The following is a 43,416-nucleotide window of genomic DNA, read 5'->3' as shown; positions in this document are numbered from 1 at the left end:
TGGCCAAAACAACCAATCAAAAAACAATTGGTATCAACAAACTTGGCACACTATTGAGTTCTCAAACAACAGACACATTCGAATACTTCTCGAAACAACTCATTTCAATGAATTCTTTTGTTTCGCATTTCTTCGCTGCGATGTTTCCATCTTATTTCATTCATATTCACTTTGCAAATCCGGGTTATTTTCCCGATATTCACTCTGCGGAATGAATCCGCCCATCAAAAAGTGAAGCATTTCATCAATTCCCGTGCAGTGCACATGATGAATTGCTTCTCATTTGAAGGGGGTTTGTCACCACTCAGCGGCGGCGACTCAGAAAACAATACACGCTCCCCTCCAGCCGTGCAAATCGGCCGAAGAGGAGCGCGCAATAAGGTTCTGGACGGGCTACGGGACCAGGACTTCTACGGTCGCAAGGTTCTTCTTACCGCGCCGCAAAAGCAGGTACTGGCCATGCAACAGTTCGGATTCGGAGATCACGGCTTCGGGATCGGAAACCTTCTCATTGTTCACGTATGCTCCCCCCTCGCCCACCGTACGCCGGGCTGCCGACTTGCTCTCGGACAGGCCCGATGCCACAAGCAGGTCCACAATCCCCAAGCCATCCACCTGGATGGTTGCGGAGGGAAGCTCCGACGTTGCGGCTTCGAGGGTTGGCTTGTCCAGCGCTGACAGATCGCCATTGCCAAAGAGCGCGGCCGATGCAGCGATAACTTTCTCTGTGGCTTCGACCCCATGGACCAGCGACGTGACTTCAAAGGCAAGCTTCCGCTGGCCTTCCCGTGCAAAGGGGCGCTCGGCCACTGCGGCAGCCAGCTCCTCAATCTCGGCCCGGCTAAGGAAAGTGAAAACCTTGAGCCGGTCCACAACATCGGCATCAGCTGTGTTCAGCCAGAACTGGTAGAAGGCGTAAGGGCTGCACATGCCGGCGTCGAGCCAGATAGCGTTGCCTTCGCTCTTGCCGAACTTGGTGCCGTCCGAGTTGGTGATCAACGGAGTTCCGAGGGCATGGACAGTCTTGCCTTCAACCTTGCGGATCAGCTCCGTGCCACTGGTGAGGTTGCCCCACTGGTCCGAACCGCCGGTCTGCAGCATGCAGCCGTAGTCTCGGAAGAGTTGGAGGTAGTCCATGCCCTGGAGGATCTGGTAGCTGAACTCCGTGTAGCTGATGCCTTCTTCGGAGCTGAGGCGGGAAGCAACGGCGTCCTTGCGAAGCATGGTGCCAACGCGGTAGTGCTTTCCGATTTCGCGAAGGAAATCGATGGCGCTCAACGGGGCGGTCCAGTCGAGGTTATTGACCATACGGGCGGCGTTGGCGCCTTCGAAGCTGAGGAAGCGACGGACCTGCGCCTGGAGGTAGCCCACCCACTCAGAGACGGTGTCCTTGGTGTTAAGTGTCCGCTCCGCCGTGGGACGCGGGTCGCCGATCAGGCCGGTGGAGCCGCCCACCAATCCCAACGGCTTGTGGCCTGCAAGCTGGAGCCGCCGCATCACCAGGAGCTGGACAAGGTTTCCCAAGTGCAGGCTCGGCGCGGTGGGATCAAACCCGCAGTAATACGTGACCGGCTCACCGGCGAGGAGCTTTTCCAGCTCCCCTTCATCGGTGGAGACGTGGACCAGGCCGCGCCACTTCAGCTCCTGCCAGATGTTGGCGAAGGTGGGGTCGTTCTGCTGGGATTCGAGATCGTTGAGTTCTGACACGACTTCTAAGTTAGCAGGATTGGCGGCCACCGGCGCCGGATGAACCGGGCCGGTGACCGCCAATCCCCGCCGACCGGGCTAGCGTTCGATGCCGGCAGGCACACCCTCTGCTGCGATCAGGCGGAGCCGCTGGGTAGGCCGGGTCATGGCGACGTAGAGATCCCCCACCCGCCCGTGCTCGTGGTTCAGCATCCTGGAAGGTTCCAGTACCACAACCCCGTCAAACTCAAGGCCTTTGGCCTCCCGCGGGCTGATGACCACGATGTCCTGCTCATAGCTTCCGGCGCCGGTTCCGATGCGCCGGCCATAGACGGCACGCAAGGCCGCCGTCGCCTGCGGCAGGAGGTCGCCGTCGGCAATCACGGCCAGCAGGCCGCCGTCGAGCGCTTCCAGCTCTTCGGGAAGCGCCTCCACCAGCCGGCTGACCACTTCTCCGGCCGCCACCTTGTCGATGATGGGCGCCCAGCGGCCCTCGCGGACCGCCTTGGGCGCAGAGACCACAAGGCCGGCCGCGTTGGCCATCCGTGCTGCGGCTTCCGCGATCTGCGACGGCGTACGGTAGTTGACCGTCAGTTCCTCCAGCTGCCAGCGGTCCCCGAACAGCGGACCCAGGGCACCCTGCCAGGAGTTCGCGCCGGCCACGGAACTTGTCTGTGCGATGTCGCCCACGATGGTGAACGACTTCAGCGGGCACCGGCGGACCAGAAGCCGCCACTGCATCGGCGAAAGTTCCTGCGCTTCGTCGACCACGATGTGCCCGAAGGCCCAGGTCCTGTCAGACGTGGCGCGTTCGGCCGCTGTCTGCCGGGCTTCGCGCTCCTGGTTCTGGTCCACCAGTTCCTCGGCCGACATGAGCGCATCGACACCTGCAGCCTCCATGTTCACCAGGGTCTGCTTCGCGTTCGCCAGGTCGCGGGCTCGATCGTGCTCCTGCTGCGCCAGTCCGCGGCCCGCAGCCGGGTCAAGTTCGCCCAGCAGTTCCGCTGCTTCGTCCAGGAGCGGCACATCAGACTCGGTCCAGGGCGCATCCACCGGGCGAAGCAGCAACGCACGTTCGGCCGGGGTGAGGTGCGGGGTGCAGACTTCCAGGATCGCCGGCTTGCTGAAGAGCTCGCTGATGAGCTTCTCCGGGGTCATGGGCATCCAGCACAGGTTCAGCGCGATCCGTACATCCCGGGCAGTGCGGACGTCCTCCGCAAGGTAGGAGCGGTCGGCGTTGTTGCCAAGGCTTCCCGCTTCCACGAGTTCGGTCATCTGCTCGGTCAGCTCACGGAGCAGGATCTTGACGAAGGTCACGCGTGCCTCATTGTGCGGCTTGCCTGTGGAACGCGCGCGTTCCCGGGCGCGGCGGACCTGCCGCGGCGTGAGCACCAGCTTCCGCCCGTCAACCTCTACGACCCGGTTTTCGGCAAAGGTCCGTTGGCGGTTTGCCACGGCATTGGCTACAACATCCGCCATGTCCAGCCGGCCCTTGATGGCCGCGACCTCGGCCTCGGGTTCGGCCACCGCACTGATGCCAGGCATCAGCCGGCCGAGGCTGGCCATCACCACCCCGGTTTCGCCGAGTGAGGGCAGTACGCGTTCGATGTATTTCATGAACGACGACGACGGGCCCACCAGCAGCACACCTGCAGTCTTGAGCCGGTCCCGGTGGGTGTAGAGAAGGTAGGCGGCGCGGTGCAGCGCAACGGCCGTCTTGCCGGTGCCCGGACCGCCTTGGACTACGACAGCACCGGAGATGGAGGAACGGATGATCCGGTCCTGCTCGGACTGGATGGTGCCGACGATGTCGGACATGCGGCCAGTCCGCTTGGAGTCCAGGGCAGCGAGCAGTGCGCCTTCGCCCTGCAGCGACTCGTTGTCGGTGAGCATGTCCGCGTCCAGGACGTCGTCCTCGATGGCCTTGACTACCCTGCCTTGCAGGATCAGGTGCCGGCGGCGCCGCACGCCCTGCCGGTCAAAGGCGGTTGCCTGGTAGAAATGGCCGGCTTCGGGCGCGCGCCAGTCCACCATCAGCCGCTGCAGGTCCTCGGTGGTGAGTCCGATGCGGCCGATGTACTGGGCTTCCCCGGAATCCAGGTCAAGGCGGCCGAACACCAGGCGGTCATCGACGGCGTCGAGCTGGGCAAGGCGGTCCTCATAGAGCGCGGCGAAGGCGTCACGCTCGGAAACATTCTGCATGGTGCCCACAGCACCGGCCCGGCGGACCTGCGCCAACTGCTTGCGCTTTTCGGCGCGCAATTCTTCCAGCCGCGCATACAGGCCAGCAACATAGTCCCGTTCGTGGGCCAAATCGGCGTCGAGCATTAAACGTTCCCCTATCGCAAAAGACAGACCGTCCATTCTACAACCATTTCGGTTAACGTGATTGAAACTTCGCCGGACGTGGCTTGGCCGCCTTGTAGCGGGACACCGTAGGGTCCCCCGGCAGCCAGAAGCGCCAGGGGTAGTCACCCGTGCCGCCGTCCCCGGAAACGCCCACCCGAGGCCCGGAACTGACCTCCATCGCAGCAGTTTCCGGAAGCCGCAGCTCGAAGGGTTCGCTCAGTGCATCCCGCCCGCTGTCCGCCGTAGTGAGGGCAAGGGCAGTGGCCAGCCGGGCCGGTCCGCTCGCCAAATCAAAGGGAAATTTCGACGTCGGCCGCCTCACCGCCGCCAGGCGTTGCCCCTCCACCACTTCACCGGCGCGCAGCAGCACTGCGGAGGCCGTGCCTGCCGGACCGCAGACGACGTTGGCGCAGTAATGCATGCCGTACGTGAAATAGACGTATAGATGGCCGGCAGGCCCGAACATGGGCGCGTTGCGTGCCGTGGGGCCGCGAAACGTGTGGGATCCCGGATCCGGATGCAGGGAATCACCAGGCCCCATGTAGGCCTCCACCTCGGTGATCCGCACGGCCACTGTTCCCTCATGGCTGTTGTGGCTCAGGACGGATCCCAGTAGTTGCGGTGCGATCCTCCGTGCATCTCCGGACAATAGTTCGCGGAGCTGTTCCGGCTCGGTGGGACTGGTGCGGACGGTCATGATCCGACTCTACCCAAAGGCCCACGGCCATGTCCGATTTCCGCTAGCAGGTGCCATCATGGGCTGGCAGGATAGGGGGCATGGACTTCTGGCAGCGCTACCGCGCGATCGATGCGCGCGATCCCCGGTTCGACGGGCAGTTCTACACTGCTGTCCGGACTACGGGCATCTACTGCCGTCCGTCCTGCCCGGCCCGCACCCCCAAGGCAGCCAACGTCACCTTCTACGAAACATCAGCCGCGGCGCACGACGCCGGCTACCGGGCCTGCAAGCGCTGCCTACCCGAGGCGGTGCCCGGGACGCCGGCGTGGAACGTCCGGCAAGACATCGCCGGCCGGGCCATGAGGCTCATCAACGACGGCGTTATCAACCGGGACGGGGTGCAGGGCCTGGCGGCCCGGCTGGGCTATTCGGCACGGCAGCTGAACCGGATCCTCAGCCATGAACTCGGCGCCGGACCACTCTCGCTTGCCCGGGCAAGCCGTGCCCAGACCGCACGCACCCTGCTGGTTTCCACTTCCATGAAGCTTGCCGACATCGCGTTCGCATCCGGCTTCAGCAGCGTCCGGCAGTTCAACGAGACCATGGTGGAGGTGTTCGCCATGACGCCCACAGCCCTGCGCTCCACGGCGCGGCACCACAAGCCGGAGATGGCAGCCACCGCGCTGACCCTGACCCTGCCCTACCGCGAACCCTTCGACCCCGGCGTCTTTTCCTTCCTCGCGGTCCGGGCCATCCCGGGGATCGAGGTGGGGACACCGACGTCGTACGCCCGTACGCTGCGGCTGCCACACGGTGATGCCCGCTTCAGTGTGCATTACGACGGCGGCGCGCCGGGGCGTCCGCTTACCCTCACCATCGGCGCGGTGGACCTCCGCGACCTCCCGGCGCTGCTGAGCAGGGTGCGCCGGCTTTTCGACCTTGACTCCGATCCGGTCGCCATTGACAGCGCGCTGGCTGGGGATCCCCGGCTTGCCAACTCCGTGGCGAATGCCCCAGGTATCCGGCTGCCGGGCGCGGTGGACCCACAGGAACTTCTCATCAGGGCGAAGATCGGACAGCAGGTCACGGTCGCCGCGGCCCGGACGGCACTGACCCAACTGTCCGCAGCCGGAAGTCCCAGCCGGATGCCCGGCGATGGGCTTTCCCGGCTGTTTCCCACCGCGGCAGAAATTGCCGGGTCGGGCTACTCACTACTGCGGGGTCCGCAGCGCCGTATTGACGCCATCCGCTTTACGGCTTCGGCCCTCGCGGAGGGCCAACTGGATTTCGGCTATGGCGACGACCTGCCGGGGCTGGGGGCGAAGCTGCTCCCTCTCCCGGGCGTGGGTCCCTGGACGGTGGGCTATGTGGCGATGCGCGTGCTGGGTGCGCCGGACGTCTTCCTGGCGAACGATGCCGCTGTGAAAAACGGCATACGTGCCCTCGCAACGTCCGCCACCAGCCGGGATGGACTCGCCGCTGAACCGTTGGGTCCCGCGCCCCGGCCCAGTGTGCTTAACCCCGATTTCAGTGAGGTCAGTCCCTGGCGGTCCTACGCCACCATGCACCTGTGGCGCGCCGCTGCGGCGCCGAAAGCCCCTCAACCTGAACCAGTTGTTCCAGAGAAAGCGATGCAATGAAAGCCCAGTTGTTAGTGATGTCCACCCCAGACGGTCCGTTCACCATCCTCGCGCAGGGCGGCGTGGTCCTGGCCTCCGGCTGGACGGCCGGGCCAGGTGAGCTGACCGGGCAAATCCATCCGGAGCTGCGCCCGGGCGACATTGAGTCGGTGACAGACCTGGGTCCCATATCCCTGGCAGTGGAGGCCTTCTACGCCGGGGACCCCGCACCGGCCATGGCTGTTCCCGTGCTGCAGAAATCCGGGCCCTTCCGGGCCCACGCGTGGGATGTGCTGAGGACAGTACGCCCCGGGTCGCCGGTCACCTATACGGAGTACGCCGAACTGTCAGGGAATCCCAAGGCAGTCAGGGCCGCGGCCAGCGCCTGCGCGTTCAATGCGGCAGCATTGTTTGTGCCCTGCCACCGCGTCATCCGAACTGACGGCTCCCTGGGCGGCTTCCGCTGGGGCCTGGCCATCAAGGAGAGCCTGCTCGCGCGAGAAGCAAGGGAAAGCCTGCTGGCACGCGAAGCCGGCTAGGACCTACTTTGTTGAGGGCGTCCCCGAAGGCCACGGCAGCAGTTCGGGGAGATCCACGCCGTCTGCAGCTGCGGAGGCCCGCAGGCTGCCGAGCGACGGTTCACGGCCAGCAAGCCACGCCGCTATGTCAGTGATCATGCCGCTGATGACAGTGGAGCGGGCGCCGGTGCCGAGAGTCCTTGGCGGAAGCCCAAGCGGCTGGAGCACCAGCTTGTCCCCCGGAGCCACGCGGGCAGCCAGGAAGCCGAAAAGGTGTTCGCAGAATGGCCGGCTCCAGGTCTCCGGGCCAAGGCCAGTGCCCAGGTCGGCTGTGTGGATCACCAATTCACGCCACAACGCCAGCCCGCCGTCGAGGACAACTCCCCCTCGATAGGCAATCGGCGCGTCCCAACCGGAGCCGGCGTCGAGCGCGTCAAAAGCTTTCAGCGCCCGGTCGAGGCCTGCGGCCAGATCCGCACGATGGGCATCCGCACTGTGGCCCGCGGCGATCTCGATGGCCTTGTTCCGACCGTCCTGGCCGCCGTCGTACAGCTCAATGGTTTCGCCCCGGGCCGCGTATTCGAGCTGGCGGGCCATGGCGTTGGTAATGCCGGCGAGGTGCGCCAGGACATGCCCGCGGGTCCAGCCCGGCAGCGCCGATGGCGCCTTAATGTCCTCATCGGTGAATTTCGCGGCGGCTGAGGCCACGACGTCGGCGGCTTTGTGCAGTTCGGCGAGAAGGTCAGCCGGTGCGGGAGCAGTCATGGCGCCCATCCTAACCGTCAAACACTCAGCCGAGCGGGATGCCGTCCGGTCCATAGCGGTGCCGCACGTGCCGGCGGTCGTGGCGGGCCTGCCAGAATTCCAGTTCTGTAGGCCGGAGCGCATAGAGCTGCCAGTCCGGATTGTCGCTGCCGTCCGCTGCAGGGCGCGCCTGCCAGTCTGCGGCCGACGCTTCGGCGGACAGCTCAACCACCGGGCCGGCGACCCGGACCTGCCGGCCCTGCTGCGGCCAGTAGAAGTTCAGGGCCGCTTTCGGGTTGACGGACAGTTCCCGGCCCTTCCTGGAGGTGCGGGACGTGGCGAAGTGCCAGCCGTCGTCGTCGATATTTTTCAGGATCAGCATCCGGGCGGAAGGCTGACCATTGCCGGCCGCAGTGGCCAGGCTGCAGGCATGCGGTTGCAGCGCGCCTGCCTCCAGGGCCTCATCCAGCCATAAAGTGAACAACGCCACCGGGTCCGCCGGGGCGTGGGCCGGGTCGAAGTCCGGCAGGTCGGTGGGAAAGTCGGGCAGGGCCCGGAGGTGGCTGCGGAAGGCGTCGCTCATGGCCACATGCTAGCCGGGACCGCTCGCCGGTTAACGCACAACGCTCTCTCACTTTCTTGGGGAAAGTGAGAGAGCGTTGGTAGCTAGGCCGTGTATTCCCGCACGGCCCGCAGCTCGGCTTCCAGCGCAACAAGCTGGCGTTCGACGGCGGCCGGTGCCGTGCCGCCCTGGGAGTTGCGGCTGTTCAGCGACCCCTCCGTGGACAGGACCGTGCGGACCTCCGGCGTCAGGTGCACCGAAATGGCGGCGTACTCCTCATCCGTCAGGTCCCACAGCTCCACGTCGCGGGACTCGGCCTGCTTCACCGCTGCTCCGGAGAGCTCATGCGCCTCGCGGAACGGAACACCCTGGCGGACCAGCCACTCGGCGATGTCGGTTGCCAGCGCGAAGCCCTGCGGTGCAAGCGACTCCATCCGCTCCGTGTTGAACTTCAGTGTCGCGATCATGCCCGAAACAGCCGGAAGCAGCAGTTCCAGGGTGTCGGCGGCGTCGAAGACCGGCTCCTTGTCCTCCTGGAGGTCGCGGTTGTACGCGAGCGGGAGGCCCTTGAGTGTTGCCAGCAGCCCGGTCAGGTTGCCGATGAGGCGTCCTGCCTTGCCGCGGGCCAGCTCGGCCACGTCCGGGTTCTTCTTCTGCGGCATGATCGAGGAGCCCGTGGAGTAGGAATCATGCAGGGTGACAAAGGAGAACTCCTTGGTGGCCCACAGGATCACTTCTTCCGAGACGCGCGACAAGTCCACGCCGATCATCGCCGTCACCCAGGCGAACTCGGCGAAGACGTCGCGGGAGGCGGTGCCGTCAATCGAGTTGTGGGTGGCGGAGAAGAAGCCCAGGTCCGCGGCCACCGCTTCCGGGTCCAGCCCAAGCGAGGAGCCCGCGAGGGCACCCGAACCGTAGGGCGAGACACCGGCGCGCTTGTCCCAGTCCTGGAGCCGCTGCACATCACGCAGCAACGCCCAGGCATGGGCCAGCAGGTGGTGGCTGAGCAGGACCGGCTGCGCGTGCTGCAGGTGCGTGCGGCCCGGCATGGCCACACCCTGGTGCGCCTTGGCCTGCTCCACCAGCGCCTCGATCGTTGCCAACACGCCGCGGGCGATGATCCGGGCGTGGTCGCGCAGGAACATGCGGCCGAGCGTGGCCACCTGGTCGTTGCGGGACCGTCCGGCGCGGAGCTTGCCGCCCAGCTGGGTGCCTGCGCGCTCAATGAGGCCGCGTTCCAGCGATCCATGCACGTCCTCGTCGGATTCCGCCGGCAGGTAAGCGCCGGAGGCCACGTCCTCGTCCAGCTGTGCCAAGGCGGCGAGCATGCCTTCGAGCTCGGCGTCGTCCAGCAGCCCGGCCTTGTGCAGCACGCGGGCATGCGCCTGTGACCCGGCGATGTCGTAGCGGGCCAGCCGCCAGTCGAAGTGCGTGGACTTGCTCAAGGCTGCCAGGGCATCAGCGGGGCCACCTGCGAACCGGCCGCCCCACAGTGCACCCTCGTTCGTCCCCGAGCGCACCCCGACCTCGCTGCGCTCGGCCGGGGACCCCTGCGCTCGTGGGCCCAGATTCTCCGTCACTGGCCTGCGACGCGGATATCGCGGCCGGAGGCAACCTTGGCGGACATGCCCCACAGCTCGATGAAGCCGCGCGCCATCGACTGGTCGAACGTGTCGCCGGTGTCGTAGGTGGCGAGGTCGAAGTCGTAGAGCGAAGTCTCGGAGCGGCGTCCGTTGACGATCGCCTGGCCGCCGTGCAGGACCATGCGGATGTCGCCTGAGACGTACTTCTGGGTGTCCTCGATGAAGGCATCCAGGGAGCGCTTGAGCGGGGAGAACCACTGGCCGTCGTAGACCAGTTCGGCCCAGCGCTGGCCGACAGTTGCCTTGAAGCGGGCCTGCTCACGCTCGACGGTGATGTCCTCGAGGTGCTTGTGCGCGGTGATCAGTGCCATTGCGCCCGGTGCCTCGTAGATTTCGCGGGACTTGATGCCCACCAGGCGGTCCTCGACGACGTCGATCCGGCCCACGCCCTGGGCGCCTGCGCGGCGGTTGAGTTCCTTGATGGCCTGCAGCGGGGTAACGCGGACGCCGTCGATCGCTACCGGCACGCCGGCTTCGAACGAGATGGTGACTTCATCCGGGGCCGGTGGGAATTCAGGGGTGGCGGTGTAGTCGTAGATGTCCTTGGTGGGTGCGTTCCAGATGTCTTCGAGGTAGCCGGTCTCGACGGCGCGGCCCCAGACGTTCTGGTCGATCGAGTACGGGTTCTTCTTGGTGGTCTCGATCGGCAGTCCCTTTTCCTCCGCGAAGGCAATGGCCTTGTCGCGGGTCAGGGCGAGGTCGCGGACCGGGGCGATGCACTTCAGGTCCGGTCCGAGAGTCTGGATGCCCACTTCGAAGCGGACCTGGTCGTTGCCCTTGCCGGTGCAGCCGTGCGCAACGGTGGTGGCGCCGAATTCGCGGGCGGCCTTGACCAGGTGCTTGACGATCACCGGCCGGGAGATGGCGGAGACCAGCGGGTAGTGGCCCTGGTAGAGGGCGTTGGCCTTCAGGGTGGGCATGCAGTACTCGTTGGCGAACTCGTCGGACGCGTCGGCCACGTAGGCTTCGACGGCGCCGCAGCCGAGGGCACGCTGGCGGATGGTCTCCAGCGACTCGCCGCCCTGTCCGACGTCGACTGCCACGGCGATGACCTCGGCGCCGGTGGCTTCACCGATCCAGCCGATGGCTACGGAAGTATCCAGGCCACCGGAGTAGGCCAGAACAATACGCTCAGTCACGAAAATGCTCCTCTATGTTGGGGTTTGCGTTGTTTAAGAATTGATTACGGAAAGCCTGTCACACCTTGGGACGGCGCATTACTGGCTGCCGCCCGCTTCCTCGGCGAGTTGCAGGAAACGCGCGGCGAGGTCCTGCCCGCCCTGGGGATCACGGGACACGAGCAGCACGGTGTCATCCCCGGCGATGGTCCCGAGGATGGATGGCATGACCGAGTGGTCGATGGCCAGGGCCAGGAAGTTGGCCGCCCCGGGTGGGGTCCGCAGCACGGCAATGTTGGCCGAGGCCTCCGCAGTGACCAGCAGCTCGCTGCACAGCCTGGCAAGCCGCGCATCCAGGATTTCCTGGCTGACGCCGCTCTTCGCCGCGCGTTCGCCGCCTTCACCAGGCACGGCGTAGACCAGGACGCCCTCCTTGCCACGCACCCGGACCGCGCCGAGTTCCACGAGGTCCCGGGACAGGGTGGCTTGGGTGACCTGGACGCCGTCGTCCGCCAGCAGCGCGGCCAGCTCCGCCTGGGAGCGCACCGATTCGCCCGTCAGGATCGCGGTGATGCGCGCCTGGCGGGCTGTCTTGGTTGCCGGGCTGGAACCCGGCACCGACGGGTTGGTGGACACTAGAACGTGCTCTCCCCGGTGCCTTCAACGGGAGAAAGACCGTCCACGAACGCCAGGCCCGACTTGTGCATCAGCCAGGCCATAAGGGCCTTCTGGGCGTGCAGCCGGTTTTCGGCTTCGTCCCAGACGATCGACTGCGGCCCGTCGATGACACCCGCCGAGATCTCATAGCCGCGATAGGCGGGAAGGCAGTGAAGCACGACGGCGTCGTCCGCCGCATGTGCCATGGCTGCCTCATCCACGGAGTACTCCCGGAACAGCTGCAGCCGGGCTTCCTTTTCGGCTTCCTGGCCCATGGAGACCCACGTGTCCGTGGCTACGACGTCGGCGCCTTTGAGGGCTTCGGCGGCATCGGTGGTAATCAGCACTGACCCGCCCGTCTGGGCGGCACGTTCCTCGGCCGCGGCGACGATCTCCGCTGCCGGGAGGTAGCCCTCCGGCCCCGCGATGCGGACGTGCATCCCGGCGGTGACGCCCGCTAGCAGGTAGGAATTGGCCATGTTGTTGGCGGCATCGCCCAGGTAGCTCATGGTGAGGCCGGCCAGTTCGCCCTTGTGTTCCTTGACTGCCAGCAGGTCCGCGAGGAGCTGGCACGGGTGGTAGTCGTCGCACAGGGCGTTGATGACAGGCACGGCGGAGTTTTCCGCCATGGCCACCAGTCCGGAGTGCGCGCCCGTGCGCCACACGATCGTGGAAACCATGCGCTCCAGGACCTTAGCGGTGTCCTCCACCGATTCCTTGTGGCCGATCTGGGCCTCACCGGGGTTGATGATCAAGGCATTGCCGCCCATGTCGGCGATGCCGGTGGCAAAGGAAACCCGGGTACGGGTTGATGTTTTGTCGAAGATCACGGCGACCGTTTTGCGGCCGTTGCCCTCCGCGGCGAAGGGCTGCACACTGTAGGGCGCAGCCTTCATGCGGACGGCCAGATCCAGGACCTCAGCCTGCTCAGCGGGGCTGAGGTCCGTGTCCTTCAGGAAGTGGCGGGTGCCGCTGGCTGTGCCGGCGGAAGAAACTACAGAGGTCACTGCGCGTCCTTAGCTGTTTGGAGGATTGCCGGGAGCGCGGCAAGGAAGGCGCCGGCCTGGTCGGTGCTGAGGACCAGCGGCGGGGCGAGCCGAATGGTGCGCGGCCCGGGGCTGTTGACGATGAAACCGGCCTCCAGCCCAGCGGTCACAACGCCAGGTGCGACGTCAGCGTCAAGGTCGAAGCCGATCAACAGGCCTTCGCCCCGGACTTCGGTCACACCGTCGACGGCGGCGAGCCCAGCCCGGAGGTAATCCCCCACAGTGACGACGTTTTCCAGCACCCGCTGGCTTTCGATCGCGTGCAGCGTGGCGAGGGCGGCCGCCGTCGCCACCGGGTTGCCGCCGAAGGTGGTGCCGTGCTGGCCCGCTGTCAGGAGCGAGGACACCTGCCCGCCGAACGTCAGCAGCGCTCCAATGGGGAATCCGCCGCCGAGGCCCTTGGCCAGGGTGACGGCGTCCGGAACAATCCCGGCGTCCTCGCTGGCTAGCCATTTTCCGGTACGCCCGATTCCAGTCTGGACCTCGTCCAGGATCAGCAGGGCGCCGGCCTTCGTGGTCGCCTCGCGGGCGGCCCGCAGGTAGCCGGCAGGCAGCGGCCGCACTCCGGCCTCGCCCTGGATCGGTTCCAGGAAAACGGCGGCCACGGTCTCGTCGATGGCAGCTTCAAGGGCTGCTACGTCACCGAACGGGATATGGACCACACCGCCGGGCAGCGGCTCGAACGGGGCACGGTACGCTTCCTTGGCGGTCAGGGCCAGGGCACCCATGGTCCGCCCGTGGAAGGCACCTTCCAAGGCGATGATCTTGGTCCTGGGCGCACCGTCCGGGCCGGTTCCGTTGCGTCGCGCGAGCTTGAAGGCAGCCTCGTTGGCTTCGGTTCCGGAATTGGTGAAGAACACCTTGGAGCCTGCCGGGGCGTGCGTCAGGTCGAGCAGTTTTTCGGCCAGTGCGATCTGCGTGGGGCTGGTAAAGAAGTTGGAGACGTGCCCCAGGGTTGCCAGCTGGCTGGAGATCACGGACGTGACAAACGGGTGGGCGTGGCCCAGGGCGTTGACGGCGATGCCGCCGAGCAGGTCAAGATATTCCTTCCCGTCGGCGTCCCAGACCAGGCAGCCGGCACCGCGCACCAGCACACGCTGCGGCGTGCCGAACACGCCCATGAGGGACGTCGAGTAGCGGGTAAGCCACTCGGCTCCACTACTTTGAGAAACGAGGGCGGTCGCCGAGGCCTCCGCAGCGATGGGGGTCCCGCCCGCTTCGCGGTGCCCGACCACACCCGGCCCCCCATCGCTGCTCCGGCCTTCAGTCGACTGGCTCAGTTCTGCGTGGGTCATCATGCGTTCACCTCTTCGTCAGGGACCACCTGGGTGCCGATTCCGGCGGTGGTGAATGTTTCCAGGAGCATGGAGTGCGGGAGCCTGCCGTCCACGATGTGCGCGCGCTCCACTCCCCCGTCAATGGCTTTGAGGCAGGCCTCCATCTTCGGAATCATGCCCGATTCCAGGGACGGCAGCAGTTCGCGCAGCTCCGAGGCCGTGAGGGAAGAGATGAGCGAGGACCTGTCCGGCCAGTTGGCATAGAGGCCTTCGACGTCGGTGAGGATCACCAGTTTTGATGCCCCCAGCGCTTCGGCGAGGGCGGCCGCGGCCGTGTCCGCATTGACGTTGAGGACCTGGCCCGTGGTCTGGGCCCGTTCGCCCCGCTGGTCCGCTGCGCCGCTGCCGTCGTCCTCGATTTCGGGCGCCACGGTGGAGATGACGGGGATCCGCCCGGCAGCCAGGATGTCCAGGATGCCCTCCGGGTTCACGCCGACCACTTCGCCTACCAGGCCAAGGTCCACTTCCTGGCCGTCAATGATGGTCCCGGTCCGGACTGCCCGGAGCAGGCCGCCGTCCTCACCGGACATTCCCACCGCGTAGGGGCCGTGGGAGTTGATCAGGCCAACCAGTTCGCGGCCCACCTGGCCGGTGAGGACCATCCGGACCACGTCCATCGCTTCGGGGGTGGTGACGCGAAGTCCACCCTTGAACTCGGACTCAATGCCCAGCCTGGCCAGCATGGAGTTGATCTGCGGACCGCCGCCGTGGACCACCACGGGGTGGATGCCTACGTGGTGCAGGAACACGACGTCCTCCGCGAAAGCGCGGCGCAGTTCTTCGTTGACCATGGCGTTTCCGCCGTACTTGATCACCATGGTGGTGCCGGCGAAGCGCTGGATCCAGGGCAGTGCCTCGATCAGGGTGCCTGCCTTGCTTTGGGCATCACTCATGGACGTGGTTTCGCGGGTCTGGGTGTTCATGCTTGGCGTTACTCCAGGGTGGCTGGTGGATTTGCTCGAGGACTAGCTCGAGTAAGCGCTGTTCTCGTGCACGTAGTCGTGGGTGAGGTCGTTGGTCCAGATCGTGGCCTCGGCGTAGCCGGACTTCAGGTCAATCTCCACGTGGACTTCGCGGGGTTCCAGGTCCACCAGGTTGCGGTCATCGCCGATGCTGCCGTTGCGGCAGATCTGGACACCGTTGATGGCGACGTTGAGCTGGTCCGGCTCGAAGACTGCATCCGTGGTGCCCACGGCGGACAGGACACGGCCCCAGTTGGGGTCCTTGCCGAAGATAGCGGCCTTGAACAGGTTGGACCGGGCCACGGAGCGGCTGACGGTTTCGGCGTCCCGCTCGCTGGCCGCGTTGAACGTGCGGATGGCGATGTCGTGGCTCGCGCCCTCGGCGTCCCCGATCAGTTTGCGTGCCAGTTCCGCGCACACCTGGGTCAGCCCGGCACTAAAGGCTTCGGCTGAGGGAACGGCGCCTGATGCGCCGGACGCCAACAGCACCACGGTGTCGTTGGTGGACATGCAGCCATCGGAATCAGCGCGGTCGAAAGTGACGCGCGTGGCGTCGCGGAGCACGACATCGAGCATTTCTGCTTCCACGTCGGCGTCGGTAGTGAGGACCACCAGCATGGTGGCGAGGCCGGGGGCCAGCATGCCGGCGCCCTTCGCGATGCCCCCGATGGAGAACTCCTGGCCGTCGGCGTCGGTGCCGATGAACAGCGCGGCCTTGGGCACGGAGTCGGTTGTCATGATGGCATTGGCCGCTTCGGGTCCGCCGTCCGTGCTGAGCGCCGCAGAGGCGGCCTCGACACCCGGAAGGATTTTGTCCATGGGCAGCTGCTCACCGATCAGGCCGGTGGAGCACACAAAGACGTCGGTTGCCGAAATGCCCAGTACTTCGGCGACCTTTTCGGCGGTGCTGTGCGTGTTCTGGAAGCCTTCCGGACCCGTGCAGGCGTTAGCACCGCCGGAGTTAAGGATGACGGCGTCAACCCGGCCGTCGGAGACTACCTGGCGGGACCAGTGGACCGGGGCTGCGGCCACGCGGTTGCTGGTGAAGACGGCGGCCGCGGCCTTGGAGGGGCCATCATTGACGACCAGGGCCAGGTCCGGCTTGCCGGACGCCTTGAGGCCGGCGGTGACGCCGGCGGCCCGGAAGCCCTGGGGTGCGGTAACGGTCACGGTGCAACTCCCTGCAGGTTGAGGCCGGCGGTTTCCGCCAGGCCAAGCGCAATGTTCATGGACTGCACGGCGCCGCCGGCAGTTCCCTTGGTGAGGTTATCAATGGCGCAGGTGACAATCACGCGGCCGGTGTGCGGGTCAAAAGCCAACTGCATTGCCGCGTGGTTGGAGCCCTGGACCGACTTGGTGGCCGGCCATTGGCCCTCCGGCAACAGGTGGACAAACGGTTCGTCGTCGTAGGCCTCAGCCCACGCCTGGCGAAGGTCCGCTGCGGAGGTGCCCGGCTTGACCTTCGCCGTCGCGGTGGTGAGGATCCCGCGGCTCATGGGGGCAAGCGTGGGGGTGAAGGACACGATGACGGTTTCCCCGGCAGCGTTGGAGAGTCCCTGCTCGATCTCCGGTGTGTGGCGGTGGCCGCCGCCCACGCCGTAGGGGCTCATGGAGCCCATCACCTCGGCGCCGATGAGGTTTACTTTGGCGGCCTTGCCCGCACCCGAGGTGCCGGAGGCGGAAACTATGACGACGTCGTCGGGCTGCAGGAGGTTCGCAGCGAACCCGGGCGTCAGCGCCAGGAGGGCCGACGTCGGGTAGCAGCCGGGAACGGCAATCCGGGTGGCGCCCTTGAGGACCTCACGCTGGCCGGGAAGTTCGGGCAGGCCGTACGGCCATGTTCCAGCGTGGGCCGAGCCGTAGAACTTTTCCCACGCGGCCGGATCTTCCAGGCGGTGGTCTGCGCCGGCGTCGATCACCACAGTGCCCTCGGGGAGCTGCGCTGCGATCTCCGCGGAAGCCCCGTGCGGAAGGGCCAGGAACACCACGTCGTGGCCCGAGAGGTTTTCCACCGTGGTGTCTTCCAGGATGCGGCTGGACAGCCCATGCAGGTGCGGCTGCAGTTCGCCGAGGCGGGAGCCTGCATTGCTGTGCGCTGTGATGGCACCGATGGTTACGTCCGGATGTCCCGCTAGGATGCGCAGGACTTCTCCCCCGGCGTAGCCACTGGCTCCGGAGACGGCAACTGAAATAGTCATGCAGTGAATCTTACAGCAAAAATATTCAGTGTGCCCGATATTTATACATTGTGTTTTCTGCGCTTCCCGGCCGACTGGACAGGCTCCCGTATGCTGGTGGAAGGGTGATTTTGACCGCGCAGTTGCGAACGTCTGCTGCAGCGTTGCCCATAACAGTTACGAGGCCCCGGCTCCATGACCACCACCCTCTCAACGCCGGAGCGCCCCAAATCGCGCGTCCGGCAGCCCAACGCCGTTGTCCTGAGCTATTCGGAACTGCTCAAGAGCGTCAAGGCCGCAGGCCTGCTGGAACGCCGTGTGGGTTTCTACATCACACTCTTTTCCACGCTGGTGCTCCTGATGACCGCCACCTGGTTCGGTTTCGCGCTGATAGGTGACAGCTGGTTCCAGCTCCTCATCGCCGCCGCAGTCGGCATTATCTGCACCCAGCTGAGCTTCCTGGCCCACGAGGCCGGCCACCGCCAAATCTTCGCGTCCCGCCGCGCGAACGACTGGACCGCCCGGATCCTGGCCACCTCGGTGGCAGGCATGAGCTATTCCTGGTGGGAGCAGAAGCACGGCGCTCACCACAACCATCCGAACGTGATCTCCAAGGATCCCGACATTGCCACCGGCGCGATCGCCTTCCACCACGAAGCCGCAGCCACGCGCCAGGGCCGGTTTTCCTTCCTGACCCGCAAGCAGGGCTGGTTCTTTTTCCCGCTGCTGTTCCTGGTGGGCCTGGGGCTCCAGATCGATTCCGTCAGGTTCGTCTTCCGCCGGGCCAAGGTGACGCACCGCTGGGTGGAGCTGCCTATCCTGCTCGTCCGCCTGGGCATCCTGCCCGTCCTGGCCTTCACCTTCTTGCCGCTGGGAATGGCCTTCGCCTTCATCGCCGTCCAGCTCGCCGTCTTCGGCTTCTACATGGGCGCCTCCTTTGCGCCCAACCACAAAGGCATGCCCGTCATTCCGGCGGACAGCCGTGTTGACTTCTTCAGCCGGCAGGTCCTGACGTCACGGAACATCTCCGGCGGCCGGTTCATGGACATCCTGCTCGGCGGACTGAACCGCCAGGCTGAGCACCACTTGTTCCCCGACATGGCGCGGCCCCAGCTGGACAAGGCCGCCAGAATCGTCCGGGAGTACTGCCAAAAGCACCAGGTTCCGTACACCGAAACCACGCTTCTGCAGTCCTACGGCATTATTGTCCGCTATCTCAACGACGTCGGACTCTCCGCCGGCCGGCACTTTGAGTGCCCCATGGCCACGGTCACCCGGCGCTACTGAACAACTCCGGCGAAACTCGGCCGGCCCCCAGCTTGACCCGAAGTGACGGCCCTGACCGGCCGTCACTTCGTCGTTCGCTCAGGTTTCCCTAGGATGGTTCCAGGATCCGGGGCGAGGAAATCCCAGCCCCGGGGAAGGAGATACATGACGCACGCCATCGTTGCCCGCGAGCCCGGAGGGCCCGAAGTACTGGAACTGGCAGAGGTCGAGCGCCCCGTCCCCGGCCCCGGCCAACTGCTCATCAAGGTGGCGGCAGCGGGCGTCAACTTCATTGAGACCTACCAACGCGGGGGCATGTACCAGGTCCCCTTTCCCTTCACCCCCGGCTCGGAAGCGGCCGGAACGGTTGAGGAGGTGGGCGACGGCGTCGAGAACTTCACCGTCGGCAGCAGGGTGGCCACGGCCGAGGGCGCCAAATGCTACGCCGGCTACGCCGTACTCGATGCTGTCAAGGCCCTGCCGGTGCCGGATGGCGTCGATGACCTCACGGCTGCTGCCCTGCCGCTCCAGGGCATGACTGCCCACTACCTGATCAATTCCTCCTTCAGGGTGGAACCGGGCCACACCGTGCTGACGCACGCTGGTGCCGGCGGCGTTGGCCTGCTGCTGACCCAGCTGCTGAAGGAAAGGGGCGCCCGCGTCATCACCACCGTCTCCTCGGACGCCAAGGAAGAACTAGCCCTGGAGGCCGGGGCAGACCATGTACTGAGGTACGAGGGCTTTCCCCACCATGTCCGCGAGCTCACCGGCGGGAAGGGCGTGGACGTGGTGTACGACGGCGTGGGCCGCAACACTTTTGACGGTTCCCTGTCCTGCCTGCGCACACGGGGCACGCTCGTCCTGTTCGGGGCCGCCTCGGGAGCCGTTCCCCCGGTGGATCCGCAGCGCCTCAACGCCGGTGGGTCGCTTACGCTGACCCGGCCGACCCTGGGCCATTTCCTGCTCAACGAACAGGAGCGCCGATGGCGGTCGGGCGAGATCTTCGCCGCCGTGGCAAACGGGAACCTAAAGGTCCGGATCGGCGCCACGTATCCGCTGGCCGACGCCGCGAGGGCTCACGAGGACCTTGAGGGCCGTCGGACCACGGGCAAGGTCATCCTGGTCCCCTGACCCCGTTCAGGAAACGCCCGGCGAATGGAGTGTGGACTCCAGACGAACGGCGTCACTTTCCGTTCACCTTGCCAGTGGAGACTGCAGGGGTGACCGAGCTACAAACCAGCGGCCCTGCGCCCGACGGCCTTGCCGAATATCAGCCCCAGCTGCCCGGGTCGGCTGTATCACCCCCGGCGCGGACGTTGGTGGATATCCTGCAGGAAACCGCCAACCGCTATCCGGATGCGTCCGCACTGGATGATGGCCGCCAGTCGCTGAGCTATGCGCAGCTGATGGCGGCCGTACGCTCCGCCGGCCGGGAACTTCACCTGGCGGGGCTCGGTGCCGGTGACAGGATCGGCGTCCGGATTCCGTCCGGAACGAACGGACTGTACGTCTGGATCCTCGCGATCCTGCTCGTTGGCGCCGCCTATGTTCCCGTTGATGCCGACGACCCGGAAGAACGGGCCCGGCTGGTCTTCGGCGAAGCCAAAATCGCCGGCATGATCACCGGTGAGGGCCTGAGCGTGACCAAAGGCAGGGAAGGACCGTTCCCCGCGGCACGGCTTGCCACGCCCGACGACGACGCCTGGGTCATCTTCACGTCGGGCTCCACCGGAACTCCAAAGGGCGTCGCAGTGCAGCACAGGTCGGCGGCTGCCTTCGTCGATGCCGAGGCAAGGATCTTCCTTCCTGCGGACCCGATCGGGCCGCAGGACAGGGTGCTGGCAGGGCTCTCCGTGGCCTTTGACGCCTCGTGCGAGGAGATGTGGCTCGCGTGGCGGCACGGGGCCTGCCTGGTCCCGGCCCCGCGTGCCCTGGTCCGCACTGGCATGGACCTCGGTCCCTGGCTCATCAGCCACGGCATCACGGTAGTGTCCACCGTCCCCACCCTTGCGGCGCTTTGGCCCGCAGAATCGCTGGAGAATGTCCGGCTGCTGATTTTTGGCGGCGAGGCGTGCCCGCCGGAGCTTGCAGAGCGGCTCGCAGTGGAAGGCCGCGAGGTCTGGAACACCTATGGACCCACAGAGGCCACGGTGGTGGCCTGTGCAGCCGAATTGGGTGGGCCCGGGCCGGTACGGATCGGCTTGCCACTGGACGGCTGGGACCTAGCCGTGGTGGACGGCGACGGTGTGCCGGTGGCCGAGGGCGCCGTCGGCGAGCTCATCATCGGAGGGGTGGGACTGGCCCGCTACCTGGATCCAGCCAAGGACGCGGAAAAGTACGCTCCGATGCCCACCTTGGGCTGGCAACGCGCTTACCGCTCCGGTGACCTCGTCCGCTACGAAGCAGCCGGGCTTGTCTTCATGGGCCGGGCCGACGAACAGGTAAAACTGGGCGGCCGCCGGATCGAACTCGGAGAAATCGATGCCGCGCTGCAGGCCCTGCCGGGCGTCGCAGGCGCAGCGGCCGCCGTGCAAACGACGGCGGCTGGGAACCAGGTCCTGGTGGGGTACCTCGCGCCCGCAGGAGAAGATGAGCCCGACCTCGCCGCCGCACGCGGACTGCTGGCAGCCAGCCTCCCCGCTGCACTGATCCCCCTGTTGACCGTCGTGACATCGCTGCCCACTAAAACCAGCGGAAAGGTGGACCGGCACTCACTCCCGTGGCCCCTCGCCGGATCCGGCGCTGCGGAAAGTGACAGCGCCCCACTGAACCTGCCGGATGACGCCGCCTGGATCGTCGAACAGTGGACCAATGTGCTCGGCAGCCCGGTGGCAAGCCTGGACGCCGACTTCTTCGCACACGGCGGAGGCTCCCTGGCCGCCGCCCAACTGGTCTCCGCCCTTCGGCTCCGCTATCCCACCGTCACGGTCGCCGACATTTACGCCACCCCTCGGGTCGGCGCGTTGATCGACACTGCCCGGCAATCCCTGCCGGACGGTGTCAACGCAGGACCTGCCAAGGAACGCACTGTCCGCCCGACGGCCCGCAAGTCCCAGGTCTTCCAAACGCTGATGGGTGTCCCCCTGCACATTTTGGTGGGCATGCGCTGGCTGACTTACCTCATGGCTGGAAACAACGTCCTCGCCGGCCTGGCCGGTTTCGCCGCCGCACCCACGGTGTCATGGTGGTGGGTCGGGGCATCGTGGCTGGTCTTCGTGAGTCCCCTTGGCCGAATGGGCCTCTCCATCGCCGCGGCCCGATTGCTGCTCCGCAACGTAGGCCCGGGAACTTACCCCCGCTCCGGGAAGGTGCACCTGAGGCTCTGGCTGGCCGAACAGATCCAGGACTTGGCTGGCGCCGTCAGCCTTGCCAGCGCGCCGTGGGTGCCCTACTACGCCAGGGCCCTCGGAGCGAAAATCGGCAGCAATGTGCACCTGCATTCGCTGCCGCCGGTGACCGGCCTGCTGTCCTTGGGCAGCGGAGCGAACATCGAGCCCGAGGTTGACCTTTCCGGGTGGTGGATTGACGGCGACCACGTCCGGATCGGAGCGGTCCACGTGGGCGCCGGGGCAACGGTGGGCGCGCGCAGCACGCTGATGCCCGGTGCCAGCATCGGTGCCGGCGGCCAGGTCGAAGCAGGTTCGGCAGTGCTCGGCAAAGTGAAGGCCGGACAGGTGGTGGCAGGTTCACCGGCCTGCCGCCGCGGCAAGGCCAAAAACGACTGGCCCGAAACGCCAGCCAGCAGCCGGCTGATGGGCCGTCTGTGGTTCGCCGCCTTCGCCTCCGCATCCGCCGTCCTCGCCATGATCCCCTACGTGTCCGCGGCTGCAGCTGCCGCGGTCATCTTCCTTTTTGTCCAGGGCAGCAGTTCCCTGTCCGCAGCGTGGCCGCAGCTCCTCGCATCCCTGCCGCTGGCCGCGTTGGCCTGGTTCAGCGCCAATCTCCTGCTGATCCTGGGCACTACCCGGCTGCTGGGAACCGGACTGAAGGAAGGCTATTACCGGGTGCGGAGCCGGATCGGTTGGCAGGTCTGGGCCACTGAACGGGTCCTGGACCTGGCCCGGGACCTCCTCTTCCCCATTTACGCCAGCCTTTTCACACCTGTCTGGCTGCGCCTGCTCGGTGCCCGCATCGGCAAGAACGTGGAGGCGTCCACCGTACTGCTCCTGCCCAAGATGACCACCGTTGGTGAAGGAGCATTCCTGGCCGACGACACCATGGTGGCGTCGTACGAACTTGGCGGTGGCTGGCTTAAGATCGCACCCGCGAAAATCGGCAAGCGTTCCTTCCTGGGGAACTCCGGCATGACGGCAGCCGGCCGGAATGTCCCAAAGAACTCCCTTGTAGCCGTGCTGTCCGCCACGCCCTCCAAGGCAAAATCCGGGACCTCGTGGCTGGGCAGCCCTCCTGTGAGGCTGCGCCGCACGGCCATCGCCTCAGACAGTACGTTGACGTTCCAGCCGCCGATTCGGCTGAAAGTGGCCCGGGCCCTCTGGGAGCTGTGCCGCTTTGTTCCAGTGGTCCTGACGGTGGGACTCGCCGCGGGCGTGTTGTTGGCTTTCGATTGGCTGGCCACCAACCTTGGCTACGGCGTTGCGGCGGCACTGGGCGGGTTCGTCATGCTGCTGGCAGGCGCCCTGGCGGCTGGCAGCGCCGTAGTGGCCAAGTGGCTGCTGGTGGGCCGGATCCAGGCCGGAGAACATCCCCTCTGGAGTTCCTTTATCTGGCGCAATGAAGTGGTGGATACCTTTATCGAAATGGTCAGCGCCCCATGGTTTGCCCGGGCGGCGAGCGGAACGCCGGCGCTGGTGTGGTGGCTCCGCGGACTGGGGGCCAGGATAGGTTCCGGGACCTGGTGTGAGAGCTATTGGCTGCCGGAAGCGGACCTCGTAACCCTGGGCGCCAACTCCACGGTCAACCGCGGCTGCGTGGTCCAAACCCACCTGTTCCATGACCGGATCATGAGCATCGACACTGTTACGCTCGAGGAGGGAGCCACCATGGGCCCGCACGGCGTCATCCTCCCACAGGCACGGATCGGCAAAGGCGGAACCGTGGGTCCGGCATCGCTGGTGATGCGCGGGGAGACCGTTCCCGCCGGGACGTACTGGATGGGCAATCCTGTCAGTCCCTGGCAGGGTCCCGATGTTCCCGTACCCCGCCTGAAGTAAGTACCCGCTAGTCCGCCACCGTTGCAAATTGAGGCCCGTCCCCATGAGTTTCACAGAACCAGCAAGCTCCGAAGCCGCCGTGGGAACGGCCGAGGCCGGCTTGCGGTCCGACCGCTATATGCCGGGCCATGGCACCAATGCCTACAGCGTTTCGCGGTATGAACTGGACCTGGATTACCGGCTGTCTGCCAACCGGCTCAACGGCCGGGCCGTCCTCCACGCCACAGCCGCACGCCAGGCGTCCGCCGTCGTCCTGGACTTTGTGGGCCTCCGGGCCACCAAGGTGCAGTTCAACGGGCGCCGGGTCCGGCGTTTTGTCCAGCGCGCCGAACAACTGGTGGTGCATCTCGAGGCCGATCTCGCCCCGGGAGACACCTTCCTGCTGGACATACGCTACGAAGGCAACCCCTCGCCCCGCCGCGGGCTGTGGGGTGAAGTGGGCTGGGAAGAGCTTACCGACGGCGTGCTGGTGGCCGGTCAGCCCAACGGCGCCCCCTCCTGGTTTCCGTGCAATGACCACCCGCGGAACAAGGCAAGCTACCGGATTACCGTAACCACCGATGCCAATTACCGTGCCGTCTGCAACGGCCGGCTGGTGGGGCACAGCATCAGGGCCAGCCGCGAAACGTGGACCTATGAGCAGGAAGAGCCGATGGCCACGTACCTGGCCACAGTGCAGATCGGCCGGTACGGGTCCCTGATCCTGGACCCCGGGGACACGCCCGGCGGTGTGCTGCAGTCGGCGGCTGTTCCGGCAGGCCTGGCCAGCACGGCCCTGCAGGGGCTGCGCCTGCAGCCGGAGATGATGCGCACGTTTGTCAATTGCTTTGGGCCCTACCCGTTCGCCGAGTACACAGTTGTGGTTGCCGACGATGTCCTGGAGATCCCGCTGGAGGCCCAGACCCTGTCCATCCTGGGGCGGAACCACCTCAGCCCGGACTGGGATTCCCAGCGCCTGATCGCCCATGAGCTCTCACATCAGTGGTTCGGGAATTCGCTGACCGCCAGCGGGTGGAGCGACATCTGGCTGCATGAGGGTTTTGCCTGCTACGCGGAGTGGATCTGGTCAGAAGCCGCCGGCCTGATGACCGCAGGCGACCGGGCGGCAGCCGCCTGGCGCAGGCTCTCCTCCGCGGGCCAGGACCTGGTGATCGGGGATCCCGGTCCGGAGCTGATGTTCGATGACCGCGTCTACAAGCGGGGGGCCCTGGCATTGCACGCACTGCGGCTGCGGTGCGGTGACCTGGCTTTCTTTGCGCTACTGCAGGAATGGACCCGGACCCACCAGCACGGTTCGGTGTCCACCGCGGAGTTCATCCTGATGGCGGACCGGGTAGCGGGCCTCGACTCCGAGACGCTGCTGCACCCTTGGCTGTTTGAGGAGGCCCTGCCGCCGCTGCCCATGCGCGGGCGGCACGCCTCCGGCTAGCGGAACGGCCCGACTACCCGTCGAGGGCAACAGCGGCAACAAATGCCCCGGGCAAGCCTGTGTCCGCCGGGTCGAGGTCTGTGATCCCGGGTTTGTCGAGAACGTCGACGGCGCCCGGGTCCGCCCGGAGTCCTTCGCCGGTCATTTTGAGCCAGGCCTCTTTCCGGGCCCAGAGCCGGGCACGTTCACGCAGCAGTCCCGGCCCGGACAGATTTCCGACGGCGCGCCGTTCAGCGGCGCTGAGCGCCACGGCGTCGAAACCGTCAAAGTCCAGCCGCGAGGGATCTTCGGCATCCACACCCAGCCGCATACCGGCAACTCGTGCCGGCAGCCCTGCCAGGAGGATCCACTGTTGCGTCCGCGCCATGCTCAGCAGCAGCGGCAACGGCTCTCCCCTGTAGGTGTAGCCAGGCCTGCCGTGGGCTAGGTCGGGTCCGGAGCCGCAGCGAAGACAGGAATATCGCACCTCAAGATCACCCGCCTGCAGTTCCAGCAGGTCCGCGGCGAAACGGCGCAGGGCCACCCGGCCCGCGACAAAGCGTGTCCGTGCACGGGGCTCCAGGGACGCCGCCCGGGCGGCCTCCACGGGTTCGAGCAGCTGCGCGTCTGAGTCCGGACCGTCCGCGTGGGGGCCGCGGAGATCCACGGCCTGCAGGACGAGCCCGGACTCCACGTCAGTCAGCTAGCGCTGGACGGCACCGAAGCGCTCGGCGGCCAGGGCCACCGCGCTTTCGCGTGCGGCCGACGCCTCGTCGGCCGTCAGCGTGCGGTCCGTCGCACGGAAACGCAGGCCGAAGGCCAGCGACTTCTTGCCTTCCTCAATGCCCTTCCCGACGTAGACGTCGAACAGCGCGACATCCTCCAGCAACTCCCCGGCTCCCTCCCGGAGCGCCTCAAGGACGTGGTCCGCCGGAATGTCCCTAGGCACTACCAGCGCCACATCCTGGGTAGCCACGGGGAACGTGGAGATATGGCGGGCCACAATGACGTCGGCTGCGGCTTCGAAGAGGGCGTCGGCGTTGAATTCCAGCGCCACCGAGCGGGCCGGCATGTCATGCGCGGCAAGAAGCTTCGGGTGCAGCTCGCCGGCGTAACCCACCACTTCGCCGGTCCGCAGCGAAAGCTGCGCGGCACGGCCGGGGTGGAACGCCTGGTGCGCACCCTGGCTGACCACGATTTCGACGCCCAGGACGTCCCCGGCAAGCCGGGCGATGTCCAGCGCGTCCGACCAGTCCCACATGCGGGGGGTGTGGCCCGCAGCCGCCGGTGAATCGTGGCCCGTCAGGACGGCGGCGACGTACAGCGGCTGGTCCGGCACGCCGTCGTACAGTGCATCCAGCACCTCGTCGGCAGGCTTGACGCCCAGCGGCGGGATGGAGGCAGTACCCACGGTGTCGCCGGGCAGGAAAACGAGGCCCGACTCAAAGAGCGCCAGGTCCCGGAAGCCGCGGGAGTGGTTCCGCTTGGCAACCTCAATGAGCCCGGGAAGGATGGAGGTCCGCAGGTAGCCCTGTTCCTCGCTGATCGGGTTGGCCAGCTTAACCGCGCTGCGGTCGGCGCCCTGTTCCGCGACGCCGAACGTGTCGTTGGCGGCCTTGGAGACAAACGGGTAGGCCAGCACTTCGGTCAGACCGGCATCGGCCAATGCCTGGATGAGTCGACGGCGCTGCTGCTGCACACGGGTCAGCCCTCGTCCCGGAGGTGCCACCGGAAGGGTGGCGGGGATGTTGTCGTACCCCACCAGCCGGGCGATTTCCTCGGAGAGGTCCTCTTTGGTTTCCAGGTCGTTGCGCCAGCTGGGGGCGGTAACGGTCCATCCGCCGTCGGCCTTTTCGACTACTGCACCAAGATCCACCAGCGAGGTGGTGATCTGCTCTTCGGTGAAGTCGATGCCGATCCGCTGGGCGGGGAACGCCGCAGGCAAGGCGATGGTCACCGCGTCCGGCGCGGTCCCGACGTCGGTCCCGGCCTCGTCGGCGACGCCGCCGGCAAGTTCCACGAGCAGGTCAACAACACGCTGGGCGGCAATGCCGGCAACCTGCCAGTCCACGCCGCGTTCGAAGCGCTTGGACGCTTCGGACGGCAGCTTATGGCGGCGGCGCGAGCGTCCAATGGACACCTCGTCGAAGTGTGCCGCTTCAACCAGGACGTTCGACGTCGAATCGCTCACCTCGGTGGCGGCGCCGCCCATCACGCCGGCGATGCCGATCGCGCCGGAACCATCGGTGATGAGGAGGTCCTCGACGTCGAGCGTGCGCTCTTTATCGTCCAGGGTGGTGATCTTCTCCCCCGCCACCGCACGGCGCACCACGATGTCGCCGGAAAGCTTGTCCAGGTCGTAGCAGTGCGTGGGCTGGCCGAGCTCCAGCATGACGTAATTGGAGATGTCCACAGGCAGCGAGATGGACCGGATGCCAGCCAGCCGCAACCGGGAGGTCATCCACGGGGGCGTGGGCCTGGTGGCGTCGACGCCACGGACAGTCCGGGCCACGAAGCGGTCACAGCCGGGCTTGCCGTAGATGGGAGCGTCGTCGTTGAGCTTGACGCCGTAGCCGCCGGAGAGCTCGGCCGGTGCCTGGACCTTGGAGGCCGGGTCCGTGAAGGAGGTTCCGGTGGCGTGCGCGTATTCACGGGCTACACCGCGGATGGAGAACGCGTAACCACGGTCCGGGGTCACGTTGATCTCGGCCGCCTCGTCGTAGAGGCCCAGCAGGTCCATCGCGTCGGTGCCGATTTCGGGATCCAGTCCGATCCGGGACAGGACCAGAATGCCGTCGTGGTCCTCGCCGATGCCCAGCTCCCGGACAGAGGCGATCATTCCGGCGGACAGGTGGCCGTACGTCTTCCGGGCGGAGATGCGGAAGTCTCCCGGCAGGACGGCGCCGGGGAGCGTGACCACCACTTTGTCGCCCTCCACGAAGTTGTGGGCGCCGCAGATGATCCCCTGCACGCCGGACGGATCGATACCCTCGCCGGACAGGGATTGCTCCTGCCCTTCGGGGACCACGCGGACCTGGCACCAGTTGATGGTCTTGCCGTTCGTCTGGGGTTCCTTGACGATGCTCAGGACCTGGCCCACCACAATGGGACCCTGCAGGGTGTCCGTGGGCCGATGGACTTCTTCTTCTTCAAAGCCGACCTTGACCAGTTCGGCCATGACGTCTTCGGCCGTTGCTCCGGCCGGTACCGCTGCGAATTCCCGCAGCCAGGAAAGTGGGATACGCACTGTTAGATCTCCATCCCGAAGTGCTCGCTGAAACGTACATCGCCTTCGATCATGTCGCGCATGTCGCCCACTTCGTTGCGGAACATCAGTGTGCGCTCGATGCCCATGCCAAAGGCAAAACCTGAATAGGCGTCCGGGTCGATGCCGGCGGCCCGGAGGACGTTCGGGTTGACCATGCCGCAGCCGCCCCATTCGATCCACCGTGGGCCGCCCTTGGCGCCAGGGTGCCAGATGTCCAGTTCGGCTGAGGGCTCGGTAAAGGGAAAGTAGTTGGGGCGCAGCCGGATCTGGGCTTCGTCGCCAAACATCTGCCGGGCGAAGTGCTCCAACGTTCCGCGGAGGTCAGCCATGCTGAGGTTCTTATCGATGGCCAGGCCCTCGAACTGATGGAACACCGGGGTGTGGGTGGCATCGAGTTCATCGGTCCGGAACACCTTGCCCGGACACAGCACGTAGATGGGTACGTCGCGCTCCAGCATGGAGCGGACCTGCACCGGGGAGGTGTGGGTGCGCATCAGCAGGTGGGCCTCGGGAGGCTCCACAAAGAACGTGTCCTGCATTTCACGCGCCGGGTGGTCCGGCTTGAAGTTCAACGCGTCGAAGTTGAACCACTCGGATTCCACCTCGGGGCCTTCGGCAATTTCCCAACCCATGCCCACGAAGATGTCCGCCACGCGGTCCTGCAGCGTGGACAGCGGGTGCCGGGCTCCGGCCCGACGACGGCGCGGCGCGGCGGTGACATCAACTGTTTCTTCCAGCAGGATCCGCGCGTCGTTTTCGGCTTCCAGCTCGGCCGTGCGGTCCGCGAGCGCTTTGTTCACCCGGCCCCGGGAAGAACCCATCAGTTTGCCGGCCACGGCTTTCTGGTCCTTCGGCAGAGCACCGATTTCCCGGTTGGCCAGGCTGAGCGGTGACTTCTCTCCAGTGTGGGCAAGCCTCACCGCCTTGAGTTCGTCGAGGGAGCCGGCGCCGGCAATGGCGGCGATGGCCTGGTCTACAGCGGCAGTGATGGCGGCTTCATCCGTAGGGTTCGGGATGGCGGCGCCCGGCAAAGTTTCAGTCATCTACTGTTCTTAGCTACGAGTCGGGGCTGACGTATTTCCTCAATGACCAGGGCAGCCCCACACGGTTTCCCGGCAGCGCGTCCGTCACTGGCAGGCCACGAAAGTGAATCCATGCGGCATGAATGCACTCAATGGCCAGGTCAGGACCGCCAGAACATTACCCGTGGGAGTTCTGCCGGCGGCCACTATCCTCCAGTCTAATTGAAGGCTCCGGCTACCATGGCCTCATGACACTGCGGCGGCGCCTGGCAGGAGCACGGCCATTGACGGCAGGCCAGCGGGCGCGGCAAATCGCCAACCTGGCCAACGGCACCACGCTGCTGGGGCTCGGTATTGCCCGGGCTGCGGGAACCGCCATCACCCAAGGTCCACGGGGACTGGTCATAGCTGCCGGTTATCGGTGGAGGCTGCCGCACGCAGGGGCTTTCGCCGTGGGGAATGTGATCATCTGCCGCACCTCCGCTGAACGGCTGGCCTCCAACGCGGCACTTCTGGGCCATGAGGAAAAGCATTGCAGCCAGTACGCCTGCTGCCTGGGATTACCCTTCCTTCCGCTGTATTTCCTGGCCGCCGGCTGGTCGCAGTTCCGGACTGGAAATCCGGGGTCGGCGAACTTCTTCGAAAAGCTGGCCGGCCTGGAGGCCGGCGGCTACGTTGACATCAGGACACCTAGGCCGGCTCCGCACAGTGCCGGTGGAATCGAGGTTTGACCATGGCCGGCGCGAAGACCAGGACCATCACCGTGACGGGAACAGGATCGGCCGAGGCGCCCCCTGACCTGCTGACGATTTCCGTCGGCGTCGAGTGCCGGCGGGACAGCGTGGGTGCTGCCTACGCGGCTGCAGGCACGGCGTCCGCCGCTGTCTCCGGTGTACTCCGGCAGTACGGCGTTGGCGACGCGGACATCCGGACGTCCGGGCTGAACGTCCGGCCGGAGCTGATTTGGCGCGACGGGGAGGGCCAGAAAGTGGCCGGTTATGTGGCGTCGAGCATGCTCACGGTCCGCCTCCGGCAGATGGGCGCTGCCTCCACGGTCATCGCGGACGTGGTTGAGGCCGGCGGCGACGACGTCCGCCTCAACGGCCTGGAGCTCGGCTTCACGGATGAATCCGCTGTGATGTCACGTGCCAGGGAAGCTGCGTGGCAGGATGCCGCGGCTGCGGCCGAACAGTTTGCATCCCTCGCTTCAGCCAGGCTTGGCGCGGTGGTGTCCGTTGCCGAGCACCCCCTCTCATCCGGCCCGGTTCCTGTGGCCAGGCTCGAGCGGGCCGTAGCCACGGACGCCATCAGTGTGGAGGCCGGCCATTCGAGCGTCGGCGCCAGCGTCACCGTGGTGTGGGAACTGCAGGCCTGAAGGCAGTCCGGGACTGCACTGGCTCTCGGCGTCAGGAAGCCGTCAGGAGCCAGTGCAGTTGGCAGATATGGTCAGACTCCGCTGAGTTCCTCCAATGACGCTTCCTTCGCCACTGGCTCTTTGGACCGGATCATTCCAACAGCGACAGCGCTGATAAGTACTACGGCACCGACGGCGAGGTATAGCTGCACGGCGGACCACGACGCGTCGAGGAGGGCGCCTGTGATCAGCGGGGCAAGGATGGCCCCGATACGTCCGACGCCGATACCCCAGCCGACGCCTGTGCTGCGGGCGGACGCGGGGTAGAGGGAAGGAGCAAGTGTGTAGAGTCCGGCGATGCAGCCGTTGATCAGCACACCCACCAGTATGCCTGCGCCAAAAGCGAGCATGAGCACAGAAGCGGCCGAAATAAAGACGACCATCATGATGGCCGAGAGAACGGTAAAGACCACAAGGACAATTTTGCTGTTCCACCGGGTGGCTATCACGCCGTACAGGAGGGCTCCGAAAATTCCGCCCAAGGTGAGCATCAACCCGCCGGTGATGCCTTGGCTCTCGGTCATGCCGGCGCTGACCAGGAGACGGGGAGTCCAGCTGTTGACGAAGTAGAAGCCGAACATTGTGGCGAAGAAGGCCAACCAGAGCAGCAGCGTGGAACGCCGGTTGGCGGGCGACATGAGGTCGGAGACGGGATTTGGCTTCTTCCTGGCCGGGACAGCAACGTCCTGCAGGACGGCGAGTTCGGGGTGGCCCGTTTTGCGTGCAATTCGATTGAGCCGGTCCAAGACGTTGCGGGGCCGCTTGGTCACGAGGAAGTCGACAGACTCAGGGAGCACGAACAGCAGCAATACCAGGATGCTGAGCGTGCTGATACCGCCGAAAACAAAGACGGAACGCCAGCCGTACTGGCTCTGGAGGTAGACGGCGACGGCACCTCCGAGAGTTGCGCCGACGCCGTAGCCGGCCGTATAGATCCCAATGCTCAGACCCCGGCGCTGCTTAGAGGAGTATTCGCTGGCGATGACGTTGGTGCAGGCCAGGATACAACCCACACCCAGGCCCGTCAGAAAGCGCCAGATGCCCAACTGCAGCATGTCTGCGGCCGTGGCTGCCAGCACCATGCCAAGGCCAGCCACTCCGACGGCAGCCAGAATCATCGGCCGCCGTCCGATGACGTCAGCGATGGGGGCGAGGCAGAGGGATCCAATGGCCATGCCTACGAGGCCCGCGCTCAAGAGGACACCCAGTTCGGAGCCCGTAAGGCCAAATTCCTTGGTGACACCGTTGGCCGTGAAAGCCATTGCCAGGACGTCGAAGCCGTCCAGGGCGTTGAGCAGCACGCACATCCCGATGATCAACCATTGGTATGGCGACATCCGGGACCTGTCGATACGTTCGCGTAGATCCATCTTGTATTCCTTGGAGTCAGGAGTTCCCTAGTGGGAGCTGGTTCTGTTGAGGGCGGCGGAGATGTCCGCAACCCGTTTGAGTTGATGCACGAAGTGCCGAAGCAGGCGCGATCAGGAGACGTCGATCGTGACGACCGCCAATGACGCGGAGGCTGCAGCGTCCTCCCGGTAGCCCGTGGCAGAGGTGACGGCGCGCGAGACACAGCAGCACATTTTGCGGGCAGCATGTTGCTGGCGTTCGCTGTAGAAGACGTCGCGATGATCCACGACGCCCTTCAAATCCAGAATGCGAACCTCACACAGTCCGCATTCGCCCTTGCGGCAGTCGAACATCATGTCCACTCCGGCGTCCTCCAGCGCCTCGAGCATGGAGCGGCCCTGCCCCACTTTCGCCTCAACTCCCAGCCGCGGAATACGGACCAGGAACTCCTCGGGGTCGTACCACCCGGAGTTGCCAAAGGTTTCGTAGCGCAGATTCGGCATGTTGAGTTCCCGCTCGGCCCAAGCCCGGCGCACAGCATCCATCAGCCGGATGGGCCCGCACATGTACAGTTCTGTTTCCATATCGAGGCCGGCAACCATGGCTGTGACGTCCAGGCTGCCACCGTCGTCGTCAACGTGGATCTGCAACCGGTCCCCGTGGAGATCCCGCAAATCCTGCAGGTAGGCCATCGCGGGTACCGTCCGGCCGGCGTAGACCAGGGTGTAGTCGGCTTTGACATTTCGAAGCACCGTGGCCATCTGCATAATGGCCGTAATCCCAATTCCCCCGGCCAGGAGGACGTATCGCTTGGCCCCGACGCGCAGTGGAAAATTCTGCAGCGGTTGGGTGATTCGAAGTGTGTCGCCGGGCTTCAGCGCGTGCATGAAGATGGATCCGCCTCGCGAAACGGGGGTTTTGAAGACGCTTATGGCCAATCTCTTCCCGCCATCAATGGATTCAACGACCGAGTAGGAGCGCTTCTCCGTCGCCCCGTTGATCATCACGCTGAGATCGATGTGCGATCCGGGCTCTGCATGCTTCGGCTCGGCCGGTTCCAGCTCAATCCGGCGGATGCCTGTGGCCACGTCCAAGACAGCCACGACCGTCGCCGACTGCCAGATTTCGTTGTTGGTTGCTGCCATGGTGTTTCCCCTTGAAGTCCGTGGTCGCTCAGAGTGCCGCCACCATGCGGCCCTCTGCCTGGAGCATCCGTTCAATCATCCTGCGGACCCACATGCCGCCAGCGTCGATATTCAGGCTGTAGAACTCGAAATCCGGGTTGGCGTCAATGGCAGCCTGCTGAGCGGCCAGCATTGCTTCATCCTCACCGAACACGCCATGCACGGCGTTGCGAAGCTGCGTGGTGATGAGCTGGCTGTCCAGGCAGTAGTTGCGCATGAAGGCCCAGAAGTAGTGGCAGGACTTTGATGTCTCCGGGCTGATGGTGTTCATGACATAACCGTTGACGCCCTGGCTGCGGTCGCCATCCCGGGCGCCTGTGCCGGCCTTGGCAACGCCGACGTCAATGCGAATGGTCGAGGGCGCCTCAAAGCGAATGATCTGCCAACGGTCCACCTTGCCTTCGAAGCCTGGGAACTTGTCACGCAGGTTCTTGAGCCAGAACGGCGGGGCCTCGATATCGAGCATCCATCGGGAGACGGTTACCGTCCGGTCGTCGTGCGTGACCACAAACTCTGATTCGCTCAGCTCTTCCTGGCCGATGCTGGAGGCGTGGACAAATTCCTCGTGTGTAAGGTCCATGAGGTTGTCCAGGACCAGCTGGTAGTTGCACGGAGCAAAGATCGTCTCCCCATCGCCAGCCCAGTCCGGGCTGTCCATTTGGTGCATATCGGGAACAAGGCCCGGATCCGCTTGGGTTGGGTCGCCCAGCCAGACCCACACAAAACGATGGCGCTGCACTACCGGGAAGGAAGGCACCGTGGCCGAGGGGTTGATGCTCTCCTGGGCCGGCATCGACGTACAGCGGCCCGCCGAGTTATAGCGGATGCCGTGATACGGACACTGGATCTCATCCCTGCCCACTACTTTGCCCATGGAGAGCGGGGCCAGTCTGTGCCAGCAAGCGTCGGCCAGTGCGACGGCCTGGCCGTCCTCCGTCCGGTAGAGGGCCAAGGGGCGGTCGGCGATCCGGCGGGCCAAGGGCTTCCGGGTTACCTGGTGGTCCCAGGCGGCAACGTACCAGGCGTTCAAGGGATAGCCCAGGACTTTGTTGGTGGTGGAACCAGTGGATTGGAGCACAGTCATCTTTGACCTCTTTCGGGGGCTGGCAAACATCTGCTGCGGGGTCACATGCTGATGTGGGAGCAGTTCTCTGAGTGCAACTATCTATCTACATAGATGGTGGCTTGGGTCACACACTATCTATAGATATAGTTAGTTGACAAGACCTCGAAAGGAATTCCCCATGAGTCTTCGCTACGCGCTTTTGGCATTGCTCACCGTCGAGCCAATGACCGGTTACGACCTGGCCAAACGGTTCGAGTCCTCCGTTGCTTTCGTCTGGCACGCTCCGGACTCGCAGATCTACCCCGAACTACGGAAGATGGCTAAGGAGGCCCTGCTCGAGGCGGAGGAAATCTCCTGGGGACCCAACGGGAAGAAGACGCAATACCGCATCACGTCCGAAGGCCGCGACGCCTTCCGGCAGTGGATGAACACACCCTTGGAGTACTCCCGCGAGCGCGATCCGGTCCACCTCAAGGCCGCCTACCTGGAGTGGGCCGAGCCAAGCGCGGCCAGGCAGCACATGCAGGCCCATATCGATTACCACACGATGCGGCGGGCTCAGTGGACCGGAATGATCGCAGAGTTGCGCGGAGCCACCAATGAAATGCTGAACAAGAGGTTGGCAGCAACCCCCGAGCAGGACCGTAGACGCACTTTGGAGTACAAGATCTTCACCTATGAGGGGCTGATCGCCAGGGCGGAGACGGAGATCGAATGGGGCAAGCAGGGACTCCGGCTCATCGATTCATTCCCCGCACCTTCACAGCAGGGGACCTGATTCAGGCTGACTCAACTCTTTTCGGCTCGCCGTACCGCACCCATCCTTGACTTAAGTTCGAACATATCTTCGAATAGAGGCATGAGATGGGATGCACAAGCACTGATGCCGCGGCCCGGCAATGACGCCGGAAGGGTGGCATCACCGGCCCTGCTCCCCCTCGCCGGATTGGTCCGTTCGGTCACCACTCCCGAGTTCGCCGGCATCACCTTCCATGAGGTCACTGCCAAATCGGTGCTCAACAAGGTGGTTGCCGGTTCAAGGATGCCGTTCGAGTGGACGGTGAACCCGTACCGTGGCTGCAGCCATGCCTGCGTCTATTGTTTTGCACGCAAGAGCCACACGTATCTCGATTTCGACGCCGGCCTCGATTTCGACAGCCAAGTGGTGGTCAAGGTCAATGCCGCAGAAGTCCTCCGGAAAGAGTTGGCCAAGCCTTCCTGGGGCCGCCATCAGGTGGCCCTCGGCACCAACACCGACCCCTATCAGCGTGCGGAGGGCCGTTACCAGCTCATGCCGGGCATCATCACCGCATTGGCGGACTCCGGCACCCCGCTGTCCATCCTCACGAAGGGGACGCTGCTGGCCCGCGACATTCCGCTGTTGAAGAGGGCTGCCGCCCAGGTGCCGGTGGGTGTCGGCATCTCGCTTGCCATGACGGACGAAGCATTGTCTGAGGCCGTGGAGCCGGGGACTCCAGGCCCGAGGGCAAGGCTGAAACTCGTCTCCCGGCTACGCGATGCCGGGCTCCCCTGCGGTGTCATGGCCATGCCCATCCTGCCGTGGCTCTCGGACAGTGATGAAGCATTGGATTCCCTGTTCGCTTCCCTGGCTGCCGCGGGAGCTACGGGCGTCACCGCCGGAGCCCTCTACCTGAAGCCGGGCACCCGGGAATGGTTCATGCAGTGGATTGCCAAGAACCACCCGGAGCTGGCTGGCAGGTACCGGCGCCTCTACGGCACGGGATCCTACGCCTCCAAGGAATACCGCGCGTGGCTGGCGGCAAAGGTCCGCTACTTCAAGCAGCGGCATGGCTTTTCAAGCGGCCACGGTTTCAGCCACCGTGACCTTGAGGACGATCCCCGCGGCGAGGAAGCACAGTATCCCGCCGGGAGCATTCCGCCTGCCCACTTTGCCGGTACACAGGAAAAGTCAGCTACAGATTCCCCACCGGCCGCCTCCGGCCTTAAGCAGCAGCCCACGTTGTTCTAGCGAACGCCTGAGGGAAATAGTTCAGCGGGGAGCGCTTGAACCCACGAGCGTGCCCAAGGATTCCAAGAGGGACCGGACAATCGGGAAGTCGGCCGGGATCCACGGAAGGCTGAGAGCTTCGTCACGGTTGGTGGTGCTGATCCACCGCAGCAGGTCGTGGTCTTCGAGCGGCCGGGGCTCGCCGTCGGAAATTTCCGCAAGCCACACCCGCATACTCGCGCGCTCGTTCAGGCGCCAGCCATCGGGCGTTGCGGCGGGCAGTTCCTCCCCGAGGCGGACCTCGACGCCCAGTTCTTCCCTGAGTTCCCGGTGCAGTGCGGCCTCGCTTTGTTCGCCGGCTTCCACTTTCCCGCCGGGGAACTCCCAGAGCCCGGCGAACTGCTCAGGAGCCGTCCGCCTGGCCACCAGCATCCGGGTGGGCTCCGCTAACGAGTCAAGGATTGCGCCGCCAACTACCTGTATCCGTCCAGTCACCCTTCCAGTCTATGGGGGACAATTGATGAGGCGCCCGCGGGCGTGCACCACAATCCACTCCCCTTTCGAAAAAGCAGGCACATGAGCAGCGTCATCCAGTCACCCACCGCCCGGAAGACCCAGTCCCCCGGCATCGCGCCCGCCATCATTTCTCTGGCGATGGGAGGCTTCGGGATCGGCGTGACAGAGTTCACCATGATGGGCCTGCTCAAGGAAGTGGAAGTGGGCCTTGGCATCAGCACGCCGGAAGCCGGACACCTCATTTCTGCCTACGCCCTGGGCGTGGTGGTGGGCGCACCCCTGCTGGCCGCAGTCGGAGCCAAACTGCCGCGGAAACACCTGGCCCTTGGACTGATGCTCTTCTTCAGCCTTGCCAACCTGACCTCGTTCCTGGCCCCGGACTACGGCACCATGTTGGTCTCCCGCTTTGCCGCCGGTCTGCCCCACGGCGCGTTCTTCGGTGTTGCGGCTGTCATCGCCGCGTCGCTCGTGTCGCCCACCCGCCGGGGGTGGGCCATCTCCATGGTGATGGCCGGATTGACTGTCTCCAACGTCGTCGGCGTGCCGCTGGCCACGTGGGTGGGCCAAGCATTCGGCTGGCGCCTGCTGTTTGTCCTGGTGGGGGCCATCGGACTGTTGACCCTGGCGCTGCTCTGGAGGTTCGTGCCATTCCAGGCGGCGCACCCCGATGCCAGCATCCGGCGCGAACTCGGGGCGCTGAAACGGCTTCAGGTCTGGCTGGCCATCCTGATTGGCATTGTCGGCTTCGGGGGCTTTTTCGCCACGTACACCTATATAGCCCACACCATGACATCAGTGGCAGGCATCCCGTCGTCCCTGATCCCGCTGGTGGTCGCACTCTATGGACTGGGCATGGTCGCCGGCAATATCGTGGGTGGCCGGATCGCCGACAGGTCCGTAATGGGAACCATCTACCGGGTGCTGCCCGGCATCGCCGTGGCGCTGGTGGTTTATGCCGTCGCTGCGCAATGGCCGTGGTCCGCGTTTGTCATGGTGTTTGTTGTGGGTGCGGCCGGCTCGATGCTGGTACCGGCACTGCAGACCCGCCTGCTGGATGCTTCCCCGGACGCACCTTCACTCGCTTCCTCCCTCAACCACGCGGCGCTGAACGTCGCCAACGCACTGGGCGCCTTCCTGGGGGGTGTGGTGATCGCCTGGGGCTGGGGCTATGTTGCTCCAGCCCTTGTAGGAGCCGTCCTTGCCATCCTTGGCTTGGGTGTGGCCATCATCAGCGGGCTGCTGGAACGCAAAAAACCGCTGACCGCCTGATCCAGTGAATCGGCGGCCAGCGGCCAAGGGCTATGTCCCATGGCAGACTCAGGCTTTGGCGTCCTGCTCCCCCGCTTTGCCGGCCGGGGCTTCCGATGGCGCTGTGCCCCCGGTGTCCGCACGGTGGAGGTCAGGTTCCAGGTAAATGACGCGGGCGATCGGAACCGCCGCCCGGATCCTTTCCTCTGCTCCATCGATGGCCGCAGCGATGTCACGGCCTGCATCGGCTGCGCCGACGGAAATTTTCGCCGCCACAAGCAGTTCTTCCGGACCAAGGTGGAGGGTCTTCAGGTGGATAACGCGCGTCCCACCAGACTCGATGGCGCGGTGGATTTTGTCGCTGTTATCCTTGCTGGCAGATTCACCCAGCAGCAGCGACTTGGTTTCGAGAGCAAGAACGACGGCGATCAGCACCAGCAGGATGCCGATCATGCCGGTGCCGATGGCGTCCCACACACCGTTGCCGGTCAGGAGGGTGAGCCCCACGCCGAAAAGGGCAAAAATAAGGCCAACCAAGGCGCCGAGGTCCTCGAGCAGGATTACGGGAAGTTCGGGCTGCTTCGCGGTACGCACAAAGCTGACCCAGGTCTGCTTCCCTCGCACGTGGTTCGATTCGATGATTGCGGTGCGGAAGGAAAAGGACTCCGCGATGATTGCGCCCACCAGGACTGCCAGCGGAACCCACCAGAAGGCGCCTTCGATGGCATGCGGGTGCTGCAGTTTCTCCCACGCCTCATAGAGGGCAAAGAGGCCGCCGACGCTGAACAGCACGATGGAAACGATGAAGGCGTAGATGTAGCGCTCGCGCCCGTACCCAAAGGGGTGCTCGGGACTTGCGGCCCGCTTGGCCCGCTTGCCGCCCACCAGCAGCAGGATCTGGTTGCCGGAGTCAGCCAGGGAGTGGATGGCTTCGGCGAGCATCGAGGACGAAAGTGTCAGGATGTATGCGACGAATTTGAGGACGGCGATTGTCAGGTTTGCGGCAAGGGCCGCGACGATCGCCTTGGTACCGCCAGTTGCAGCCACGTGGGCTTCACCTCTTAAGGATTACAGGGCTGGGACAGGAAAAACGCGGCGCCGGCCACGGCTCCGCCCATGAACACCGTACCTGCCGAGGTGTGGGACACGCACCCCTTACGGGCCGTAAGGCTACTGACAATAAGGGGGCTGTGTGTTAGCTTGATGCAATATCGGGAAGATTTCGTCCCGGCGAATAAATAAGGAGGAGACATGGGTTTTCTTGCTTGGATTATTCTCGGCCTCATAGTGGGGGCCATTGTTAAGGCCGTAATGCCCGGCAGAGTGGGCGGCGGCTGGGTCACCAGCCTTGTTCTTGGTGTGGTTGGTGCAATTGTAGGCGGCTGGATTGGCAGCCTGCTCTTCAACAGGGGCGACCTTGCATTCTTTGACCTCGGCACGTGGATCCTCGCCATCGTTGGCGGCCTGGTAGTCGCCGGCGTCTACGGCGCAATCACGGGACGCAGCAAAAGCACGCGCGCACCCTGATTCCCGTCCTACTATTTAGAATTTCACCGCAAGGGCCCCGGATGAACATCCGGGGCCCTGCCATTTAAAGTTGCGGATCGAAAGTCCAGGCCACAGTCCCGCGGGATCAACCCGCTGATGCTGCCGCTGCGGACGATACCGGCAGGCCGCCCTGTTGGGACCGTGCGCTGGCATAAAGGCAGACCGTTGCTGCCGTACCGAGGTTGAGGCTCTCGGCCGCCCCGTAGACAGGCACTGCCACGCGGTGGTCAGCGAGGGCGAGTTCAGCCTCCGAAAGCCCTTGTGCTTCGTTTCCAAACAACCAGGCCGTAGGGCTTTCCAGCGGGTAGGCCGACTCGGCGGCGGACGCACCCAGCCGTCGGGCTGCATTCTCGTCCTGCAGGGTGTCCAGGTTAAGGGTGCCGTAGCCATCCGCGGCCAGCAGCCCTATCCCCCGGGAACGGCACGCCGAGGCAACCTCGTCAATGTCGGCCCCGAGGACCACCGGCAGATGGAACAGGGAACCGGCCGTTGACCGGACGGCTTTGGGGTTGTAGATGTCCACGCTGGCTCCGGTGAGGACCACGGCGTCAGCTCCCGCGGCATCGGCTGCACGCAGCACTGTTCCGGCGTTGCCGGGATCCCGGACCTGGCAGAGGACCGCGATAAGGCGGGGACCGGCGTCGAGCACTTCCTCCAGGCTGACGTCAACAAAGCCGCAAACTGCGATGATGCCCTGGGGATTGACGGTGTCCGCCATGGCGGCCAGCACGTCGTCGGTCGCCAGCCGCGCGGATGTCCCTTCGGCGAGGTCCTCGAACTCCGGGTAGCGGTCGAGGCAAGCTTCGCTGGCAAAGACCTCGTGCACCACTCCCGGCGCGCCGGCGGCCAGCCGCTGCTGGTGGAGGCGCAGGGCTTCGCGTACAGCCTGGGGGCCTTCGGCGAGGAACCGGCCCCGCTTTAAACGGGCCGGGCGCCCGGCAAGCCTTGCCACGTCCCTGACCCGATCAGCTCGGGGGTTTGAGAGTGGAAGGTCTTGCGGGCGCCCGGTTTCGTTCATATAAGAACCTTAGTTGCTGTTCAAGCAGGTTCTCGAACTACCCAGAACGGGAGGCTGTTAGACCGCGGCTTCGTCAGCAGCAGGCTTCTTTGCAGCCTTAGCCTTCGGAGCCTTGGCTGCCTTGGCCTTGGGAGCTTCAGCCTGGACGGCGGGAGCGGACGTGTCTGCGGGCAGGGAGTCCTTGGCAATCTTCACCAGCGCGGCGAAAGCATTGGCGTCGGAGACGGCCAGCTCGGCCAGCATGCGGCGGTCAACCTCGACCTCAGCGGCCTTCAGGCCCTGGATCAGGCGGTTGTAGGTGAGACCGTTGGCGCGGGATGCAGCGTTGATACGCTGGATCCACAGGCGACGGAAGTCGCCCTTCTTCTTCTTACGGTCACCGTAGCTGTACACAAACGAGTGCAGCAGCTGCTCTTTGGCCTTGCGGTACAGGCGTGAACGCTGTCCCCGGTAGCCCTTTGCGCGTTCGAGGATAACCCGGCGCTTCTTGTGGGCGTTTACCGCCCTCTTCACACGTGCCACGTGCGTACTCCTTCAAATCTGATCCCAAGCGTCTACTACCGGAAACCCGGCCGGCCTGAGAAGGCTTTATGGTAGGTGGCTGCTGCCAGGAGGCAGGCGGCCAAAAAACTTGGAAATTAGATGCCGAGCATCTTCCGGATGACCTTGGCGTCGCCCTTGAAGACGATCTTGTCGCCGGCAAGGCGACGGGTCAGCCTGGAGGACTTGTGCTCGAGGTAGTGGCGGCGGTTGGCCTGCTGGCGGCGCAGCTTGCCGCTGCCGGTCAGCTTGAAGCGCTTCTTAGCACCACTGTGGGTCTTCATCTTCGGCATGGGAACCGATCTCCTTACGTATCCGCAGACAGGGTCTGCAGTTCTTTCGTGCAGCCGCCCCTGCGGGCGGCGTGCTGGTTGCTTGCTGCCGGAGGAGAGCCTCCGGCAGCTATGAACTAAGTAGTCTTCTTGCCAGCCGGCTTCGGCGCCGCTTTGGGGGCGGGGCGCGCAGCAGGCTTCGGCGCTGCGGGCCGTGCCACAGGCTTCGGCATCGGGACGGCGGCGGGCTTCGGCGCTGCCGGGGCCGGAACCGCTGCGGCCGGCTTGGCCGCTTCCGGAACCTTTGCTGCAGCGGGCGCCTTGGGGGCTTCCGGAGCCTTGACTGGCGCCGGTGCTGCCTTGGGGGCTGCCGCCTTGGGAGCTTCAGCCTTCGGGGCCTCAACCTTCGGTGCTTCCTGCTTCGGGGCTTCCTGCGGTGCGGCCTCCTTGACGGGAACCTCAGCTGCGGGGGCGGCTTCAGCGGGAGTTTCAACCGGCGCCTCAACCTCGGGTGCCTCGGTCTCGGGCTCCGTGGTGATGGCGAAACCTTCCGGGAGAAGATCAGCCAGTGACTGCGTCAACGGTGCCTGGTCGTCGCCGGAGACGTCGATGCGTCCTGTGGCCTTGGCTTCGTTCTGCGCTTTGGCCTCCGCACGCTGCGTGGCGCGGCGTGCTTCTGCCTTGGCTTCTGCCTTGTTCTTCAGCGGACCCACAACCATGACCATGTTCCGGCCGTCGATGCGGGGGCTGGACTCAACAACGCCAACCTCAGCGACGTCGTCAGCAAAGCGCTGGAGCAGGCGGATGCCCATCTCCGGACGCTGCTGCTCGCGGCCGCGGAACTGGATCATTGCCTTGACTTTGTCACCCGCGCCGAGGAAGCGCAGTGCATGCCCGCGCTTGGTCTCGTAGTCGTGGGTGTCAATCTTCAGGCGGAACCGGATTTCCTTCAGAACTGTGTTCGTCTGGTTCTTCCGGGCTTCACGTGCCTTGACGGCGGCCTCGTACTTGTACTTGCCGAAGTCCATCAGCTTGCACACCGGAGGCTTCGCCTGAGGTGCAACTTCAACGAGATCAAGGTCGGACTCGGCAGCCAAACGCAGGGCATCCTCAATACGGACGATTCCTACCTGTTCACCTGCAGGGCCGACCAGCCGCACCTCGGGGACGCGGATACGCTCATTGATTCTTGGCTCGCTAATGTTAAAGCTCCTGTGATTGTTGTGGGGTATTCCACCGGCAAAATAGAGAAGGCCCCCAATTGCCGGAGCAATCGAAGGCCTCGAAGATCGGATGTGCGGTCCTCCGCGGAGGATGCACGCATCATCCCCGCAAAAGCTGGGTGACGCCCGACCAGGTACCCGGCAACCTTGCTTCCTATGGAAATACTTCCTTCGGGAAAACGGCTGACGCGGGTGGGAGAGGACTCCGCTTGCAAACTGGCTGCCATTCTACAGAAAAAAACCCGCTCAGCGCATCCCAGCGCCGGTGGGGATCATCCATAACAAATAACGACATCCAGTCGGTCTGTGACAAGCTTACCAGTATGAGCACCCCAGACAGTAATTCACACGTTTACCAGGCTGCCGACGCCCAGGGGGACGTCGCCCAGCAAATCCGAGACATCTCCGAAGTTCCGGCCATCGAAGTTATTACCACCGCGGCCGTCCACCTCATGAGCGCAGCCGCAGTGAAGCTTGGCCTCGCTGCCGAGGACAACGCCGAGGAACTCAAGGACCTGGACGAGGCCCGGAAGCTCATCACTGCCCTCGCCGGGCTGGTCACCGCCGCCGCCCCGGAAATCGGGTCCCAGCATGCCGGCCCCTTGCGCGATGGCCTGCGTTCGCTGCAGCTGGCGTTCCGCGAAGAGTCGATCATCCCTGACGCTCCGGGCAAGGGTCCGGGCGAGAAGTACACCGGCGCGGTCAACTGACCAGCGCTCCCCCAAGGATGACGACGGCGGCCGGCGCGCCCAGCGTGTCCACCCCCCCCCCGCGCCCAGAAATCGGGGGCAGAAGCGAGGGAGCGCAGCGACCGGCCAGTCCCCGCCCCGCCGCCC

General features: G+C 65.2%; 39 protein-coding genes. 14 read left to right on the top strand and 25 right to left on the bottom strand.

What is annotated here, in order from left to right; genetic code table 11:
• On the top strand, nt 1–215 hold a 215-nt coding region (locus tag V9L18_RS13550), incomplete at its 5' end, for a hypothetical protein (RefSeq protein WP_337347684.1).
• Nucleotides 216–393: 178 nt separating this feature from the next.
• On the opposite strand, the gene tyrS is transcribed toward V9L18_RS13550, so the two are convergent.
• From tyrS to V9L18_RS13535, 3 genes are all read right to left on the bottom strand, one after another.
• Nucleotides 394–1,707 carry a tyrosine--tRNA ligase gene (gene tyrS / locus V9L18_RS13545; RefSeq protein ID WP_337347683.1) on the bottom strand — a complete coding sequence of 438 codons (1,314 nt, stop codon included), beginning with the start codon at nt 1,705–1,707 and terminating at the stop codon, nt 394–396.
• Between the two features lie 78 nt (nt 1,708–1,785).
• The gene (locus V9L18_RS13540; protein ID WP_337347682.1) at nt 1,786–4,014 is read right to left on the bottom strand and encodes a HelD family protein; all 2,229 of its coding nucleotides are present in this window, start codon (nt 4,012–4,014) and stop codon (nt 1,786–1,788) included.
• 52 nt (nt 4,015–4,066) lie between these two features.
• On the bottom strand, nt 4,067–4,732 hold the full coding sequence (locus tag V9L18_RS13535; protein WP_337347681.1) for a DNA-3-methyladenine glycosylase: 666 nt from the start codon (nt 4,730–4,732) through the stop codon (nt 4,067–4,069).
• Nucleotides 4,733–4,812: 80 nt separating this feature from the next.
• Between V9L18_RS13535 and V9L18_RS13530 the strand changes: the two genes are divergently transcribed.
• Both V9L18_RS13530 and V9L18_RS13525 read left to right on the top strand, forming a co-directional pair.
• Entirely contained in the window at nt 4,813–6,354 is a 1,542-nt protein-coding gene (locus V9L18_RS13530) for a DNA-3-methyladenine glycosylase 2 family protein (RefSeq protein WP_337347680.1), read from the top strand.
• On the top strand, nt 6,351–6,872 hold the full coding sequence (locus V9L18_RS13525; RefSeq protein ID WP_337347679.1) for a methylated-DNA--[protein]-cysteine S-methyltransferase: 522 nt from the start codon (nt 6,351–6,353) through the stop codon (nt 6,870–6,872). The genes V9L18_RS13530 and V9L18_RS13525 overlap by 4 nt, the downstream gene beginning before the upstream one ends.
• A gap of 3 nt (nt 6,873–6,875) precedes the next feature.
• On the opposite strand, the gene V9L18_RS13520 is transcribed toward V9L18_RS13525, so the two are convergent.
• The 10 genes from V9L18_RS13520 to argC all read right to left on the bottom strand — a co-directional run bounded on the left by V9L18_RS13520 (nt 6,876) and on the right by argC (nt 17,118).
• The gene (locus tag V9L18_RS13520) at nt 6,876–7,616 is read right to left on the bottom strand and encodes a maleylpyruvate isomerase family mycothiol-dependent enzyme (protein WP_337347678.1); all 741 of its coding nucleotides are present in this window, start codon (nt 7,614–7,616) and stop codon (nt 6,876–6,878) included.
• Between the two features lie 25 nt (nt 7,617–7,641).
• A complete protein-coding gene (locus V9L18_RS13515) occupies nt 7,642–8,178 on the bottom strand; it encodes a pyridoxine/pyridoxamine 5'-phosphate oxidase (protein WP_337347677.1) in 537 nt (178 codons plus the stop codon).
• Between the two features lie 83 nt (nt 8,179–8,261).
• Nucleotides 8,262–9,725, bottom strand: a complete 1,464-nt coding sequence (gene argH / locus V9L18_RS13510) for an argininosuccinate lyase (protein WP_337347697.1) — start codon at nt 9,723–9,725, stop codon at nt 8,262–8,264.
• Between the two features lie 8 nt (nt 9,726–9,733).
• Nucleotides 9,734–10,939, bottom strand: a complete 1,206-nt coding sequence (locus V9L18_RS13505) for an argininosuccinate synthase (protein WP_337347676.1) — start codon at nt 10,937–10,939, stop codon at nt 9,734–9,736.
• 78 nt (nt 10,940–11,017) lie between these two features.
• The gene (locus V9L18_RS13500; protein WP_337347675.1) at nt 11,018–11,554 is read right to left on the bottom strand and encodes an arginine repressor; all 537 of its coding nucleotides are present in this window, start codon (nt 11,552–11,554) and stop codon (nt 11,018–11,020) included.
• On the bottom strand, nt 11,554–12,582 hold the full coding sequence (gene argF / locus V9L18_RS13495; RefSeq protein ID WP_337347674.1) for an ornithine carbamoyltransferase: 1,029 nt from the start codon (nt 12,580–12,582) through the stop codon (nt 11,554–11,556). The genes V9L18_RS13500 and argF overlap by 1 nt, the downstream gene beginning before the upstream one ends.
• Entirely contained in the window at nt 12,579–13,916 is a 1,338-nt protein-coding gene (locus V9L18_RS13490; RefSeq protein WP_337347696.1) for an acetylornithine transaminase, read from the bottom strand. Before V9L18_RS13490 ends, argF begins: the two co-directional genes overlap by 4 nt.
• On the bottom strand, nt 13,916–14,881 hold the full coding sequence (argB, locus tag V9L18_RS13485; protein ID WP_337347673.1) for an acetylglutamate kinase: 966 nt from the start codon (nt 14,879–14,881) through the stop codon (nt 13,916–13,918). The genes V9L18_RS13490 and argB overlap by 1 nt, the downstream gene beginning before the upstream one ends.
• 42 nt (nt 14,882–14,923) lie before the next feature.
• The gene (argJ, locus tag V9L18_RS13480; RefSeq protein WP_337347672.1) at nt 14,924–16,090 is read right to left on the bottom strand and encodes a bifunctional glutamate N-acetyltransferase/amino-acid acetyltransferase ArgJ; all 1,167 of its coding nucleotides are present in this window, start codon (nt 16,088–16,090) and stop codon (nt 14,924–14,926) included.
• Nucleotides 16,087–17,118 (bottom strand): N-acetyl-gamma-glutamyl-phosphate reductase, encoded by a 1,032-nt coding sequence (argC, locus tag V9L18_RS13475; protein WP_337347671.1) that lies wholly within the window; start codon nt 17,116–17,118, stop codon nt 16,087–16,089. Before argC ends, argJ begins: the two co-directional genes overlap by 4 nt.
• A gap of 174 nt (nt 17,119–17,292) precedes the next feature.
• Between argC and V9L18_RS13470 the strand changes: the two genes are divergently transcribed.
• The 4 genes from V9L18_RS13470 (at nt 17,293) to V9L18_RS13455 (ending at nt 24,963) form a co-directional block, all read left to right on the top strand.
• A complete protein-coding gene (locus tag V9L18_RS13470) occupies nt 17,293–18,384 on the top strand; it encodes a fatty acid desaturase family protein (protein ID WP_337347670.1) in 1,092 nt (363 codons plus the stop codon).
• Nucleotides 18,385–18,528: 144 nt separating this feature from the next.
• Nucleotides 18,529–19,494, top strand: coding sequence for a quinone oxidoreductase family protein (locus V9L18_RS13465; RefSeq protein ID WP_337347669.1), 966 nt, complete (start codon nt 18,529–18,531; stop codon nt 19,492–19,494).
• Nucleotides 19,495–19,583: 89 nt separating this feature from the next.
• Nucleotides 19,584–23,534: a Pls/PosA family non-ribosomal peptide synthetase gene (locus V9L18_RS13460; protein ID WP_337347668.1), complete on the top strand. Its 3,951-nt coding sequence runs from the start codon at nt 19,584–19,586 to the stop codon at nt 23,532–23,534.
• A 43-nt stretch (nt 23,535–23,577) separates the two neighbouring features.
• Entirely contained in the window at nt 23,578–24,963 is a 1,386-nt protein-coding gene (locus V9L18_RS13455; RefSeq protein WP_337347667.1) for a M1 family metallopeptidase, read from the top strand.
• A gap of 13 nt (nt 24,964–24,976) precedes the next feature.
• Here the strand turns inward: V9L18_RS13455 and V9L18_RS13450 are convergent, their stop codons facing one another.
• Genes V9L18_RS13450 through pheS form a run of 3 tightly spaced genes read right to left on the bottom strand, consistent with a single transcriptional unit; the run spans nt 24,977 to nt 29,253 of the window.
• Nucleotides 24,977–25,636, bottom strand: a complete 660-nt coding sequence (locus tag V9L18_RS13450) for a 4'-phosphopantetheinyl transferase family protein (protein ID WP_337347666.1) — start codon at nt 25,634–25,636, stop codon at nt 24,977–24,979.
• Nucleotides 25,637–25,645: 9 nt separating this feature from the next.
• Nucleotides 25,646–28,189 carry a phenylalanine--tRNA ligase subunit beta gene (gene pheT, locus V9L18_RS13445; protein ID WP_337347665.1) on the bottom strand — a complete coding sequence of 848 codons (2,544 nt, stop codon included), beginning with the start codon at nt 28,187–28,189 and terminating at the stop codon, nt 25,646–25,648.
• Between the two features lie 2 nt (nt 28,190–28,191).
• Complete coding sequence (pheS, locus tag V9L18_RS13440; RefSeq protein ID WP_337347664.1) at nt 28,192–29,253, bottom strand: phenylalanine--tRNA ligase subunit alpha; 1,062 nt, start codon at nt 29,251–29,253, stop codon at nt 28,192–28,194.
• A 227-nt stretch (nt 29,254–29,480) separates the two neighbouring features.
• Between pheS and V9L18_RS13435 the strand changes: the two genes are divergently transcribed.
• Entirely contained in the window at nt 29,481–29,963 is a 483-nt protein-coding gene (locus V9L18_RS13435) for a hypothetical protein (protein ID WP_337347663.1), read from the top strand.
• Between the two features lie 2 nt (nt 29,964–29,965).
• Nucleotides 29,966–30,607 carry an SIMPL domain-containing protein gene (locus tag V9L18_RS13430; RefSeq protein ID WP_337347662.1) on the top strand — a complete coding sequence of 214 codons (642 nt, stop codon included), beginning with the start codon at nt 29,966–29,968 and terminating at the stop codon, nt 30,605–30,607.
• Between the two features lie 71 nt (nt 30,608–30,678).
• On the opposite strand, the gene V9L18_RS13425 is transcribed toward V9L18_RS13430, so the two are convergent.
• The 3 genes from V9L18_RS13425 to V9L18_RS13415 all read right to left on the bottom strand — a co-directional run bounded on the left by V9L18_RS13425 (nt 30,679) and on the right by V9L18_RS13415 (nt 34,264).
• Complete coding sequence (locus V9L18_RS13425; RefSeq protein WP_337347661.1) at nt 30,679–32,016, bottom strand: MFS transporter; 1,338 nt, start codon at nt 32,014–32,016, stop codon at nt 30,679–30,681.
• Between the two features lie 111 nt (nt 32,017–32,127).
• The gene (locus tag V9L18_RS13420; protein WP_337347660.1) at nt 32,128–33,141 is read right to left on the bottom strand and encodes a PDR/VanB family oxidoreductase; all 1,014 of its coding nucleotides are present in this window, start codon (nt 33,139–33,141) and stop codon (nt 32,128–32,130) included.
• A 28-nt stretch (nt 33,142–33,169) separates the two neighbouring features.
• Entirely contained in the window at nt 33,170–34,264 is a 1,095-nt protein-coding gene (locus V9L18_RS13415) for an aromatic ring-hydroxylating dioxygenase subunit alpha (protein ID WP_337347659.1), read from the bottom strand.
• 160 nt (nt 34,265–34,424) lie between these two features.
• Between V9L18_RS13415 and V9L18_RS13410 the strand changes: the two genes are divergently transcribed.
• Nucleotides 34,425–35,024: a PadR family transcriptional regulator gene (locus tag V9L18_RS13410; RefSeq protein ID WP_337347658.1), complete on the top strand. Its 600-nt coding sequence runs from the start codon at nt 34,425–34,427 to the stop codon at nt 35,022–35,024.
• An 81-nt stretch (nt 35,025–35,105) separates the two neighbouring features.
• On the top strand, nt 35,106–36,236 hold the full coding sequence (locus V9L18_RS13405; RefSeq protein ID WP_337347657.1) for an Rv2578c family radical SAM protein: 1,131 nt from the start codon (nt 35,106–35,108) through the stop codon (nt 36,234–36,236).
• A gap of 21 nt (nt 36,237–36,257) precedes the next feature.
• Here the strand turns inward: V9L18_RS13405 and V9L18_RS13400 are convergent, their stop codons facing one another.
• Nucleotides 36,258–36,710, bottom strand: a complete 453-nt coding sequence (locus V9L18_RS13400) for a (deoxy)nucleoside triphosphate pyrophosphohydrolase (RefSeq protein WP_337347656.1) — start codon at nt 36,708–36,710, stop codon at nt 36,258–36,260.
• Nucleotides 36,711–36,791: 81 nt separating this feature from the next.
• Here V9L18_RS13400 and V9L18_RS13395 point away from each other — a divergent pair, with 81 nt between their 5' ends.
• Nucleotides 36,792–38,000, top strand: a complete 1,209-nt coding sequence (locus tag V9L18_RS13395; protein WP_337347655.1) for an MFS transporter — start codon at nt 36,792–36,794, stop codon at nt 37,998–38,000.
• Between the two features lie 48 nt (nt 38,001–38,048).
• Here the strand turns inward: V9L18_RS13395 and V9L18_RS13390 are convergent, their stop codons facing one another.
• Nucleotides 38,049–39,026, bottom strand: coding sequence for a cation diffusion facilitator family transporter (locus tag V9L18_RS13390; protein WP_337347654.1), 978 nt, complete (start codon nt 39,024–39,026; stop codon nt 38,049–38,051).
• A 204-nt stretch (nt 39,027–39,230) separates the two neighbouring features.
• Between V9L18_RS13390 and V9L18_RS13385 the strand changes: the two genes are divergently transcribed.
• Nucleotides 39,231–39,506: a GlsB/YeaQ/YmgE family stress response membrane protein gene (locus tag V9L18_RS13385; protein WP_337347653.1), complete on the top strand. Its 276-nt coding sequence runs from the start codon at nt 39,231–39,233 to the stop codon at nt 39,504–39,506.
• A gap of 106 nt (nt 39,507–39,612) precedes the next feature.
• Here V9L18_RS13385 and V9L18_RS13380 read toward each other — a convergent pair whose 3' ends face one another.
• The 4 genes from V9L18_RS13380 to infC all read right to left on the bottom strand — a co-directional run bounded on the left by V9L18_RS13380 (nt 39,613) and on the right by infC (nt 42,517).
• Entirely contained in the window at nt 39,613–40,545 is a 933-nt protein-coding gene (locus V9L18_RS13380) for a TrmH family RNA methyltransferase (RefSeq protein ID WP_337347652.1), read from the bottom strand.
• A gap of 57 nt (nt 40,546–40,602) precedes the next feature.
• The gene (rplT, locus tag V9L18_RS13375) at nt 40,603–41,067 is read right to left on the bottom strand and encodes a 50S ribosomal protein L20 (protein WP_337347651.1); all 465 of its coding nucleotides are present in this window, start codon (nt 41,065–41,067) and stop codon (nt 40,603–40,605) included.
• Nucleotides 41,068–41,183: 116 nt separating this feature from the next.
• Nucleotides 41,184–41,378: a 50S ribosomal protein L35 gene (gene rpmI / locus V9L18_RS13370; protein ID WP_009358635.1), complete on the bottom strand. Its 195-nt coding sequence runs from the start codon at nt 41,376–41,378 to the stop codon at nt 41,184–41,186.
• A gap of 116 nt (nt 41,379–41,494) precedes the next feature.
• Nucleotides 41,495–42,517, bottom strand: a complete 1,023-nt coding sequence (infC, locus tag V9L18_RS13365) for a translation initiation factor IF-3 (protein WP_337347650.1) — start codon at nt 42,515–42,517, stop codon at nt 41,495–41,497.
• Between the two features lie 386 nt (nt 42,518–42,903).
• On the opposite strand from infC, the gene V9L18_RS13360 reads away from it, so the two are divergent.
• Nucleotides 42,904–43,290 carry a DUF1844 domain-containing protein gene (locus V9L18_RS13360; RefSeq protein ID WP_310166219.1) on the top strand — a complete coding sequence of 129 codons (387 nt, stop codon included), beginning with the start codon at nt 42,904–42,906 and terminating at the stop codon, nt 43,288–43,290.
• Nucleotides 43,291–43,416 lie beyond the last annotated feature (126 nt).

It is taken from the genome of Pseudarthrobacter sp. CCNWLW217 (assembly GCF_037203985.1).
GTDB lineage: Bacteria > Actinomycetota > Actinomycetes > Actinomycetales > Micrococcaceae > Arthrobacter.
This window is presented reverse-complemented; position numbering and strand designations above follow the sequence as displayed.

Bases quoted from the DNA above. Each gene is read 5' to 3' on its own strand.
- V9L18_RS13540 (WP_337347682.1), bottom strand. From the start codon at position 4,014: ATGCTCGACGCCGATTTGGCCCACGAACGGGACTATGTTGCTGGCCTG.
- V9L18_RS13535 (WP_337347681.1), bottom strand. From the start codon at position 4,732: ATGACCGTCCGCACCAGTCCCACCGAGCCGGAACAGCTCCGCGAACTA.
- V9L18_RS13530 (WP_337347680.1), top strand. From the start codon at position 4,813: ATGGACTTCTGGCAGCGCTACCGCGCGATCGATGCGCGCGATCCCCGG.
- V9L18_RS13525 (WP_337347679.1), top strand. From the start codon at position 6,351: ATGAAAGCCCAGTTGTTAGTGATGTCCACCCCAGACGGTCCGTTCACC.
- V9L18_RS13520 (WP_337347678.1), bottom strand. From the start codon at position 7,616: ATGACTGCTCCCGCACCGGCTGACCTTCTCGCCGAACTGCACAAAGCC.
- V9L18_RS13515 (WP_337347677.1), bottom strand. From the start codon at position 8,178: ATGAGCGACGCCTTCCGCAGCCACCTCCGGGCCCTGCCCGACTTTCCC.
- V9L18_RS13490 (WP_337347696.1), bottom strand. From the start codon at position 13,916: ATGACCCACGCAGAACTGAGCCAGTCGACTGAAGGCCGGAGCAGCGAT.
- argB (WP_337347673.1), bottom strand. From the start codon at position 14,881: ATGAACACCCAGACCCGCGAAACCACGTCCATGAGTGATGCCCAAAGC.
- argC (WP_337347671.1), bottom strand. From the start codon at position 17,118: ATGACTATTTCAGTTGCCGTCTCCGGAGCCAGTGGCTACGCCGGGGGA.
- V9L18_RS13470 (WP_337347670.1), top strand. From the start codon at position 17,293: ATGACCACCACCCTCTCAACGCCGGAGCGCCCCAAATCGCGCGTCCGG.
- V9L18_RS13465 (WP_337347669.1), top strand. From the start codon at position 18,529: ATGACGCACGCCATCGTTGCCCGCGAGCCCGGAGGGCCCGAAGTACTG.
- V9L18_RS13455 (WP_337347667.1), top strand. From the start codon at position 23,578: ATGAGTTTCACAGAACCAGCAAGCTCCGAAGCCGCCGTGGGAACGGCC.
- pheS (WP_337347664.1), bottom strand. From the start codon at position 29,253: ATGACTGAAACTTTGCCGGGCGCCGCCATCCCGAACCCTACGGATGAA.
- V9L18_RS13435 (WP_337347663.1), top strand. From the start codon at position 29,481: ATGACACTGCGGCGGCGCCTGGCAGGAGCACGGCCATTGACGGCAGGC.
- V9L18_RS13430 (WP_337347662.1), top strand. From the start codon at position 29,966: ATGGCCGGCGCGAAGACCAGGACCATCACCGTGACGGGAACAGGATCG.
- V9L18_RS13425 (WP_337347661.1), bottom strand. From the start codon at position 32,016: ATGGATCTACGCGAACGTATCGACAGGTCCCGGATGTCGCCATACCAA.
- V9L18_RS13420 (WP_337347660.1), bottom strand. From the start codon at position 33,141: ATGGCAGCAACCAACAACGAAATCTGGCAGTCGGCGACGGTCGTGGCT.
- V9L18_RS13415 (WP_337347659.1), bottom strand. From the start codon at position 34,264: ATGACTGTGCTCCAATCCACTGGTTCCACCACCAACAAAGTCCTGGGC.
- V9L18_RS13410 (WP_337347658.1), top strand. From the start codon at position 34,425: ATGAGTCTTCGCTACGCGCTTTTGGCATTGCTCACCGTCGAGCCAATG.
- V9L18_RS13405 (WP_337347657.1), top strand. From the start codon at position 35,106: ATGAGATGGGATGCACAAGCACTGATGCCGCGGCCCGGCAATGACGCC.
- V9L18_RS13395 (WP_337347655.1), top strand. From the start codon at position 36,792: ATGAGCAGCGTCATCCAGTCACCCACCGCCCGGAAGACCCAGTCCCCC.
- V9L18_RS13385 (WP_337347653.1), top strand. From the start codon at position 39,231: ATGGGTTTTCTTGCTTGGATTATTCTCGGCCTCATAGTGGGGGCCATT.
- V9L18_RS13380 (WP_337347652.1), bottom strand. From the start codon at position 40,545: ATGAACGAAACCGGGCGCCCGCAAGACCTTCCACTCTCAAACCCCCGA.
- rpmI (WP_009358635.1), bottom strand. From the start codon at position 41,378: ATGCCGAAGATGAAGACCCACAGTGGTGCTAAGAAGCGCTTCAAGCTG.
- V9L18_RS13360 (WP_310166219.1), top strand. From the start codon at position 42,904: ATGAGCACCCCAGACAGTAATTCACACGTTTACCAGGCTGCCGACGCC.